At 40.5% G+C, this 52667-nt stretch carries 44 protein-coding genes, 1 other RNA gene and 1 pseudogene; 23 read left to right on the top strand and 23 right to left on the bottom strand.

Annotation, left to right across the window (positions count from 1 at the left end; all coding sequences use genetic code 11):
* Nucleotides 1-111: 111 nt before the first annotated feature.
* Nucleotides 112-276 carry a PhoD-like phosphatase N-terminal domain-containing protein gene (locus BV372_RS37495; protein WP_256973146.1) on the bottom strand — a complete coding sequence of 55 codons (165 nt, stop codon included), beginning with the start codon at nucleotides 274-276 and terminating at the stop codon, nucleotides 112-114.
* A 621-nt stretch (nucleotides 277-897) separates the two neighbouring features.
* Here BV372_RS37495 and BV372_RS10065 point away from each other — a divergent pair.
* The 3 genes from BV372_RS10065 (at nucleotide 898) to BV372_RS10055 (ending at nucleotide 4334) form a co-directional block, all read left to right on the top strand.
* Complete coding sequence (locus BV372_RS10065; RefSeq protein WP_086686367.1) at nucleotides 898-1605, top strand: DUF6714 family protein; 708 nt, start codon at nucleotides 898-900, stop codon at nucleotides 1603-1605.
* Between the two features lie 146 nt (nucleotides 1606-1751).
* Complete coding sequence (locus tag BV372_RS10060; RefSeq protein ID WP_306298963.1) at nucleotides 1752-2156, top strand: alr0857 family protein; 405 nt, start codon at nucleotides 1752-1754, stop codon at nucleotides 2154-2156.
* Between the two features lie 264 nt (nucleotides 2157-2420).
* Nucleotides 2421-4334, top strand: coding sequence for a GTPase family protein (locus BV372_RS10055; protein ID WP_086686365.1), 1914 nt, complete (start codon nucleotides 2421-2423; stop codon nucleotides 4332-4334).
* 100 nt (nucleotides 4335-4434) lie between these two features.
* Here BV372_RS10055 and BV372_RS10050 read toward each other — a convergent pair whose 3' ends face one another.
* The gene (locus BV372_RS10050) at nucleotides 4435-6033 is read right to left on the bottom strand and encodes an alkaline phosphatase (RefSeq protein WP_086686364.1); all 1599 of its coding nucleotides are present in this window, start codon (nucleotides 6031-6033) and stop codon (nucleotides 4435-4437) included.
* 538 nt (nucleotides 6034-6571) lie between these two features.
* A complete protein-coding gene (locus BV372_RS10045; protein ID WP_179198038.1) occupies nucleotides 6572-6895 on the bottom strand; it encodes a hypothetical protein in 324 nt (107 codons plus the stop codon).
* A 725-nt stretch (nucleotides 6896-7620) separates the two neighbouring features.
* On the opposite strand from BV372_RS10045, the gene BV372_RS10040 reads away from it, so the two are divergent.
* The 7 genes from BV372_RS10040 to BV372_RS10010 all read left to right on the top strand — a co-directional run bounded on the left by BV372_RS10040 (nucleotide 7621) and on the right by BV372_RS10010 (nucleotide 13949).
* Nucleotides 7621-8109: a pentapeptide repeat-containing protein gene (locus BV372_RS10040; RefSeq protein ID WP_086686361.1), complete on the top strand. Its 489-nt coding sequence runs from the start codon at nucleotides 7621-7623 to the stop codon at nucleotides 8107-8109.
* On the top strand, nucleotides 8106-9269 hold the full coding sequence (locus BV372_RS10035) for a 5-(carboxyamino)imidazole ribonucleotide synthase (RefSeq protein ID WP_086686359.1): 1164 nt from the start codon (nucleotides 8106-8108) through the stop codon (nucleotides 9267-9269). Before BV372_RS10040 ends, BV372_RS10035 begins: the two co-directional genes overlap by 4 nt.
* Nucleotides 9270-9328: 59 nt before the next feature.
* Nucleotides 9329-9511: non-coding RNA, 6S RNA (gene ssrS, locus BV372_RS10030), on the top strand.
* A gap of 273 nt (nucleotides 9512-9784) precedes the next feature.
* On the top strand, nucleotides 9785-11026 hold the full coding sequence (locus BV372_RS10025; RefSeq protein ID WP_086686357.1) for a pitrilysin family protein: 1242 nt from the start codon (nucleotides 9785-9787) through the stop codon (nucleotides 11024-11026).
* 54 nt (nucleotides 11027-11080) lie between these two features.
* Nucleotides 11081-12364, top strand: a complete 1284-nt coding sequence (locus tag BV372_RS10020) for a pitrilysin family protein (protein ID WP_086686355.1) — start codon at nucleotides 11081-11083, stop codon at nucleotides 12362-12364.
* Nucleotides 12365-12449: 85 nt separating this feature from the next.
* Nucleotides 12450-13334: a peptidoglycan-binding protein gene (locus tag BV372_RS10015; RefSeq protein ID WP_086686353.1), complete on the top strand. Its 885-nt coding sequence runs from the start codon at nucleotides 12450-12452 to the stop codon at nucleotides 13332-13334.
* 261 nt (nucleotides 13335-13595) lie between these two features.
* Nucleotides 13596-13949: a phage holin family protein gene (locus tag BV372_RS10010; protein ID WP_086686351.1), complete on the top strand. Its 354-nt coding sequence runs from the start codon at nucleotides 13596-13598 to the stop codon at nucleotides 13947-13949.
* On the opposite strand, the gene BV372_RS10005 is transcribed toward BV372_RS10010, so the two are convergent.
* Together BV372_RS10005 and BV372_RS10000 are read right to left on the bottom strand one after the other, a co-directional pair.
* Nucleotides 13921-14466: a cobalamin biosynthesis protein gene (locus BV372_RS10005; protein WP_256973145.1), complete on the bottom strand. Its 546-nt coding sequence runs from the start codon at nucleotides 14464-14466 to the stop codon at nucleotides 13921-13923. The two genes, BV372_RS10010 and BV372_RS10005, sit on opposite strands and share 29 nt — an antisense overlap.
* A gap of 621 nt (nucleotides 14467-15087) precedes the next feature.
* Nucleotides 15088-15750, bottom strand: a complete 663-nt coding sequence (locus BV372_RS10000; protein WP_086686348.1) for a class I SAM-dependent methyltransferase — start codon at nucleotides 15748-15750, stop codon at nucleotides 15088-15090.
* Nucleotides 15751-15791: 41 nt separating this feature from the next.
* Between BV372_RS10000 and BV372_RS09995 the strand changes: the two genes are divergently transcribed.
* From BV372_RS09995 to dusB, 5 genes are all read left to right on the top strand, one after another.
* Nucleotides 15792-16226 (top strand): CoA-binding protein, encoded by a 435-nt coding sequence (locus BV372_RS09995; protein ID WP_086686346.1) that lies wholly within the window; start codon nucleotides 15792-15794, stop codon nucleotides 16224-16226.
* Between the two features lie 424 nt (nucleotides 16227-16650).
* On the top strand, nucleotides 16651-18651 hold the full coding sequence (locus BV372_RS09990) for an alpha-amylase family glycosyl hydrolase (RefSeq protein ID WP_086686344.1): 2001 nt from the start codon (nucleotides 16651-16653) through the stop codon (nucleotides 18649-18651).
* Nucleotides 18652-18826: 175 nt separating this feature from the next.
* Nucleotides 18827-19648 carry an Rpn family recombination-promoting nuclease/putative transposase gene (locus tag BV372_RS09985; protein WP_086686342.1) on the top strand — a complete coding sequence of 274 codons (822 nt, stop codon included), beginning with the start codon at nucleotides 18827-18829 and terminating at the stop codon, nucleotides 19646-19648.
* A 44-nt stretch (nucleotides 19649-19692) separates the two neighbouring features.
* Nucleotides 19693-20184, top strand: coding sequence for an ester cyclase (locus BV372_RS09980; protein ID WP_086686340.1), 492 nt, complete (start codon nucleotides 19693-19695; stop codon nucleotides 20182-20184).
* A gap of 92 nt (nucleotides 20185-20276) precedes the next feature.
* A complete protein-coding gene (gene dusB / locus BV372_RS09975) occupies nucleotides 20277-21332 on the top strand; it encodes a tRNA dihydrouridine synthase DusB (RefSeq protein WP_086686339.1) in 1056 nt (351 codons plus the stop codon).
* A 149-nt stretch (nucleotides 21333-21481) separates the two neighbouring features.
* Here the strand turns inward: dusB and BV372_RS09970 are convergent, their stop codons facing one another.
* From BV372_RS09970 to BV372_RS09935, 7 genes are all read right to left on the bottom strand, one after another.
* Nucleotides 21482-21982, bottom strand: a complete 501-nt coding sequence (locus BV372_RS09970; RefSeq protein WP_086686336.1) for a DUF2059 domain-containing protein — start codon at nucleotides 21980-21982, stop codon at nucleotides 21482-21484.
* Nucleotides 21983-22491: 509 nt separating this feature from the next.
* Nucleotides 22492-23964: an aminotransferase class I/II-fold pyridoxal phosphate-dependent enzyme gene (locus tag BV372_RS09965; RefSeq protein ID WP_086686335.1), complete on the bottom strand. Its 1473-nt coding sequence runs from the start codon at nucleotides 23962-23964 to the stop codon at nucleotides 22492-22494.
* A gap of 39 nt (nucleotides 23965-24003) precedes the next feature.
* Nucleotides 24004-24375: a hypothetical protein gene (locus BV372_RS09960; protein ID WP_086686333.1), complete on the bottom strand. Its 372-nt coding sequence runs from the start codon at nucleotides 24373-24375 to the stop codon at nucleotides 24004-24006.
* A gap of 220 nt (nucleotides 24376-24595) precedes the next feature.
* The gene (locus BV372_RS09955) at nucleotides 24596-24787 is read right to left on the bottom strand and encodes a hypothetical protein (protein ID WP_086686331.1); all 192 of its coding nucleotides are present in this window, start codon (nucleotides 24785-24787) and stop codon (nucleotides 24596-24598) included.
* Between the two features lie 32 nt (nucleotides 24788-24819).
* Nucleotides 24820-25833, bottom strand: coding sequence for an NAD(P)-dependent alcohol dehydrogenase (locus BV372_RS09950; RefSeq protein WP_086686329.1), 1014 nt, complete (start codon nucleotides 25831-25833; stop codon nucleotides 24820-24822).
* Between the two features lie 733 nt (nucleotides 25834-26566).
* Nucleotides 26567-27508 carry a GNAT family N-acetyltransferase gene (locus BV372_RS09940; RefSeq protein WP_086686325.1) on the bottom strand — a complete coding sequence of 314 codons (942 nt, stop codon included), beginning with the start codon at nucleotides 27506-27508 and terminating at the stop codon, nucleotides 26567-26569.
* Nucleotides 27505-30150: an MASE1 domain-containing protein gene (locus BV372_RS09935; protein WP_086686323.1), complete on the bottom strand. Its 2646-nt coding sequence runs from the start codon at nucleotides 30148-30150 to the stop codon at nucleotides 27505-27507. The genes BV372_RS09940 and BV372_RS09935 overlap by 4 nt, the downstream gene beginning before the upstream one ends.
* A 703-nt stretch (nucleotides 30151-30853) precedes the next feature.
* Here BV372_RS09935 and BV372_RS09930 point away from each other — a divergent pair.
* From BV372_RS09930 to BV372_RS09920, 3 genes are all read left to right on the top strand, one after another.
* Nucleotides 30854-31651, top strand: a complete 798-nt coding sequence (locus BV372_RS09930) for a hypothetical protein (protein WP_086686321.1) — start codon at nucleotides 30854-30856, stop codon at nucleotides 31649-31651.
* A gap of 20 nt (nucleotides 31652-31671) precedes the next feature.
* Nucleotides 31672-32094 carry a DUF488 domain-containing protein gene (locus BV372_RS09925; RefSeq protein WP_086686319.1) on the top strand — a complete coding sequence of 141 codons (423 nt, stop codon included), beginning with the start codon at nucleotides 31672-31674 and terminating at the stop codon, nucleotides 32092-32094.
* A gap of 186 nt (nucleotides 32095-32280) precedes the next feature.
* Entirely contained in the window at nucleotides 32281-33189 is a 909-nt protein-coding gene (locus tag BV372_RS09920; protein WP_086686317.1) for a hypothetical protein, read from the top strand.
* Between the two features lie 74 nt (nucleotides 33190-33263).
* On the opposite strand, the gene ychF is transcribed toward BV372_RS09920, so the two are convergent.
* The 6 genes from ychF to BV372_RS09895 form a co-directional block, all read right to left on the bottom strand.
* Nucleotides 33264-34355, bottom strand: a complete 1092-nt coding sequence (gene ychF, locus BV372_RS09915) for a redox-regulated ATPase YchF (protein WP_086686315.1) — start codon at nucleotides 34353-34355, stop codon at nucleotides 33264-33266.
* Between the two features lie 38 nt (nucleotides 34356-34393).
* Nucleotides 34394-34615, bottom strand: a complete 222-nt coding sequence (locus tag BV372_RS09910; RefSeq protein WP_086686313.1) for a hypothetical protein — start codon at nucleotides 34613-34615, stop codon at nucleotides 34394-34396.
* 310 nt (nucleotides 34616-34925) lie between these two features.
* On the bottom strand, nucleotides 34926-35819 hold the full coding sequence (locus tag BV372_RS09905) for a hypothetical protein (RefSeq protein ID WP_086686311.1): 894 nt from the start codon (nucleotides 35817-35819) through the stop codon (nucleotides 34926-34928).
* A 75-nt stretch (nucleotides 35820-35894) separates the two neighbouring features.
* A complete protein-coding gene (locus BV372_RS36155) occupies nucleotides 35895-36041 on the bottom strand; it encodes a hypothetical protein (protein WP_179198037.1) in 147 nt (48 codons plus the stop codon).
* A 75-nt stretch (nucleotides 36042-36116) separates the two neighbouring features.
* Nucleotides 36117-37373 carry a caspase family protein gene (locus BV372_RS09900; RefSeq protein ID WP_086686310.1) on the bottom strand — a complete coding sequence of 419 codons (1257 nt, stop codon included), beginning with the start codon at nucleotides 37371-37373 and terminating at the stop codon, nucleotides 36117-36119.
* A 100-nt stretch (nucleotides 37374-37473) separates the two neighbouring features.
* Nucleotides 37474-40737, bottom strand: a complete 3264-nt coding sequence (locus BV372_RS09895) for a peptidoglycan-binding protein (protein ID WP_086686308.1) — start codon at nucleotides 40735-40737, stop codon at nucleotides 37474-37476.
* Between the two features lie 82 nt (nucleotides 40738-40819).
* On the opposite strand from BV372_RS09895, the gene BV372_RS09890 reads away from it, so the two are divergent.
* From BV372_RS09890 to BV372_RS09885, 3 genes are all read left to right on the top strand, one after another.
* Entirely contained in the window at nucleotides 40820-42826 is a 2007-nt protein-coding gene (locus BV372_RS09890) for a pentapeptide repeat-containing protein (protein ID WP_086686306.1), read from the top strand.
* A gap of 105 nt (nucleotides 42827-42931) precedes the next feature.
* Entirely contained in the window at nucleotides 42932-43084 is a 153-nt protein-coding gene (locus tag BV372_RS36150; protein WP_179198036.1) for a hypothetical protein, read from the top strand.
* A 70-nt stretch (nucleotides 43085-43154) separates the two neighbouring features.
* On the top strand, nucleotides 43155-44402 hold the full coding sequence (locus tag BV372_RS09885; RefSeq protein WP_086686304.1) for a bifunctional sterol desaturase/short chain dehydrogenase: 1248 nt from the start codon (nucleotides 43155-43157) through the stop codon (nucleotides 44400-44402).
* 480 nt (nucleotides 44403-44882) lie between these two features.
* Here the strand turns inward: BV372_RS09885 and BV372_RS09880 are convergent, their stop codons facing one another.
* Nucleotides 44883-45626 (bottom strand): response regulator transcription factor, encoded by a 744-nt coding sequence (locus tag BV372_RS09880; protein WP_086686302.1) that lies wholly within the window; start codon nucleotides 45624-45626, stop codon nucleotides 44883-44885.
* 154 nt (nucleotides 45627-45780) lie between these two features.
* Between BV372_RS09880 and BV372_RS09875 the strand changes: the two genes are divergently transcribed.
* Complete coding sequence (locus BV372_RS09875; RefSeq protein WP_086686300.1) at nucleotides 45781-46845, top strand: YheT family hydrolase; 1065 nt, start codon at nucleotides 45781-45783, stop codon at nucleotides 46843-46845.
* Nucleotides 46846-46890: 45 nt separating this feature from the next.
* Nucleotides 46891-47610, top strand: a complete 720-nt coding sequence (gene hetI, locus BV372_RS09870; protein WP_086686298.1) for a 4'-phosphopantetheinyl transferase HetI — start codon at nucleotides 46891-46893, stop codon at nucleotides 47608-47610.
* Here the strand turns inward: hetI and BV372_RS09865 are convergent.
* The 4 genes and pseudogenes from BV372_RS09865 to BV372_RS09850 form a co-directional block, all read right to left on the bottom strand.
* Nucleotides 47607-48395 carry a hypothetical protein gene (locus BV372_RS09865; protein WP_086686296.1) on the bottom strand — a complete coding sequence of 263 codons (789 nt, stop codon included), beginning with the start codon at nucleotides 48393-48395 and terminating at the stop codon, nucleotides 47607-47609. The genes hetI and BV372_RS09865 overlap by 4 nt on opposite strands.
* 165 nt (nucleotides 48396-48560) lie before the next feature.
* Nucleotides 48561-49772, bottom strand: coding sequence for an ATP-binding protein (locus BV372_RS09860; RefSeq protein ID WP_086686291.1), 1212 nt, complete (start codon nucleotides 49770-49772; stop codon nucleotides 48561-48563).
* A gap of 2 nt (nucleotides 49773-49774) precedes the next feature.
* Nucleotides 49775-52030 carry a hypothetical protein gene (locus BV372_RS09855; RefSeq protein ID WP_086686289.1) on the bottom strand — a complete coding sequence of 752 codons (2256 nt, stop codon included), beginning with the start codon at nucleotides 52028-52030 and terminating at the stop codon, nucleotides 49775-49777.
* Nucleotides 52023-52667, bottom strand: a pseudogene (locus BV372_RS09850) (hypothetical protein); the annotation flags it as partial. The pseudogene BV372_RS09850 and the gene BV372_RS09855, both read right to left, overlap by 8 nt.

The raw sequence follows: 52667 nt of genomic DNA, 5'->3' as shown, positions 1-52667 counted from the left end.
TTTTGCCCTGATATTTATCGCCATTCATATTGACAAAATACATACCATTACGAATGAAACGGCCCTGCAAACTCTGGGGGTTAAGCGCCCAAACATTAACCCGAACTGACGTTATTCTAAAGTATTTGCCCCAAAAACACGCTGCCCACGTTGGAAAGATTCGTTGGTAGAGTATTCTACAATCATGCGTGCAGGGCGATCGCTTCGACTCCAAATCAGGGCGCTATCATTGCTGATATCCCCGCAGGCTATGCCATAGGGTATGCCAGGACGCATTTTTTCCGATGTAATGATAGCAGGTAGCTTGGGCGAAAACTCTTGATTGTGATAACAGATTGCTAGCTATTATGCTGCCACCTGTGAGGGCGGAACTGAGCAAAAACTGGCGACGGTTGAACTTAACTGGAGGTTGGGATTGCATAAAGTTTATGAGTTTTATTGAAGCTAAAAAGAATTAGTGAATCGCTCTACAACGAACCACCAAAACAAAATAACAAGCAGAGTTTTTTGTGTATTTCTGCAACTTTGTGGCTATTGAATAATAAATAAGTTCTACTTTGATAGACCTTTTGTTCTATACACACAAAGATTTTTCTAACAAGTAGGTAATAGAAGAAAGTATTTATTACATAGCAGAACTTACCATAGTCTTAAAATATTAATAGTAAATATTTTGTTAGCAAAAAGTTAAGATAATATGATTAATTCAGTTAAACAAAGTTCGGGGATTCCCCAAGCTTAACAAATTCCCTTAACTATATGAGCCAGATTTTACAAGCGTTTTCGATGATTTACATATTATTGGCTCAGGGGAAATTTGTAAGAGTACTCTAAATTTATAGCCAGAGTTGATTCGGGCTATAACTCCAAAATTAATTAATCTAACTCAACAGAAACATGGACAGTGAACGAATTTATCCTTGTCTTTGTTGTGGCTACATGACTCTAACTGAAAAGCCACCAGGTACGTACCTCATCTGTCCAATTTGCTTTTGGGAAGATGATGATAATGAATCAGAGTATGGCTGGGGCGGATCTAATCATGTATCTTTACGCCAAGCTCAACTTAACTTTATTGCTTTTGGTGCTTGCGAGCAAGAATGGCTGGGCTATGTACGTCGTCCTAATACTGATGATGTACGAGTTCCTAATTGGCAAACTATCGAGACTTTAGGCAAACAAGCCAGTGTAACTCTTATTGAGAAGATTACTGCTGCTTTTGATGGTGTCAAGCGTGAAGATGGCATTTCGCTACACGCAGCCAGGGCGCTTGATGACTGGCATAGTATGGAAGAGGCGCAAAAGATTGGTCGTCAAATAGATTGCGATCGCAAATGGCAGGATGTCCCCGAACAGTGGATTGCAGAGTTTTGTGATGTTTTTCCGTTCTTCGATCCTAAAGGCTTTCGCTACTATATTCCCGCTTACATGGTTTGGGCGTTAAAACATTATCAGTCTCCAAATTTAGGCTGCACAACCTATACAGTCTTTGTTCTCACTGACTCTGATGGTTATTATCGTGAGCATTTGCGGTTAGTCAACGAAGCCCAATTGCAGGTAGTAAAAGAGTTTTTAGACTTTATGGCTACCTATAGCGATTATTAAATGCATCTATTCAGCTAAACAAAGTTCGGGGATTCCCCCAAGTTTCATAACTTCCCTTACTGTCTAAGCCAGATTTTACAAGCTTTTCCACTTTCTGACACTTTGTTGGCTTAGGGGAAATTCCCTGAAATATTCTCAACATATAGATGAAACAACTAAAAATTAAATATCGCTCAGCCAATATGTTAAAACTTACCTACACCGAAAATAGCTTTAGCTTAGAATATCTGGAAGAATCTTTGGTAGATTGGGTAAATCAAAGAGTTGTACTAGCTCTGCATTCTGCAACTAATATTTACATCGAATCTAGTAACGCTGCTTTTGTTTTACCTACTGAATTATCCCGTCTGGCAAATTTAGAAAAACTAAAGCAAGAAAATATTTTAGAAATCTACCCTTGTGATGCTTCTAATACGGAAGTTATTCTCAAAGGTACTTGGATAACTTCTCATCAAGACAGTGAAACAGGTATTTTCGTCACTTCACTGAGCAAATCTGCGGAGTTATTGCTTCAGCAACTCTCACAAACAGAACAATTATGTTACGTTTGATTATTCAGTAACTCAGTCTTGCTGTTCGCGGGACTCTGGTGTGACTTCCGAAACCGAATTGTAAACTCGTCCTAGCTAGTCGTGCCGCCTTTCCCCGAACAGCACCCCAAAAAATTTAAAATTCAAATAGCGATCGCTCTCTTCATTTGTGCTGGCGATCGCTTCATGAACACTAACATCCTGTCCCGATTGGAGAAGATAGACTTCTTATAGAAGGATTTTTGCAGGTTGCATAAAAAGTCTAATCCAGGTAGGTATGGGGTAATGGTGCGTTTAAAACTTTGGCAATGGGTTGTACTAGCAACACCGATCGCTTTTATCATCACTTTTTTACTGGTAGCCGCAGGTTCTCAGATCCATGCATGGAAGATTAATTGGATTTGGGCTGTGTTCACGCTGATATTTGTTGGCTGGCGTTGGTTGCTGGTTAAATGGACTCGACCAGAGGTAGAGCAACTAGAAGCAGCATTAGCACAAGTCAGCGAAGAATTGGCATCAGTTGGAGATAGTAACCAATTACCAACAGGAAATGACGCTACTACTCAAGCCCAAACAGTCTTAAATGAAGTTTTGCAAGCAGCACAAAACGATCGCCCGATTTGGGAAGATTGGGCAACTTTCTGGACGCGATGTCAAAATCTGGTTGTGGCGATCGCTCAAATCTACCATCCTGAGGTTAAATATCCTCTATTAAATATTTACGTTACCCAAGCCTACGGGTTAATCCGGGGAACAGTAGATGACTTGGATCAATGGATACAAAAGCTATCACCAGCCCTCAATCAGGTGACAGTTGGACAAGCTTACCAAGCATACAAAGTCTACCGGAAACTGGAACCATCCGCTCGGAAACTATTTAAAGCTTGGAACTGGGCACAATGGCTATTAAATCCGGCGGCGGCTGTGGCAAAAAAAGCTAGTCAACGCTACACCAGCCAAGCTAATCAGGAATTGCTGATAAATTTAAGCCAAATGCTGCGGGAAGCTGCTTTGCGGAATTTGTGCCGACAAGCGATCGCTCTTTATAGTGGTAGTACTTTACCAACTGCTGAATTTTCTTCCCCAACTCCGACGCTACCTAAAGTTAAAACCCAAACCCTACGAGACATCTTAGCCCAAGCAGAACCGGCGGCAGCAGTTGCTCAAAAACCGGTGAATATTCTGCTTGTAGGGCGCACAGGTTCGGGAAAAAGCAGTTTAATTAACACTTTATTTCAGTCAGAACTAGCAGCGGTTGATGTTTTGCCTAGTACCGATCAAATTCAAAGTTACCAATGGCAGGCTTCCAGTAAAGAAAGCCTGACACTTTGGGATACTCCAGGTTATGAGCAAGTCAACCGTGCTGATTTTCGAGAACTAGTTTTAGACTATGCCACAAAAACAGATTTACTATTGTTAGTCACACCTGCGCTCGATCCGGCGCTGCAAATGGATGTAGACTTTCTCAAAGATATGAAGGCGGAAGTTAAAGATCTGCCTGTAATTACTATAGTTACCCAAGTAGATCGTCTGCGTCCTATCCGCGAATGGCAACCTCCCTATAACTGGGAATGGGGCGATCGCCCGAAGGAAATCTCGATTCGGGAAGCGACACAGTATCGGGTGCAATTGTTAGGCGATTTTTCTAAGTTAGTTTTGCCTGTAGTAACAGCTGATAGCAAAACTCATCGATCTGCTTGGGGAATAGAAACTTTATCTTTAGGATTAGTAGATGCGATCGCGCCTGCTAAACAACTCCGCCTAGCTCGTTTTTTACGTAACCTGGAAGCCCGTACTGTTGCGGCTGCGAAAATTATCGACAACTACACCTTCCAAATGGCGACAACTCAAGGACTGACATCACTGCTCAAAAGTCCCGTCCTTCAGTTTATTTCCACCATATCAACCGGCTCTCCTACTCTGGCATATCTGCTAGCAGAAAAAATTCCCGTGGAACAGTTGCCGGTTGTGATTGGTAAGCTGCAAATGGCTTATGAGCTTTTTTCTTTATTAAATACAGGTGACTCTAGCAAACCCAACTTTGATTTGCTAGCCCTCTGGCCCTTGTTGTTGGAAAATACTACCCCAAGCGATCGCAACGCTTGGGCTTTTGGTCATGCTTTAGTTGAATACTGGACTCAAAACCTCACAATTGAACAACTCCAAGAGCGCTTTAATTACTATTTACAGCAGGCGTGATTCAGTGTTTAATCAGTCGTATTGAGATTCCTGCAACAACTTGTTGGATTGTAGAAACATTGCATAGAAAGTCTCTACAATCCAAAATCAAGGCAGCTAGTTAAATGCGCTGTACTCCCGGGCGGCCGTTTTCAACTATGAATGAAGCACGGTTGCTAATTGTACCAAATGGAGTTGTGACGTTTGATAGCACCAGGTAGTCCGACTTCCAGGTGGTGGGAGTTAGGGAACAGCGGACATAGCCGCGTTGATTATTGAAGAACTTAATATGGGGATTTTCTGGTAGGTAAGCTTCAACAGCAGGGCTTGAGTCTGAGCCATTACCACCAGAGCTAATTGAGGTACCAACGAATTCACTGCCAACTGTAGCGGAGTTTGGGTCATTAAAGTTAGCCTTTAAATCCATTGCCCAATTGTTATGGACATCACCTGTTAAAACTACTGGATTAGATGGTTTGCGCTGTTCTAAGAAACGCATCAGGCGATCGCGGGAAGCTACATACCCATCCCACTTATCCATACTGTAAGTGCTGCCTTCGCCTGCTGTTCTGTCGATTTGAGCAACTATCACCTGTTGAGCCAGAATATTCCATGTAGCGGCTGACTTATCTAAACCGTCGTATAACCAATCCTCTTGAGCTTTGCCGGTAATAGTAGCTTGTGGATCAAGATTTGCTGGACAACGTTCTTTAGTACCATCGTCACAGGGTTGATCGGTACGATATTGACGAGTATCTAAAACATGGAATGTTGCTAGATTACCAAAATTCAATCGCCGATAAAGTTGCATATCAGAGCCTACTGGGCGCGAGAAGGGACGCAGTGGCATATGTTCGTAGTAAACCTGATAAGCAATTGCTCGCCGTTGTAGAAAAATTGCTGGATCTCGATCTGGTTCGTTATCAACTTCTGAGATGAAGTTGGCGTAGTTATTTTCAACCTCGTGGTCATCCCAAGTCACAATCCAAGGAAAGGCTGCATGAGCAGCTTGGAGATTGGTGTCTAGTTTATAGAGGGCGTGACGGTTGCGGTAATCTTCCAAGGTCAGAATTTCTGAACTATTATGTTGTCTGGGAATGGTAGGACTGAGAGGGCTGATTCCTCCCTCATAGATGTAGTCACCAACATGGACTACCAAGTCAAGGTCATCCTGAGCCATGTATTTGTAGGCAGTATAGTATCCCTGTTGATAGTTTTGGCAGTTTGCTAGTGCGAACTTCAATCTATTTGAGTTGCTACCTAATTTTGGAGCAGTACGAGTTCGGCCAATTGGACTAGCTTCGTTGCCTACAATAAACCGATACCAGTACCAAGTATCAGGTGAGAGTCCTTCAACTACTACCCGAACTGAGTGAGCCAATTCTGGCGTTGCCAGTTCTGTACCTCTGGACAAAATCCGCTTCATGTTGGGGTCGGTTGCTACTTCCCAGCGAATTGGCACATTCACAGCTCGCATTCCACCTCCATTTAACGGTTCGGGCGCTAGACGAGTCCATAAAACTACGCTGGTGTCATCAGGATCGCCTGATGCCACACCCAATTTAAAAGGATAATCAGAAAATCTGCCTGTGGCGATCGCACGTTGATGAGAAAATTGGCTAGTGATCGCTAAACCAGTAAATGCTCCTGCCCCAATGATCAGGTTGCGTCGCTTGATGGGATTGTGTAGCAACCGCTCAAAGTTCTCGTACTTTACCATCTTCCTTTATCCCTGAATAAATAGGTCTAATGAAAGCAGAGAAACATATGACACCATAAAAACAGGGCAATGATAGGCAAATCCTATCAAAGAAACCCTTGCTAAATCAGGCTTTAACAACCTGATTTCCTGCTAATTTTAATGTGTCAGATATTACTTTGCTTGACCAAAATTACTGGGTAGACATTAATTCTGTACAAAGGAAGAGTTAATTTTAACTTAACTTTTCTATATTAGCAATTCATGCTAAATAACGGCTTTAATATGTTAGAGCTTTCCAAAAAATAAATTATTCAATTCTTGCATCTAATACACCTATCAGATTCTTCTTCCCTTGTTTCCAAGGCGATAGGGCATTTTTTTGGTTGGAAGTTCCTTACTATTCCCTATTAACTTTTAATCCAGATTTTTGATAATCAATTTTCTCTATCTGCTTATTTGCTATCTATTAAATTAGAAACTGCTCTTGCTGAATGTTGAGTCAAGAGCAGTTTTAAAGTTATTATGCTTGATGATTAGTGATACCCCGAGTAAAAATCTAGGCATCTTCAAGTTCAAATTGGGCCACGGTAATCGCATTAAAAGCAAAAGCTAATACTAATGGCATAGGGCACTTAAAGAAGACCGTAGATATTACAGCTATTATTGTGCCAATTATTGCTGACATAGACCAAAATCTTTCTTCAACAGTTAGCCCTTTTTCAGCTTTAATCAATCTGAGCACGTGCATTGGAATTGGTTCAGGCATTACACCGCCTGGAGGAAAAGCCCAGTAGTTATTGCGCCGCTCGACAAATAAATCTGTCCAGCCATTTTCTAGGCACCATGCCTCAATCCATTCGATAGCGTAATGATTCATCATCGGGTTGCTAGTGTAACTTGTTGAATTTGTGTAGTTCTGTGAATATAAATACCTAGAAGAATCAACAGCAGTTATCTAACTGCTATAAACTTAAGGCTGACTCTCCACATAAACAAAGCTTTATAAGCATTTACGACTTATATATAAATACACTCAAACAATGCTTAGCTTAATTACAAGACTAACAGCCGATTGAGGCTGGTTAAATCAAAATACAATAATCTTAACCAGGAGCTAAATAAGTAAACTATTGTAAATAGCTCTATAGGTGGTTGCTGAAATCTAAAATAGTTATAAAAAAAAATATATATTCTAAAAATCTATTTCTTAAGTCAAGAATTGTAAATAATAAATCGGTGATTGCTTGTAGGTGAGCGATTATCTCAACCCGATAATTTTAAAACGGTTACTAAAGCAATATTTTAATATTTTAGTTATCTGCTGAATGGTGTATTTTAGTGATGCCTAAAGATTGTAACGAAAGATTAAGCGAGCGCTAGTTAATCTCTCTCCATTCAATTTTGTAGTCAGATATTTTAGTCTCCTTGGCTATGCCTAGATGACTCTTGTCGAAATGCGATAAGCTAAAAGGCAGTAAGCATGAACTGCGTATACCACTGCGTATGAAACAGAGACTAGAGAGCAGGGACAAAAGGCTAATATTTTTTACTCAGCACTCAGCACTCTTTCAACTCAGTGACTAGACACCAAATGAGCTAGCGGATATGTTTTGGCGGCAAGGGTTGGCATTAATTTTGGGGATGATTGTATTTTTCATTGCTTCCCCTGCACTGGCAGATTGGACTCATCCGCTGTCATTTAGCAATGCAGAGTTAACAAGACGTGATTTTTCGGGACAAAGTTTACAAGCAGCAGAGTTTTCTAATGCCAATTTAGAACTGGTTAACTTTGCAGGTGCGGATTTGCGGGGAGCAGTTTTGAGTGCTTCGGTGATGACACAAGCAAATTTGCACGGAGCAGACTTAACCAATGCAATGGTAGATCAGGTAAATTTAACTGGATCTGATTTAAGCGATGCTGTTTTAAAAGAAACCCTTTTATTACGTGCAATTTTTACTAATGTGAACATCAGCAGTGCAGATTTCACTGATGCCGTTTTGGATAAGGCCCAAATCAAAGAACTGTGCGACAAAGCCAGCGGTGTCAATTCCAAGACTGGTGTGCAAACTCGTGATTCTTTAGGATGTCAATGAAGCGTGTTGGTATAATTGGTGGCGGGCAACTGGCCTGGATGATGGGGGATGGGGCAAAGAAGTTAGGCTTGGAATTAATAGTACAAACTCCCAGTAGCCAAGATCCAGCAGTAAGTATTGCTCAGGAAACAGTTTTTGCGCCCGTTGATGACGCTGCTGCTACAGAGGTTTTAGCCAAAAAATGTGATGTCATCACCTTTGAAAACGAGTTTGTCAACTTAGAAGCTTTATCTGTCTTAGAAAATCAAGGTGTTTGTTTTCGCCCCAGATTAGCTGCTTTGGCTCCCCTGTTAGATAAATATCACCAGCGTTGCTATTTACAAGAATTGGGATTACCAGTTCCTCATTTTTTTGCGCTAGATAATACTGTCCAACCGGAAGAACTGCAATCTAAAATCGAACATTTGGGTTTTCCTGTAGTCCTCAAAGCCCGACGCCACGGTTATGATGGCCAAGGTACTTTTATCGTTAAGGATTGGGCTAGTTTACAACAAAAGCTAGCTGGCTTTAGTACACAAAAAACTGTCAATCAACCACTATTTTTAATAGAGGAATTTGTACCATTTGAAAGAGAGTTGGCGGTAATTGCAGCTCGTTCTGTGGATGGAGAGGTAGTTACATACCCAGTTGTCGAAACTCAACAAGAACAACAGGTGTGCCGACGAGTGATTGCACCAGCAGAGATTACAGTCAATCACGCGGTAGAAATAGACGCGATCGCACACACTTTATTAAATAATCTAGACGTGGTGGGTGTTTTTGGCATTGAGCTATTTCTGACCACAGATGGTAGAGTCTTAGTCAATGAAATTGCCCCCCGTACCCACAATTCTGGACACTTTTCCCTAGACGCTTGCGAAACCTCCCAGTTTGAACAGCACCTAAGAGCAGTTTGTGGTTTACCTTTGGGTAATCTTGCTTTCAAGACTCCTAGTGCTGTGATGGTTAACCTTCTCGGTTACGAAAATTCTCAAAGCGACTATCAAAGCAAACGCCAACAAATAGCAGAAATTCCCCAATCATACATCCACTGGTACGGCAAGACAGAATCCCGCCCTGGGCGTAAGCTAGGACACGTCACCGTTTTACTCGATAGCCAAAATCGAGATGCGGCAATTGCGATCGCTCGTACCATAGAATCTATCTGGTATCCCGGTTGAATTTGCTAGAAAATTTTTATATTGAGCACACAACAAGTTTTGAAGGCTATAATGAGTTAGTTGCACTACGACGTTGGTGACTGCCATCAAGTTTTTTGATCTATGTCTTTAAAGAAAAGGGAATCAAGAGTTCTCGTGGCAGTAGACCGGGCAAGTACCCGGAAACTTTAAACGAGAGATTTAGATACCCACCTGGTTTAACCAGGTCATAAACTTAGGTAAAACGGCGTCGCGGTGAACTCAAAAATTTTTAGCTCCTAAAGTTAAGTTCAACTTTGGGAGCTTTAATTATTTAATATAGAAAGATAAATTTTTTAAATAACTTCACCGTCAAGATTTCATCATCCACACATCAAATCGCAAATTATATGAAGAATCAGCAATAGCCGTCCATCAAAACCAAATCTGTATAAATTGATTCTGAATTAGCTACTCTTCAGAGTTAATATTGCAAAATTACGTTAAATTGTGGTTAAAGCTACAAAAAATTGTCAAAACAACAACTTATTGATTCCGTGTTCCCAGCCTCGGTTTTCCATCTAGACAATGGTTTAACGTTCATTCATCAAGAGATTCCAACTACACCTGTAGTTGTGGCTGATGTTTGGGTGCGTGCTGGAGCGACCCTAGAGCCAGAACCTTGGTTTGGTATGGCTCACTTTTTAGAACACATGATCTTTAAAGGTACAGCGACATTAGCGCCTGGGGTCTTTGATTATAACATCGAAAATAAAGGTGGAGTGAGTAATGCAGCTACAAGCTATGATTATGCCCATTATTCCCTCACCACAGCTGCTCCTTACCTGCAAGAGACTTTACCGCATTTAGGGGATCTGTTGCTGAATGCAGCAATTCCAGAGGATGAATTTAGCCGCGAACGGGATGTGGTGCTAGAGGAAATTCGCTCTTATCATGACGACCCAGATTGGTTAGGATTTCAGTCTCTAATTCAGAGCGTTTATCAGGATCACCCTTACGGACGTTCAGTGCTGGGTACAGAGCAAGAACTCATGCAGCACTCCCCAGAGGCTATGCGCTGTTTTCACCGTGCCCATTACCAACCAGAAAATATGACGGTGGTAATTGTCGGGGGAATTAATCAACACTCAGCCTTCGATTTGGTAAATTGCTCATTTGGAAATTTTGCCGAACGCTTTGATTGTCCTCTGTCACAAAAAAGCCAAGAGCCAGTTATCCAAGGAATTCACCGTCAAGAACTGCATTTACCAAGATTAGAGCAAGGGCGGTTGCTGATGGCATGGCTAGCACCAGGAGTAGAACAACTCCGTACTGCCTATGGTTTAGATTTGCTCTCGGTGTTACTAGCGGAAGGAAGAACCTCACGCTTAGTGCGTGATTTGCGGGAAGAACGGCAATTAGTACAAGGTATTTGTAGCAATTTTGCCTTACAACGGGAATCGAGTTTATTTACGATTACGGCTTGGGTTGAACCAGAAAATCTAGAGAAAGTTGAGTTTTTGATTCGCGCTCACTTGGAAGATTTGCAGAATACACCAATCAGCCCGCAGGAACTTGCCCGCACGCGCAGGCTGCTATGTAATGAGTATGCTTTTTCCACAGAGACGCCAAATCAACTCACTGGGCTTTATGGCTACTACAATACGATCGCCCAAGCAGAATTAGCAGTTACATATCCTCAACAAGTTTTATCTTTTGATGCCCAAGAACTGCAACAATTAGCTAAACAGTATCTTTCACCCCAAAATTACGCTGTTACTATCCTTAAACCCTGTTAGTCATTGGTCATTAGCTAAGGACTGTTGATTATTGACTGCTTCATTTCTTGACTAATGACTCAAACCGTGAACCCATCTCTATCTCATTCTCCGATCCACCGTACTGTATTGAACAATGGCATTGTCGTATTGGTAGCAGAAAATCCTGCGGCAGATATCATTGCAGCCCGAATTTTTGTCCGTGCTGGAAGTTGTGCCGAAAACCGGGAACAGGCCGGACTGGCACATCTACTCTCAGCAGTCATGACAAAAGGATGCGATGGACTCTCCAGCTTAGAAATTGCTGAAAGAGTCGAATCAGTCGGGGCAAGTTTAAGTACTGATACCGCCAATGATTATTTTTTGCTGTCGCTGAAAACTGTCACCTCAGATTTTCAGGAAATATTAGCATTGGCAGGATTGATTTTGCGATCGCCTACATTTCCTGAAACCCAAGTCGAACTTGAACGGCGTTTAGCACTACAAGATATTCGCTCTCAAAAAGAGCAACCGTTTACCATTGCCTTCGACCAACTGCGCCAGGCAATGTACCAAAATCATCCCTACGCAATGTCGGTACTGGGTGATGAAACAACTATGAACCGCTTAACTGGTGCGGACTTAGTTAATTATCATCAGACTCATTTTCGTCCAGATAATGTAGTAATTAGTATTGCTGGACGAATTACATCAGTTGATGCTGTGAAACTGGTAGAAGAAGTGTTTGGTGATTGGCAATCTCCATCCGAAAAGTCACCAATATTGAATCTGCCTGAAATTCAAGTGCAACCCCAGCCCCAGCTTCAGCCTCTACAGACACAGCAATCCATCGTCATGCTCGGTTACTTGGGACCAGCAGTCAATTCTCCTGATTATGCCGCCTTGAAATTGCTGTCTACCTACTTGGGTAATGGGCTTTCTAGCCGCTTGTTCGTGGAATTGCGCGAAAAGCAAGGCTTAGCTTATGAAGTATCTGCATTCTATCCCACCAGGCTGTATCCGGCATCGTTTGTAGTTTACATGGGTACAGCGCCAGAAAATACCAGTATTGCGCTCCAAGGGCTATGGAAAGAAGTAGATTTACTATGTAGTACTGAGATATCCGCCGACGCACTCCAAGCTGCAAAGAACAAGATATTAGGACAATACGCCCTGGGTAAACAAACTAACGGGCAAATTGCTCAGATATATGGTTGGTATGAAACTTTGGGGTTGGGAATTGACTTTGACCGCAATTTTCAGGAGCTAATTGCCGCTGTGAATGTAGCCGATGCGATGGCAGCAGCTTGCCGATATTTACAGGAACCTTACTTGTCTTTAGTGGGTCCGGAAGAAGCAATTAATAGTGCAATTGCTTAGTTTGTTCGTAAGAAAAAGGCACCTGCTTTTTTCTATGCTCAAGCGGCTGTACTATTAGCATCAGAAGATTCCGGTGGCATGTACCATGAAAGGCAGCTTATCAGTAAGTATCTTGAGCTACTTAGATTTCCTAAAACCTTTTCTCTTCTTAAGTACCAACAAGTTTAATTGGTTAGTTTTGTTTGCTTCTGTGCCTGTGTTTATTGCTACCTCTGCCGTGGTAACAATTGCAGCGCCACAGATAATCTCCCAAGCAAGTCCGGCAGTGAACATTAACCGCCCTACCCTAAGTATTGGTAGTCAAGGAGAACGTGTGTCTGAACTTCAGGCAGCGCTGAAATTGTTGGGCTTTTACACAGGTGCAGTGGATGGGATTTATAACAACACTACCGCTAGTGCCGTTTCTCGGTTTAAGCAGGCAGCTGGTTTGAATCCAGACGGTATTGTTGATCAGATTACTTGGCAAAGATTATTCCCCAGCCAACCAATAGCGGCATCGACAGTTCCTGCACCTAAGCCAACCTCTAACTCAAAACCGACAGTAATTCTTCCTGCCCAACCGAACAACATTAGGAGAACTACGACTGCTTCTAGACCTGAGCCAAGACCTGCCCAGCCAAGACAGACTACAAATCCCAAGCCACAAAAGACTACAGTTCGGACTACAACAACTCGGACTACACCAACTAGTACTCCACAAATCCCTCGTTTTGAACGTACTCCTGGTATTCAATACACTACAGAAGGATTACCAATTTTGCGTTTAGGGAACCGTGGGTCTGAAGTAGGCAAATTGCAAGAAGTTTTGAAAAAACTGGGTTTCCTGGACAGTGATGTAGATGGAGACTTTGGTCCAACAACAGAAGCAGCAGTAAAAGCTGCACAAAGCCGCTATGGTCTGGAGGCTGATGGCGTAGCTGGTGGCGGTACATGGGAGGTACTTCTGGGGCGATTACAGCGTCAGCGTTAGATTAATATGCAGTCATAGCTGAGGGTAGGTGTGATACTTGTCATGCTTAGTTTCTTTTCTGCTTTCTAGCTTGAATAAGGGTGTAGGGAATATTCCTTTTTTATGCTTGGTTGTGGGATTTTCCTGTGATTGACAGGCTCGAAAAAGCTGGGGGGATGAAAATAATTTTTCATCGAGCCTGCCTTCTGACAAAGCTAGAAACAGAGCTACAACCGAGGGATAATTTAAACTTCCTGCAAATTTCTCTAAAATAGCTTGCTTATGAAACACTTTTTCTTAACTTGGCTCGGTACTGCCGTAGCTTTATTGATCACTTCTAAAATCGTTGATGGATTCGAGATTAAGAGTTTTGTGGCGGCGCTTGTCGCGGCTGTTGTTATCGGGCTAGTTAATGCCTTTATTCGACCAATTTTGCGTGTTCTAGCATTTCCAATTACCTTACTCACCTTTGGTTTATTTACATTTATTATCAATGCTGTAACTCTTTGGTTAGCTAGTGCGCTCACTCCTGGTTCTGGTTTTGAGATTAAAGGTTTCTTACCTGCTTTGTTGGGATCGATTGTGCTAGCGATTGTTTCTAGCGTAATTAACTATTTTCTGAGAGTGGTTGAATAACACTCGCCATTTTTTCAGAGCCTTGAGCAACGGCTATCGTAACTGCTCCTGGTTCCCCCTGTAACCGAAAAATTTGTTTAGGAACTAAGCACCTTACTTCTACAGATGTTAAAGACGGAGTGAGGTTAAATGAACTTGCGTTCAGTTTAAAAGACTGATGAGTTGAACTGATCTCATTTACGATGTTTGTTTGCCACTCGACATCAGAAGCGGCAAGAATCGCAGCGGCTTCCGCTACGCTAGAAGTTCCCATTACTTGCTCGATGATTTTGGATGGGTTAGGCACACAAACCAGACGAAGCATTTCCGCTGGGAAAGTTTTTAAAGAAAAATTGCGTAACCGACAAAGTTCTACTAAACCCACTTCTAAAGCTTTATAGTCGATGGTAGCAATACCTGCGATCGCACTTTGGTTGAGTTGATTTTCTTTGAACACCTGCTGAATTGCCTTTTCAATCAACTGTGTTGATGCACCTCGCTGACAACCAATTCCTACCCAAAAAACTTTTTCATTCACTATCAGCTTACTCTCCAATTAAATTTAAAATTTTTATTTTTTCTCTAAATTCCAGGAATAAGCGTGAATTAACCTTTTTGTATGAGTTGTATACTTTCAGGTTCAGTATTATACATAAAAACTGATCGTTAGAATACTTTTACTGAAAATGAAAAACTATATATTGTGTACATCTAGCACAGTAGGAAACGCCGAGGGAGAGACAAGGTAAAAGGTAAATGTCCTGATTAATCTTTAGTTCATTAGTATGCTTGAGGCGCAAGCATTTTACCTTCTCTATCTTGGTGTTTCAATTTCTTCCTTCTTCGTTGCAGCATATTTTTCAAAGTTGCGGCGGAGTTTTGCTCTCTTCATTATTGCTTAAAAGTTTTAATCGGAAATTGGCTATTTTAGCTTTCTTTTAAACAAGATTGAAAACTTCATATAATCTTTGATAAATCTAATTTTTGATAATTGAGAATTTCTTTTAAAAACATCCTTTATTTATCTAATCCTTATAACTTTAGTATTAATAAACACCAATATAAATACAGGAATTTGTTCCATCATTTAGATACGCAAAGAATAAAAATTCATTGAGCAGTAAATCTTAAGACTAGAAGTATGCTCTCCAAGGAAAGTTCAGTTTTTTAGCGCCAGTGTCAAACCATCCCCAATGGGTATCAGACTCAGAGTAATCCGCTGGTCTTGATGTAACTTTTGATTAAAGGTGCGAATTTTGCGGGTTCTGTTATCCTGCACTTGCGGATCGGCAACTCTTCCCGACCAGAAGACATTATCAATCGCAATTAGTCCACCCGCACGTACCAGTTGCAGTGATCGCTCATAATAAGCATCATAGTTGCTTTTGTCAGCGTCAATAAACGCAAAATCAAAGGTTTCGGCTTCACCTGCTGCTAGCAAACTATCCAAAGTCTCTAAAGCTGGGGCAATATGCAGGTCAATTTTATTTGCCACCCCTGCTTGCTGCCAATAACGCCGAGCGATCGCTGTAAACTCTTCGTTCACATCACAGGCTACCACCTTGCCATCATTGGGTAAAGCTAAAGCCACCACCAGCGTACTATATCCCGTAAATACTCCTAACTCTAAAGTTTTTTTAGCACCTAATAATTGCATCAACAATGCCATAAATTGTCCCTGTTCAGGAGCAATTTGCATCCTAGCCATCGGATGCTGGGCTGTTTCTTGGCGCAATTGAGCCAGGATTTCTGATTCTCGCAAAGAGACAGAAAGTAAATAATTATAAAGATGTGGTTCGAGTCCCAGAGTTTGATTTGTCATAAAAAGTGTAACTTTGGTTAAGCGATCGCTGCTCACTGACTATGCCAAACCTTAAAGATGATCACAATGCCTTGCGTGAAGTGTTAACCCATGCCAAAGCGATCGCTGTAGTTGGTCATTCGGATAAACGCGATCGCACCAGCTATCAGATCGCCCAATTTTTGAGGCGAGTAGGTTACATCGTCTATCCCGTTAACCCATTAGTTAAAGAAATTGATGGTCAGCCTTGCTATCCTTCCCTGAGGGAAATTCCAGATAGTGTAGATATTGTTAATATCTTTCGTCGTTCTGAGTATCTACCAGAAATTATAGAAACAGCAATTTCCATTAATGCTAAGACTGTGTGGGCACAATTAGGTATCTCAGATCAAGCATCAGCACAAAAAGCTTTAGATGCTGGGTTAAACGTCATCATGGATGCTTGTATCAAAGTTGAGTATCTGCGGCTGGATGTAGGCAATACTAGAGGTGAGTAATAGTATCTAAATATGCAAATTTGTATCAGTATAAATTTGAGTTATACATTGCGCTAACATCTTGTGAAATGTAAATATCTGCCTTCTGCGTTACCCCAACAGGAGCACCAAAAGTTGCCAATAACTATAATTTGGCACACTGAGAAACTATGGGTTGTGCTTCAGTATTTTTACTGCTACATTCTCTAATGAACTAGATTAAAAGCTAGCTCATTAGGGGCAGAGTTGTATAAGCAATCTCTGCAAGTTATCCACGAGACATTTGTCGGAAAAATTTAACGCCCGATCTGGAATAACACTCGACGGTTTTGTAAGAACTACATAACTGACCAAAAAAGGTGGAAGGATGAACATTTCGCCACTTCTAAGCTCATAGTTTACATTTCATCCTTTAGCTAACTTTTATCAATCAGAGGTTTCTGCAATGGTTATTGATTTATTGAGCCGCAAAAAGACTCACTTTGTCTTGTGGCGTCCCAATTATTTAGCGACAGCTCCCTCTCTTTACATTGGCAGCAGCAATCCCGAAGATTCCAGTCAAATAAATAAAATAGGAGAATTTCCGCTTCATCAATCTCCCGAATTCCCAGAACTGTGGGAAGTTTCACCGCAAGAGTGTGGACTCAAAGAAAGACAAGTTTACTTTTACTGGTTTAAAGTCCGCAACACAGAACCTTATGACCCCGCCAATGCTAGCCAAATTCTTTATTGCACCGATCCCACAGCTACAACTGTAGATCGGCGGAAATCTGCACCTACACCGTCAGAACCAGGGGGAGTTGCTAGCTTTGATCCCGCAAGCGTGGTGCTATATCAAAATGGAACGCTGATTCCTTGCGATCCCGAAGGACAAACTGTGAATTGGGAAGGCGATACCTCTTTAGATACGCTACCAACCAATAATCGTTTGGTGATCTATGAATTACCTACTCGTTGGACAAAAATTAGTTCCAATGGATCGATTGAAGAAGGAAATGGTACATTTCGCGACGTTTTAGCACTGTTGATCCCAGAAGCGATCGCTCCTACATTTCCGGCAATTCGGACTTTAAATAACCGTGCTCATCTTGTGGAACTAGGAGTCAATGCTTTGGAACTCCTACCGCCTGAAGATAGTGATGATAATTTGAATTGGGGTTACGGTACTGCAAATTATTTTGCAGCAGATTTCGACTTAGGACGCCCAGATAGTCAGTCAGCACCTACAGCTTCAACTGATTTAGCTAACCTGATTAAGGCTTGCCATCAACATGGTTTGCGGTTTTTTATCGACATTGTGATGGCATTCTCGCGAAATAATCCTTACCATAACGTTAATTTTTTGGATTTTTACCTCAAATGGGGTAGTGGCGATCCAGAGCAAGGTAATAGAGATGGCTTTGGTGGAGATTTATTTAAGTACAACTATTGGGTGGAGGGTTATCACCCAATTACCGGGCAAAAATCGTGGTTTGTGCCGGCTCGTGAATACTTGAAGGCCCATATAGCTCACTGGTTGGAATATTACCGGGTTGATGGTTTGCGGTTGGATAGTGTAAACAATGTTGCCAATTACGACTTTTTGCAAGAGTTTAAGGACTTTGCCCGCACCTTATGGGATAAAAGGGGAGGAACAGGCGATCGCTTCCTTGTAGTTGGAGAAGAGTTAAGTGTACCTTTATCTCTGGTGCATCAAAATCGATTAGATGGACTTTGGAACGAAAAATTCAAGCAAATTATCCGCCAGGTAATTTTAGGTAAAAATGCCTGGGATGAACCTAGCTTTGAATGGAGTGTCCGCAAACTCATTGATTGCCGGAACTTAGGCTTTACAGATGGTTCTCAAGCTGTGAATTACCTAACTTCCCATGATGTTGGTGGTTATGGTAACGAACGTTTCTTTAATTACTTGGCTAGTAATGGCATTAATAATACTGAACCACGCATTAAGCTAGCCTTTGTCTGCTTACTAACTGCTGTAGGCATTCCCATGATTCTCGCTGGAGACGAATTCGCCGATCAGCAGGATTTGGGACTCACTGACGAACATGGTAGCCATAAACAAATTGACCCAGTTAACTACAGCCGTGTGAAAGACGATTGGCGACAACGCATTTTCCAATATGTTGCTAGGTTGGTTCACTTGCGCAAATCTTCTGATGCTTTAGCTGTGAATGATACTCAGTTTATTCATAGCGACTTCAATGACGGCAAACGAGTTCTAGTTTGGCAGCGTGGCAATCAAGCCGATAATTTAGTAGTTGTGGTGGCAAATTTCTCTGACTACGGCACTCCTTGGGGTTATGAATACAAAGTTCCTAATTGGCCTGCAACCCCATCTGGTAAGCAGTGGAAAGAAATTACTCAAGAACGAATAGTGCCATCAGAATGGGTAGGTAGAGAAGGAATCTTCCCTTGGGAAGCTAAAGTTTACACACTTGTTTAATCTTCAACCAAGCTGGGACACATAAACATGGCTTTGCTGATTGTGAGGATCGGCAAAGCCATTCTTTTTAGTAGAAACAACTCAGAAAGCGATCGCCACTTTAAATTTGACTTTCCACCCCCCATCCTCAACGCGGTAAAATCGCAAGAGCGCAAATTTAAGCTATGCATCGAGTGTGAAAACTGACAGCATTTTTTATCGTCTTTTTCGAGAATTCCCAGAGATATTTTTTGAATTAATTGGCAACCCATCCCAAACTGCGGAGGCTTATCAATTCTCCTCGATCGAAATTAAGCAAACTGCATTTCGTATAGATGGTGTGTTTCTGCCTACACATGGAGAAAAAAACCCAATTTACTTTGTCGAAGTCCAATTTCAACCCGACACAGAAATCTACTCACGCTTATTTTCCGAAATTTTTTTATACCTGCGTCAAAATCAACCGAAGAATTCCTGGCAAGGAGTAGTGATTTTTCCCACGCGCAGTCTAGACATATCAGATATCAATAATTACAGCGAATTATTTACTAGTCAGCGTGTTACTCGTATTTATCTTGATGAATTAGGTGAAACAGCATCGCTACCAGTTGGTATTGCTACGATTAAATTAATAGTCGAAGATGAAGATACAGCAATTCTCACTGCCAGGGAGCTAATCGACAGAAGCCAACAAGAAATTAATACAGAATCAAAACAACGGCAGTTATTAGAATTGATAGAGACAATCTTGGTTTATAAGTTTCCGACTATGAGTCGAGAGGAAATAGAAGGTATGTTTGGTTTAAGTGAGTTGAAGCAGACAAGAGTCTATCAAGAAGCTAAACAAGAAGGCAAGCAAGAAGGCTTGAAAGAAGGCAAGCAAGAAGGACGCTTGGAAGCCAAATTAGAAGCTGTAAGTCGACTTTTAGCTTTGGGTTTGACAATAGAACAAATATCACAAGTTTTAGATTTGGAAATTGAGCAAGTTGAACAAGCTGCTCAATTGAGAGGAGATTGAGAATATTTTTGCTTTGAATTATTTGATGCTAGTCCGGGATGTCTATGTCAGCTCAACAAAATAAGTCGATTGTATTGCAAATGTACAACTCCTTCGATCAAGGCAATTTAGACAAAGTGCAGGAATTTCTTGCCCCAAATTTTGTTGCTCACATACCAGGTGCTAGCGAACTGCTGAATCGTGAAGCGTTCATGCAATCTGTACTGATGACTTTTCGTTCTGCCTTTCCTGATGGGATGCACCGATTTGAAGATGTAATTGCTGAGGATGATAAAGTCGTGACGCGCGGCACTTTTAGCGGTACTCATCGTGGAGAATTACAAGGTATTCCTCCCACAGGTAAGCAAATTACCATCCCATTTTTTCATATCGATCGCATCGTAGATAGTAAACTCGTGGAACACTGGGGTCAAAGTGACTTGCTAGGCTTGATGCAACAAGTGGGAATCATTCCAATACCAGGGCCAGGTTTGATTGTGCGAAAATTATATTTGGCGGTAAGCGAAGCTATGCCGTTCGCGCAGCGTCTCCGCTAGGAGAAGGCTTATCGCTTCAATTACAAGTAAATTCAATCAAGACGCATCTTGATTAAAGAAATATTATTAATTTTGCATTTTGAATTCTTTGTATGCTTACTCTATCTCCTAGTCTAAAAGCTAGACTCTCCCAACCCCTAAAAATTGGATCGTTTGAAGTCAACAGCCGGGTTTTGCAGTCGCCTTTATCTGGGGTGACGGATATGGTGTTTCGCCGTTTGGTACGTCGCTATGCACCAGAGTCGATGATGTACACAGAAATGGTGAATGCTACGGGGTTGCACTATGTTAAAGAGTTGCCGAAAATCATGGAGGTAGACCCCAATGAACGACCAATTAGCATCCAGTTATTTGATTGTCGTCCAGATTTTTTGGCAGAAGCAGCAGTGAAAGCGGTTGCGGAAGGTGCTGATACTGTTGATATCAATATGGGGTGTCCAGTAAATAAGATTACCAAAAATGGTGGTGGATCTTCGCTATTACGTCAACCAGAAGTTGCAGAAGCCATTGTTCGGGAAGTGGTGAAGGCTGTTGATGTACCAGTAACCGTAAAAACCCGTATTGGTTGGAACGACAAAGAAATTACTATCCTCGATTTTGCCAAGCGGATGGAAGATGCAGGGGCAAAAATGATCACTGTGCATGGGCGCACACGTGCTCAAGGGTACAATGGTAATGCTCGCTGGGAATGGATTGCTCGTGTAAAAGAAGTACTTTCTATCCCAGTGATTGGTAATGGGGATATTTTCTCAGTTGAGGCAGCGGTGAAATGTTTAGAGCAGACTGGCGCTGACGGGGTAATGTGTTCTCGAGGGACTTTGGGTTATCCGTTTTTGGTGGGAGAAGTTGATTACTTCTTAAAAACTGGGGAACTGTTACCGCCACCAACTCCCATTCAGCGGTTGGAATGCGCCAGAGAACATTTACAGGCTTTATGGGAATATAAAGGCGATCGCGGTGTACGTCAAGCCCGTAAGCATATGACTTGGTACGCTAAAGGGTTTGTAGGTGCTGCTGATTTGCGGGGACAGCTAAGTTTAGTAGAAACTGTCAATCAAGGTTTAGATTTGATTGATCGAGCAATTGAAAAATTAGCTAATGGTTATGAACTTGAAGTAGATACAGAATCGAACTTTGCTTTGATTTAATAGCCATCTAATTTTGGTAATTGGATTTTATTTATTCCACGTTTATAACTAACGGCAGTATACCCTTGCTTTTTGACTAGCTAGTTTCCAATAATGTAAAATCCCACCTATATAAGAGGTGGGATGAATTTAATTTATCTAAACTGTTGTTATTGACGACGAGGACTATATCCTTCCGCTTCTAATTTCTTAATAGCTCTTGCAGCAGCTTCTTTTCCGTACCTTATCCCAATTGCGGCTGATTCCCTCGAAAGTTGGGGGAGAACCGTAAGTGTTTTTTGACCTAATGGTGTTTGATAAAATGCAATAATTTGTTTTATCTCATCATTAGTAAAGTATTTATTATAAATAGGAATGAAATCATTGATCATTTCCTCGGGTTTTAGCTCTGCTAGGAAAGTATCCCAAAATTTTTGCGGTACTTGAGGATATTCCCCTTTTAAAGCAACAAACATTTGATTGATAACTTGTCGTGAAAGATTTCTTGCACCAGTTATTTCTAATAATTTCTTGATGTTATTGATTTTGTCTGGATCTTGAGCAGTTGTACTTGGTGTAGTTCTAGTATTAGGAGTTTGGGCAAAAGCAACTCCGTTAACAGTAGTTACTATTGAAATAGCAATTGCCGAGATCAAAAGTTTGATTTTCATATTATTTATTTGGGTAAAGTTATTAATAGAAAAATCTTGAATATTTTTGCAATAAAGAGATATTTATATGTTCTACTTAAAAAAGTTGTATGTCAATATAACTATAGCAGTTGTATATAATTTGTAAAATCTGCTGTGTCTACTCCAGTTTGGCTTACTTGGCTTTGCGGTTAGTTAAAAAATAAGATTTATAACTCAGCCATAGATATCCTTTAGTGAAAGACCAAAACATAAACAAGCATATATTGAATTAAAAAACAGAACCCAAGAAATACATTATTAATGTTGAGTTCGCTGTTTTGTATCCAACCTATACTGATGTGATTAAGCAAACACAAATCGAATATCTGTTGTCAGACTTGTTGAGTTTAAACCTTCTTTTTTGAGGACGGCAATCAATTCTGTTCCCAGGGCGAACGCATCTTATGTCTCCCTTGGCCTCCTCATTTCCCTTATCCCCCACCCTACGGTAAGCTGCCTTTGGTGCGTTTAAATCTCCCCAATCTCCTCTATGCTAAAGATTTGAGAACTTTGAGGCTTGTGAGACTCAAATCTTGACAACCAGTAATCAAGCCACCTGTTGCTTGGATGTATCGCAAGTATTCAATAGCAGGTTTGGTAATTAATTCTCCAGGCATTAATACAGGTATTCCTGGGGGATAGGGACAGACAATTTCTGCACAGATGCGATCGCTCGTTTCTTCCAGAGGTAAAGTTTCTGTAGGGGTAAAAAAAGCCTCGCGGGGAGAAATTCGCACAGAATTAGCCAATTTAAAAATATTATCCCAGAAAATTAACTCCTTTTTTTCTGGTGGCAGTGGGTTTATCTGAGCCAAGGTAGTAATACCCTGAACCAACTGCTCAATATCCGCTTGGGTATTGCCGAGACTAATAATAAATGTGAGATGTTGCAGTGACGAGAATTCAGCCGTAACGCCGAGTTTTTCATCTAAGATTTCCTCGGCAGCAAATCCTGTTAAGCCTAAGCTAGAAACGGTGACAGTGAGGCGAGTTTGATCTAAAGCTGCAAAGCCAGGTGATTTCGTTTGGGAAATATCTAAAACTGATACTCCGGAAATTTGGCTAATTCTACTTCTGGCTGCATCTGCGAGTTGCAAACTACGAGAAATTAGCTGTTTACCATGCAATGCCATTTGCTGACGTGCCGCATCGAGGGAAGCTAAAAGTACATAACTGGGGCTGGTAGACTGGACTAATTGCAAAGCTTGAGTTACACGGTCAATGTCTATCCGGTTTCCTTGAACGTGTAGCATGGAAGCTTGCGTCATTGCGCTCAGAGTTTTGTGGATGGATTGTACAGTTAAATCTGCACCTGCGGCTAAGGCTGGGGTAGGTAATTCGGCATGAAAAGCAAAGTGTGCGCCGTGGGCTTCATCCACGAGTAAAGGGATATTGTATTGATGGGTAATTTGGGCGATCGCTTCCAATTCTCCACAAACGCCGTAATATGTTGGGTAAACTGCGAACACAGCTTTCGCATCAGGATGCTGTTGTAGTGCACATTGTACGGCAGTGGGTGTAATACTATGAGCAATATCTAAAACTGGGTCATATTCAGGATTGAGAAAAATTGGCATTGCACCAGAGAGAATTAAACCGGCGATCGCAGAGGAATGCACATTTCGCGGCAGAATAATTTTATCGCCTGTGCCACAAGTAGCGAGAATAGCTGCCTCAATTCCACAGGTAGAACCATTAACCAAAAACCATGTTTGTAATGCACCAAAAGCATCAGCTGCTAGTTGTTGCGCTTGGAGAATCACACCTTGGGGTGCAAACAGATTATCTAAATCTGCTAACTCTGTTAAATCAGCGCCAAATACAGCTTTACCCAGCAAATCAGCCAAAGGTTGAGCAATTCCCTTTCCCCGCTTATGTCCGGGAGTGTAAAAAGGAGCGTGGGGACGTGTTGCACAGGCTTTTAAAGCGTCTATTAATGGCGTTTGATTTTGATTGAGCATTTTGGAGAAAAAAACCGCAGAGAATATAGATGTTTGCCATTAACCTGTGAATCGTCTGTCTAGATTCGCCTGTGTTCCAGACCGTTCTCTACCTGGTCTTACCCAAGCAATGTCTTGATGAGAATCAAACGTCATTTGTGCATCTCGCTCTGCGTCACTTTGAAATCCACCGCGAGTTGAAAATCCAACGTTATTCCGAGGACTCGTAAACATATGGTAGACAATAACCGCCGCTGTTCTAGTCAAGAGATACTGCTGTGCAAGTAAGTCTGCACCTCGCGCATCTCCAACAATAAAGCTTTGATTTTGTTCTAGTGCACGATCAATCAAAAAGCGGTAGTGCAAATCAAATTCCGCCTGAGTTAAGTCAAGATGCCCACTGATAAAATTGACAATATACTCGTCTGCCATACGGATATTATACGAGCAATCATTTGATTACATACATGATGGCGATCGCTTCAGAAAAAAGTGAGTCAGTTAACAATTCAAGGTGCGTTGTGCTCTGCAACAACAGACGCTACTAATTGTTAGAGATTTCTATAGAATTACTATTGCTGTATACATGAGCATCGTTGGAAACGATCGCATCATAGAATTCCTGATTGTGTAAATCTTTGAAACCCTGAGTTTATCTCATAGCAGCAAGCTGTTCTGCGCTTTCCCAATGAGCGATCGCAGTGACTTTAATACCATCATCGCTCTTGAGTAATTTAGCACAAATGAATCCAGATTGATGTTTGACAATGATCTGGTTGGGGAATAAAAATAGTTTTAGAGATGCAGAATTCCCTATCTGTACAAATGAATTGTATTGAGTCAAGCATCCCCATTACTCTATTTGTAGAGCAACGCTCAATCAATCTCAATCACAATTTTGCCAAAGTGAGCACCACTTTTGAGGTAATGGTATGCTGCTTTGGCTTCCGAAAATGGAAAAACTCGATCAATAACTGGCTGCAATTTATACTCTTGGATTGCGTGATTCATCGCCTCAAACATTTTGCGACTGCCTACATAAATGCCTTGAAGTGTTACGCTCTTGAAGAGTATTGGCATGGGGTCAATCACATTTCCTCTACCTGATAGCACACCGATCAAACTCACACGTCCTCCAACCCGGACTGCTTGTAGCGATTGGGGTAGAGTACCTGTACCACCTACTTCCACCACATGATCTACACCTGTGCGATTAGTCAGTTCGTAGACTTTCTTTTCCCAATCTGGCGTTAATTTATAATTAATTGTCTCGTCTGCACCTAAATTTTTAGCTCGTGCCAATTTCTCATCACTGCTGGAAGTGAGTATCACTCTAGCACCGTATAACTTAGCAAACAAAAGCGCAAAAGTAGATACTCCTCCTGTACCGAGCAATAATACACTGTTACCCTCAGTAATATTGCCTTTACTCACCAGCGCGTGCCAAGCTGTAACTGCTGCACAAGGCAAAGTTGCACCTTGGACATAAGATAGATGGTCAGGTAATATTACTAACCCATCTTGGTGTAAAACAACATACTCAGCGAGCATCCCATCGATACCACCGCCTAAATCTGATTTCATGGACTCTCTAGTTAAAGAGCCAGCAATCCAGTCTTGAAAGAAAATACTAGCTACGCGATCGCCTACTTTCACTCGTGTGACACCTTCTCCCACAGCCACCACTTCCCCCGCACCGTCAGACAGAGGAATCAGGGGATATTTTACTCCCGAACCATAGGCTCCCTCAGCAACCAGCAAGTCACGGTAATTAAGGGATGTGGCTCTGACTCGAATTAAAACTTGTCCAGAATTAAGTTGAGGTTCAGGGCGATCGATTAACGATAATGCATCAATTCCGCCATTACTTTGAAGTTGGTAAGCCTTCATAAAATTTCTCCTGGGCGAAAATAACAAAAGTTTTTTGAAATATTTATAAGTAGGTGTCAAGGCAGAGGGCAGACGGCAGAAGCCAGAAGGTGAGTCACTGCGGTGGACGGGTTCCCCGACTTGAGGTGACTGGCGTCAAGTGACGTTAGCGCAGCGTAAAGCCTACGGCATAGCTTCGCTTAGAGCGAGGTACGAGCGTCACCCGAAGGGGAAGAGGGTTTTAGTTAACTTTACTTTTTGTTACATAGTTCTGTTTTTTGCCTTCCTACTTAGTATTTACCAAAATATTTTTCCCTGCTATTGAGTACGTTAATTTTTGCAGGTCGATGCAACTCAATTGCAGGTCGATGCAATTCAATTGCAGATCGATACAATTCAATTGCATGTCGATGCAATTCGATTGCAGGTCGATACAATTCGATTGCATGTCGATACAATTGAATTGCATGTCGATACAATTCAATTGCATGTCGATACAATTCAATTGCATGTCGATGCAATTCGATTGCATGTCGATACAATTCGATTGCAGTCCGATGCAATTCGATTGCAGGGGGAAACGCACCTCTTATAACTAGACTTCTTGCAGAAGTCGGTAAAAGGGAAAGGGGAAAAGGGGAAAGGAACTCAAAACCCTTTCCCTTTAACCTTTTCCCTTTCCCCCTCTTGCAAAAATATATTTTTGCAAGAGGTCTACTGTATTTGTTGCACTCTTGTTGAAAATTAATTTTGCCTATCGCCAATCATCAAGTGCAAAAACATCTGGGCGATTATATCCTGGTTCATTAGGTCTATGCATTGCCACGCCTATGCTTTGACTACGATAACCACGAGCGAGCATTCTGCGGTAAGCTTCGTCACGACTGGTATTGACTCCAGCAACTAACTTTGACATTCCTTCGGTTGCAGTCAAGTGTTCACATATATCTAATAACTGCTCAAAACGTTCCCCAGCATTAGTTCCCGATCGCACTACTCCAAACTTGACAAAGCAAGTGTTACTACCTGCTTCCGTACCTGCGCCGTAGTGACAAACTGCAAATCCTACCAAGCCGATATCATCCCAAAACAAAACTGTATCGCCCAGCGCTTGCTGTTGAACTGTCAGAATTTCCCTGGTTAAATCCAGTCCTTCATAAATGGCATCAGTGAGTTGGTAACTGGCTTTGAGAGATTCCGCACGTTCATCTTTATTTAATTGGGAATATCTCATTCCTTGCGATATTACCTGAGATGGCTGCACTGACTTTGCCATGATGGAAGTCAGAAAACGTAAATGGAAACCAAATTTTTGATAGAGTGCATGATGCTTGGGACTGGTAGCAAAGGTGTGTAGTCCAGCTAACCGAGTATGCCATTGTGTAAAACAAGCGATCGCAGGTTCTATGAGTTGTTGACCAACTTTTTGCTGCCAAAAATCAGGATGAACAGTTAACGGGCCAAAATACCCAAAACTTCCCCAATTTATCACCAAGTTAGAACCGATTAATTTTCCATCCGCCTCAGCCGCAAATGCTGCATTTGGATCGGTGTGCCAACGGTGATGGATATATGCAGCATCCCCAGCAAACTGAGTTGGTTCTGGTAGTCCCACAAAAGTACCAAATGCCAACCGAAAAATGTGGTCAGCTTCTGCTAATTCATTCGCTTGTAATAAACGGATAGAAATGTTCATTTCGATGCCAAAAGTTGTGCTGTTGCTTTTAATAATTCTTCCAGATCAACAGGTTTAGCTAAATGCATCTCAAACCCGGCTGCAAGCGCCTTTTTTTGGTTAAGTTCACCTGCATACGCAGTCAGAGCGATCGCAGGAATTTTCCCACCCTTTTCTGGTGGCATAGCACGAATTAAACGTATGAACATATAGCCATCTATTCCAGGCATTCCAATATCGCTTAATAGTAAATCTGGGGGAGATTTTGCTATGATCTCTAAGCCTTCGCCGACTGAAGTTACTGCCGTTACAGATGCTCCTAAATCTTCGAGCATCACAGTCAGCAATTCATCTGTATCGATATCATCATCTACAACTAAAATCCGTAGCCCTGCTAAGTTAAAAGAATTATGACAGTCCATACTATCTTGATTTATTTTTGCTAGTTCGGACATCAATGGTAATTTGACAGTAAATGTTGCTCCCATATCTTCTCCCTGGCTTTGGACTTGGACAGATCCACCATGCAGTTCTGTCAGATGACGCACAATAGCTAGTCCCAATCCCAAACCACCAAATTGTCGATTGCTTTTGCCATCAGCTTGGCGAAAATATTCAAATACGTGGGGCAGAAATTCTGAGCTAATTCCCTTGCCATTATCTTGAACATGAATTACTGCGTAACTGTCTACTTGTTCTAACCGCACTTTTATCTGTCCTCCTGATGGAGTAAATTTGACTGCGTTAGAAAGTAGATTCCAAACTATTTGTTGAAGACGCGCTACATCTCCGGAAACCAGCCCTATATTGTGAGCAAATGAGGTGTTAATTTGAATATTTTTTGCTTCCAATGCTAAATGCATAGTCTCCAACGCCGCTTCAATAGTGTTAACTAAATTGACAGGTTGGATATTTAAAACCATTTTTCCTTGCTGAATACGAGAGACATCTAACAAGTCTTCAATTAGTTGAATTTGTAACTTGGCATTGCGCTCGATAGTTTCTATTCCCCGCAGCAGTTTTTCTCCCTGAAATTTGGGGGACTTTAGTAACGTTGCCCAACCTAAAATCGGATTGAGTGGAGTACGCAATTCATGAGAAAGGACTGCGAGAAATTCATCCTTAAGTCGGTTTGCAGTTTCAGCTTCAGTGCGTGCAGCTTGCTCTCGTGCTAGTATTTGTTCTCGCTCTGCTTCTGCTTGTTTGCGCTCGGTGATGTTTCTAAAAAAGATGCCTAGTCCATCTACAGATGGGTAAGCGTGGATTTCAAACCACTTATTGTAAGGTTCGTAGAATGCTTCAAAGTGGACAGGTATCCCCTCAGTCGATGCTCGACGATATTCTTTCTCAAACTCTGTATCTTTAGTAGCTGGCCACTGTTCCCAAAAATTTTTACCAAGGAGCTTTTGTGCTTCAAAGTCTGTAATTTTTGCTGCTTGTTGATTTACGTAAGTAATTTGCCAATCTTGATTAACGGCGATAAAAGCATCACTCATGCTTTCTAGAATATTAGCCAGACTTTGACGCAAAGCTTGCTCGCGGTAGAGCAATTCATCTTTGTCACGATTGGATTCTTCAAGACGAGCATTGATTTCTACAAGTGAATTATTAAGTTGAATAAGTTTTTCTGATAGTTCGGCACGAGCTTGATATTCTCCAAGCCTGACTCTTTCCACAGCTAGCGCTACTTGAATCTTTGCTCTTTCTGTAATTGCAGTTCCCACTAGCAAGCCAACAGCACACTGCACTAGTAAACTCAGCTTGTGAACGTGTAAAACTTCTGGTGGTACAGGAAAGTGAGGCAATAAGATAGCATTAGGATAGGCAACTAGATAAAAGAATAAGGTTACTAGTACGCAGAAACTAGAGATCAGCATCCCACTAGTAACCCCAAAGCGACTTGCTGCCCACAAAACCGGAATAAAGCTCAAAAATGACAATTGTTGGAATCTAAAAGTTTTGGCGTCAGTTTCGGCAACTGTAAGCGCTGCGATCGCTACACAAAGTAGTAGTATGAAGCTAATTTCTACATAGAATCGACGACAATGCTTAAAAGTGGCAGGATGAAGCCGGAAATCTGATGTAGTTGAATTGGGTAACCAGCCCCAAGATTGTAGGAAGGGAGTTAGTACCAGCAGAGCAGTAGGCGTAATTGCCATGACTCCAATAGCATTGCCCAACCACCAATGAGGGATATTTTGAGTCAAGCTATCAGCTGACATTTTCTCTACAGCTACTAAGGCTAAATTACCAACTACAGCTAAGGTAGCCGAGGCTGCTAACGGTACGCTTAATGTAAAAATTGCAGCATCTCGGAGGCTATTAAATTTGAGTGAACCCTGCCAAAAACGACGATAGAGCAACCAAGCAACTAAAGGTTCTATGCCATCGAGTAAACTAATTAGCTGCTCCCAACCATCCAACCCCCAAAACTGCGACATCAGTAATGATGCGATCGCCGTTAGGACGATACCATAGGGACCCAACCAAAAAGTTAGAGCGATCGCCACACCTGATGGGGGAAACCATAAAGATACTCCTGGCTGAATTCGGTAGATCAGGGCCATTTTATGAGCCAAAATTAAGGCTAATAACCCTACTAACGAAACAACAAGCCATCGTCGCATGGGTGCAATAGTATGAGAGCCTGGCACGCGTTGCATAATTGCAGAGTAATTTTAAATTAATAGGGAAGTTTATGCTTCAATAAATGCAGTCGCAATGATTATAAATGGTTTTAACGCCTCCTCTGCTTTATGGCTATATAGAGTTTGATGTTGAAAATCTACCAGATTAAGATAATTTTTTATCAAATATTTTCTGTCTACAAACTTGCTCTGTAATTATTCAATAACTATGTGAGGATTTTGTGAGCAAAGTTGTTCATTTCAAAAGACTTGCTTGCAAATGAGAGATGAATCCCAAATTGCTAGCCACAGTACGTACTCTATTTGAATAATTTATAATTAATATTACTTAATAAATTTCAGGTGGGCATCAACAAAAATTGTTCAGTTCTGACTTTCACGGGTGCAGAACTCACTTAAGTTGCTGAAGAGCCTATAGTATTTGCCTGTGTTGTGTTGCCCTAGAACAAAAGCTGCGTTTAGTTGCAGCCTTGCAATCAAAATATGAAGTCATCGTTATGATAAGAGATTGTGCCAACGGTGCACCTACCATAAAACAAGCAGATAATGGGACAGCGATGGGTAGTACTGGTAATGGCTACCTTTTTTTACTAAACCACAAAAGCACAGAGGAGTTTTCCTAAAAGATTAAGACACTTATTATAGGGTACTTAAATTAGTTATTTTATATTTATTGAAAATCTACAACTATAACTATTTCAAATAGAGCGAAGTATCGATGGAAAAAAGAAGAATTTTGATTGCCACTAAAACATATCCTTCAATTAGTAGAAAGTATAAGGAAACAGTGTGTACAGCCGGAGTTTTACTAGATGAGTTGGAGCAACCACTACAGTGGATTCGTATTTATCCTATCCGCTTCCGTTATTTAGAGACTGAACAACGCTATCCTAGATGGTCTATTATTAGTGCAGAGATCGAGAGAAATCCAAAAGACTACAGAGAAGAAAGCTTTCGAGTTAATGATGAATCTCTAGAGATTGTTCGACAAATTGGTACTGATGATAATTGGGCAGAGAGAAAGTCATTAATTTTACCGCTAGAGTTTAGTTCTATTAGTGAACTTAAGAAACAAGGTAAATCTTTAGGTATTATTAAACCTCAAAAACTTAACAGATACTTTTATAAAACGACTGAGCGAGAATGGAGTCCTAGACAGCAAGCTATTCAGGATCAGCTTGATTTGTTTGAACCTTCGATAGCTCTAGAAAAAATACCTTACCAATTTTGTTATGATTTTATCGCTCAAGATGGAAAACGTCATCAATACTCTATAAATGATTGGGAAATAATGCAACTTTATAGAAATTGCCGAAATAATTCTAAAAAATCAACTCTGGAATTAAGAGAACAAGAAGCATTAGAGAAAGTTCGGCAAAAATTAGTAGATGATTTTTTGGTCAAAAAGGATTTATACTTTATAGTAGGCAATTTAAAAAATCATAAAAATACTTTCATGATTATTGGGTTATTTTACCCACCGAAAGTTAAGTTTGAGCAACTGAGTCTTTTCTAAAATAGTTATACAATTTTAAAATGGATAACTGGCAACAATGTACAAATCACTACATTCTTACATTCGGTTATGGCAATCGGAAGGACTATGAAGAATTCATAGAATACCTTAAAGAATTTAATGTTTCATCCGTTATAGATGTAAGATTTCATCCTCGTGCCTGGAGCCGGAAATGGTATGGAAACGAAATTGAAAAGCTTTGCATTGCTAAAGGTATCAATTACATTTCTCATGTATATTTAGGAAATACTTCTGGCAATGCAAATTGGGAGCCTCCTGATAAAGAGGAGGCGAAAAAATCATTACAAGCAGTTGCAGAAATTGCTCGTACTGGAACTGTTTTGTTGCTATGTGCTGAGAAAGACTGGCATCGGTGCCATCGAGCAGAGGTTGCTCACCAACTAGAAAAGTTAGTACAGCTTCCTATAAAGCATTTAATTTAATTAAATTTTTGAGTAAAGTTTTCTTTAGGGTGAGAGGTAGAGTAGTTACGTAAGTGCCTGCTTATATACAGGTACAAAAAGTTGCTTTGCTAACATGGCGCGATCGCTTAGATTTGATAAGATTGAGCATCGGTTAATACTCTCTCTTACTGATACTCATTTATGCGTCTGTCAGCATTAATCAATATGCCTCGATTTTTAAAGTTAATTGTAAATATAGTAATTTTGGGAGCGTTGTTATTTTGCACCCAGCGAGTTTGGGCGCAAGATTGGCGTCCAGTTCGAGGTGGTATCCCTTTTGGTATCAGTGGAATTGCTTTTATTGAGAAACAAAGCAATTCCCTAGATTTTCTTATTGTTCATGACAATAAAAAACCTAACCAAGGCCGTCTAGCAATTATTCGTATCAAAGCTAAGAATCAACCTGAATATTTTGCATTGAACTGGCCAAGTAAGACAGAACTACCAAATGATTTAGAGGCTTTAACATCTATTCCCGGAACTAAAAATACTTCTTATATAGCCTTAAGTAGTTTAGGAAAAGCTTATTATATTAAATTAGAGTCTGATAAAAAAACTATCTCAGTTATCAAAGAATTTAGTCTACCAGCATTTCCTCAAGGAAGTAATTTTGAGGCATTTTCCCTACAAGATATAGATGGTAAATTAGTTGCTGTCTGGGCGCATCGAGGTGAAGCAGAACAGCCTGCAACGATTTATTGGGGATTGCTGGATTTGACAAAATATCAAATCATTCTTACAAGTTCTGCAAATTTAAAAGTCCCATTTCCTTATGGTAATGTTCGCCATATTTCTGATATAAAAGTAGACCCGGCGGGAGTTGTATTTATTAGCGCAGCCAGTGACCCTGGAGATGATGGACCATTTCAATCAGCTGTATATATTGCTGGTTCTCTAGGATTTCGTAATAACAAAATACTATTCAAGCAAAATCTTCAACTTGTACCGCTTTACCGTTCTGAATACCATAAAATTGAAGGGATAGAACTTGTTCCTGGTGCAAAAGGCGGTTTAATTGTTGGTACTGATGATGAAAATTTTGGTTCTTCTGTGTACATTATGGGTGGAGAATGAAAAACCGCCGATGAATCCAGATAAACGCCGATAAATCATCTGCGTTTATCGGCGGTTAAATACTTACATTTCTACTACACATTAAATCGGAATAACATTACATCGCCTTCTTTGACAATATATTCTTTGCCTTCACTTCTCACTAAGCCTTTTTCTTTCGCAGCATTCATTGAACCAGTTGTTACTAAATCATTATAAGCAACAGTTTCAGCGCGAATAAATCCTCGTTCAAAGTCAGAGTGAATTACACCTGCTGCTTGGGGTGCAGACATTCCTGCGTGAATTGTCCAAGCGCGGGTTTCTTTGGGTCCACTGGTGAAATATGTCCGCAAGCCTAACAAGGTATATGTAGCACGAATCAAAGATTTTAAACCGCCTTCTTCCACACCCAATGATGCGAGAAAATCAGCTTTATCTTCTTCTGCTAATTCTACGAGTTCGGCTTCTACTTGAGCAGAAACTATAACAACTTGAGCATTTTCACCAGATGCAATTTGCCGCACTTTCTCTACAAAATCATTACCCGTTGCTAAGTCATCCTCAGAGACATTGGCGGCGTAAATAATTGGTTTATTTGTCAGCAGTCCTAGTCCTTTGATAATCTCTGCTTCTTCTTCAGTTAAACTCACCTGTCTCACAGATTTACCTTCATTTAAAGCCGCAGCTAATTTTTCTAGAACTGTGACTTCAAATTGTGCGTCTTTACTAGTACGCGCTTGTTTGCGGGTGCGGTCAATTCGGCGCTCAATTTGTGCTAAATCTGATAAACCAAGCTCCAAATTAATGATTTCAATATCTCGTGCTGGGTCAACAGAACCAGCGACGTGAATAATATCATCATTCTCAAAACAACGCACTACATGGACTATGGCATCAACTTCCCGGATGTGGGACAGAAATTGATTACCTAATCCCTCACCTTGGCTTGCACCTTTAACCAAACCGGCAATATCGACAAACTCAACACGCGCTGGGATAATTTGTGCTGAACCGGCAATGTTTGAGAGAACATTTAAGCGCTCATCCGGTACTGCGACAACGCCGACATTCGGTTCAATGGTGCAAAAAGGGAAGTTAGCAGCTTCGGCTTTGGCGTTAGCAACTACAGCATTAAATAAAGTAGATTTTCCGACGTTGGGAAGTCCGACAATTCCGGCTCGTAGCATTTTAGATTTTAGATTTTGGCTTACACTACCAAGATAATTTAAACAGGTTCAGGAATTGTTTGGGGTATTGTTCCTGGAACTGTTTGCGGAATCGGCCCTGGTACAGGCTGGGGAATAGGCGCAGGTACAGGTTCGGGTACAGGCCCCGGTACAGGCTGGGGAATGCTTGGACCTGGTGTAGGTTCAGGACTGGGTAGAGGATTTGGTACAGGATTAGGAATTCCAGGTTCGGGTATAGAAATAGCAGTGGGTTTCATCATGGAAAGTCTAAATTAATTTATCCGACTTTCCCAAGCTAGATGACAACTTAAGCTGCTGACATCTCCCTAATGGCTGTACCTAGACACACATTTCTTGAATAATTTACCGCTATTGCCATCAAAAGCTGTGTGTCTGAGATTTCTAGTCAATGGTGATTTCCGTAATCCCACCGTCACCAAACCTAATTCCGATAGTTTAAATCTTCTAGCCAATGCGTAGACGCAGAGCGGTGTTAGCGCTCGTGAGGGATAAACTGCAAAACTTAACACAATGCCTACTATCAGAAATTAAACAGAAATTTGCGCATTGCTATTGCACATTCAGCCAAAAATCAGCAGTGACAATTTTGCCATTACGATTAAACTGTCCCCAGAGTTTATAATCACCCGGTTTTGGGAAACTAGTTATAAAATGAACCTCTCCAACTGGGGTATCTTTCAACGCATGAGCATGAATATAGTCCGCTTGTGTCAATGGTGATGTCCGTTTAACGATCACTAAATGTCCTCTTTCACCTAAATAAGGTTGCAAATCACTAATCGGTTGCTTAGTAGCAGCATCTTGTAAGTTAAAAATGACATGGACTTCTTGCCCAGCTTTAAGCGTAGGTTGAGAAAGCTTGAGATTAGCCTGAGTATTACCAAAAGTGTTAGTGGTAGAAAAGCCAATTTTTGGTGTATTAGGGGCTTCACCAGGAACTTGTAATTTTAATAGAGAAACTTGTTCGGCTTTCCCTGCTGGTTTATAATCACTGAAAAATGTGTATTTGCCTGGATGGGGAAAATTAGCTTGGACTTCAAAGCGTCCATTTCCTTTGTAAGTAGGATGGATATGATTGAAAGTTTGGAGTCCATCACTAACAAGAATTAGATGCATTAATTGTTCTTGGAATTTATCAAAATTAGCGATCGCTTGACCATTTTTGTCTTGGACATCAATTACTAAAGGTACAGGAACGTTTGTAGCTATCTTTCCTTTAACTGTGAGCTTTGCAATAGCACTAGCAGGTTCGGAAGCTGATTGATATCCATGATGCTCGTGAGTCTGTGATGTGCTGGAATGATTATGATGACCAGCATGATGATTTTCCTGAGCAATAGCAGAATCAGAGGTTGACTTTTGAGTTGATTTAATTTGTGACGCGCAACCTTGAGTTAAGAAGATGGTTGAAGTAATAGCAAATGCAGTAAATAACAGCTTCATTTTTCCTAATTAGTGATTCAAATGTAACCCCAGTGTTACTTCAGAATAAATGCGAGCTTGACTTTTGCCTACTGTTTAGATAAGTGCATCCACTTTCGGCAAATAGCCCCTAATACTAGAAGGAATACGGTTGAAGATCAAGCCCCAAATAACATCAAATCTGCTGCCACCAAAATTATCAGGATTTGGAGCCTTGGTCTTGCCAGCTTTTTCCACAAGCATAGTGAATCTCTAAACTTGACTACTTCAGTTGCGATCGCACCTCAGCTATCGTCTCTAGTTCGTGAGGAAATCGTATCAGTTTCCCGATTGTTTGGGAGCCTCGTGGTAATTTATTTGTCCGGAACCACTAAGATTTGTAATATTGCTGCCTGATATATTGAAGGTGTTCAAGTATTGATTCGATGGAGAACTTACAACCTCAGTTTCTTGAGTTGATTGAGCATCTACTTGTTGCTCGTCAGCCAGAGGTGTGGCTAGTTTTTCTTGGGGGTTGATGCGTGCTTCAATTATTGGTGCTATGTCTTCGTCACCAAGACCCAAAATTTGCTGTAACCGTTTTAAATCGCTGCGAGTATCCTCACTCAAAATGCGCTCCTGTTGAATTACCTCAACTAATACCTGCTCATAATGCTGTAATTTTTTTTTGTACTCCCGATAAGGTTGTAAAACCTCCGTTTCAATGGCGCTGCTTTCTTCCTGATGCAATCCCAAACTTTCGCGGAATGCATCTAATGCTTTACGCCCTACAAAAGAAATCTCACCTCGGCTAGCATAAAGTTCAACTTCTTTGCGGTATCTCAACTTTGTATCACCTAAGGGTGCTTTAGCCAGTATAATTTTGTACCCTTCTTTAACAGCATAGATTTCCGGTTTCATGGCTGGTGCTGCTGCTTGAACTTTGCTTTTAGCATACTCATGCAACTCATCTACAGAAATTACACCATCACCATCTTTATCCGCCATTCCAGTTTCGATACCTTCAACTAGATAGCGAGTGTAAATTGAGAGGTCTGAGCCTTGCTGCTCGAATGAATACTGAGTTGAGGTAGAAGAGGTGAGAATAACTCGCCCTTCTCCGCCCAGTTGAGCTTTGACATCAATAGCACCGTCATCTTTAGCTAATAAACCCTCAGCAAAAGCCCCACTAAAGCAACAGTCAAGAATCACTACTTGGCGTTTTGAGCGGCTGTTGCTCATAATGTCATGGACAAAACTAGCCGCAACTGCTGTTGACTTGCGGAGTGCGCTGCGTTCGTCTTTGCGAGTCAAGCGTGTAGCAAAATAAAGCTTACCAGTATCATCCTTAATACCATGTCCAGAGAAAAAGAGTAATACTAGGTCATCTTTAGCACGGCCAGAGAACAAAGTCTCAATCGCATCTTGCATTTCCAGTGGGTCAGGATTATGCAGTATTTGGATGTCCGAAAAATTGCCTATTTGAGGGTGTTGTAAAATTCGCTGTATTTCCAGCACATCCTTTTCAGCAGCAGGTAGAGGATTTAAACCAGGCTGATATTGACTTACCTCGATTAGCAGTGCTAGCTTCGCCATTTAATTGATCACAAATTTATCAAAGAGACTTTTTAAGATTAGTGGCGATCGCATCGCCATTTTACTATTGCGCAGGAAGTCAAATCTGAGTTTTCTGCGGTTACTTCTGTTGCTTGGGGAGGGTAATAGATGGTGAGGGAAAGCAGGTTGCTTCTCCAATAATCTTACCAGGCTTGCCGTTGACAAGATTAAGTACATTCTTGTCATCATCCAGTCGCCAATAACCAGCCAAGTCTTCCTCTTTGCCTGCCAACCGTCGAGACATATTTGCTTTAATATCATCCTGATTACGGGCTACTTTCCAGAGCCGGACATCAGCGATCGCAACACTATAATAAATCTCTTTTCCTTCCTTACAACCAATCTTTAGAGATTCTGTAACTTGTGGCAAAGGCCCTGTAAACAAACCAATACTCTTGCCTTTCCCTGCAAAAAGAATAGTCTTGCATCGTCCTTCTACTACACAGTCCTGTATTCTGCCGTCGATATAAATCGAAATTTCATGGCATTTATTATCCCAACTAAAAGCGACATGATGCCACACCTCATCCTGTGGAGCATTCTCTTTTGTATAAACGACTGTTTTTTCAATAGAACCTCGATCCTGCTGCAACACTACACATATTTTTCCGTTGTACCAGGATAGAGAGTAACCATTCTTTTCACTATCAACTCGCTCAACAATCAAACAATTACCAAACTTGTGTTTAAACCATGCTTCAACAGTAATTGCATCAGTGACATTTAGACTTTCATTATTTCCACAATCTACATAGTTATTCTTATCATCAAATTTTAAAGCAGAGGGTAATAGTGGAGCAGGAAAGTTTGATTGGCGCAACCATTTTGGTTCACCATATATTTCTAAAATCTGATTGTGATTTTTTGTGGATATGAGATTATTTAATTTATTGCCTTTACCTTCTTCAAATTGCCAATGACTAATTACTACATTTTCCTGATTCTTCAGACAAACTTTAGCAATAGCTCCTCTAAAAAAACTCCACAAATTTCCTTTGTATGGAAAATCTGGGATAGCAAGATTTTTGTTAGAGTAAGCACCAATAATTACAGGACTACCTTGAGTGATATCAACATTTCTTTCAGCATTTCTAATCTTTTGTTGAAGTTCTTGCAAATTTTGATTGGTTGATTTTTGGCATAATTGTAAGTTGCTGGAATTTCCGTTAATCTGAATATCTATTTTTAATTCTTCATCCTCTTTCCTACAAGTTATAGTAATTTGATTAAATCCTCCAAAATTGATTATTTCTTCAGTTTCATATTCATAAGACTGGATTAGAGTTATCATTTTCTGAGTCAGTGGCCCACAAACACCATCTTGTTTGAGTCCAAAAGTTTTTTGAAACTTCTTTACAGCATTGCAGGTCTCTTTGTTATACACACCATTAGGTTGACAATTATAATAACCAAGATTATTTAACAATTTCTGAAGACCTTTGACTATTTGTCCTTGGCTAGGATTTTCGGAAACAGGGATTTTTAGCTCCTTTTTTTCATAAGATAACTCCTCAAGAGCCTCATAATTAAGGTCATATAAACCTAAAAAAGTAATTTGTGAATTTAAATAATTTAATATTTGAGGATCTATCTCACTAATATCTTTTGTAGGATCAAATTCAATATTATCTTGGAGATTTTTTACAAATTCTTGTAATGCTCTTTTGGTTTCATCATCATATATACCATTAACAACAACACTGTATATCAAAATCTTCAGAATACTTTGTAGATTAAATATAAATTCTTTTTGCTTCGTCTCTTCTTGAGGTATTTCTAACGGGAGAGTTGGAAGCGTATACATTTTTCTGGAAAAGACTATTTTCCCTTCTTTGTTTATATATACTCGTAGAGCATCATAACCAAGAGTTGCTATACAATCATTAGAAAAATTCTGGTAAAATTTACTAAATATTGTACTTTCTATTTCATTAGAGTAAGCGCATATAAAAGCCTCAATACTAAATCCATTACTAACCTGAGGCTGAGTAATAAATTGACAATCAACAAAATTTTTTAAAAGTGCATAATCATTAAATCCATCCAATTCAATCGCAAATGCTAAAGGAGGATTATTTAACTGTTCCGAGGTAATAACAAAGTCCTCGATAAAATTTCTTAATTTTCTATAATGAAAACTCTTTTTCTTTAAATCTTCAACAATTTTGCAAATTCTGATACCTTGTTGGGCAACTATTTCAACTTTATGCTCTTGATTATCGTCACTATCATCTTTAGGCACAGCTGCATGATGTAATGCTACTGCCTCCCATTTACTGTTAACAACCAAACCTCCAGATGAACCATAATCAGAGTCTACTCTATATCTGAGAAAATTTTTGTATAAGCCATTTTCAATAACTTTGTTATTACTGATATCAATCTTTTTTTGTTTACCTTTTGGATGATGAACAATAAATATATTATCGCCAGTATTTATTTCTTTATTTAAATTAGACAAAAGCTTTTTATCTTCTTGTCCATTGAGATTATTTCTAATACTTTCTGTTAACCCAGGAAAAATATTTAGATCGTTTTCAATCAGCTGAATCCAATCAAAATAATACCCAGCTTGTCTTGTAAACATACTAGATTTTAGTTGTACAAGAGTGTAATCCAAACTTGGCTCATTCACGAATAAAATTTCTGGATCAAGCTCATAATCTATGGTCTGCTGTGTATAACCAAGAGTATCTTCAATATAGTTAAATTGTGCAACACACTGGCTAGCTATTTTCTTATTTCTAATTACATGATTATTAGTAATTAAATGAGCAACACCAACTAGAAAGCCAGTTCCTATGGGAATAGGATTTAGGACGGATAGTTGACTTTCAGAAATATTTTTTAGCTTTTCTAAATAATCCACTCCTTTTAAAGGTAAATTCTTTGGCACTTCATCAGTTAAAAAAATTGTATTAAATATATGGTCAGGAATTAAAAATATCTCTTTGATTTTCTCAGGCTGATTGAAATTATTATCATCATTTCGCTTTAAGATTTCCTTCTCAATATCTTCTATAAAATTTTGAAAATCTTTGAGAGGAAAAAATCTCGAAATGCGACATACGGCTAAACTTCTTTTCATCCCCACTTGTAAAGATGATGCTGGTAAAATATCTCGAGAATCTGCTCCTACGGAAACTGATGACTTTTGAGTAGTAAGGAATCGTAATCTTTCCTTAACAATTGTAATAATTTTCTTTTCATCCTCTAAATCAAGGTTGTTTAAAAAATCTTTTTCTTCAGGTATACCAGAAAGGAATTCCCAACCTCCTAGTCCACCTTGGTTAATCCAATTTGCTTTAAGAAGCGAGGTAGGTAGATCGGAATTAATTTGCATATATCCTCTCTTGATTAAAAATGTTTATATTTAATATTTATAGTATATATTAATACAAAATAATTGAATTAATGGCATTGGTATGCAAGGTATTAATAAACAGAGTTTTCAAATCAAAAAAATCCGAGGTCGATTGTATGTACAAGAAAATCTGGAAATCGATATGAGTGGTGCACTAGCAGGGCAAACCACGCATACCAAAATTCTCTTAATCTTTTTAGTAACTTTGATTTGCATTTTATTAAGTATTGTATCAGGCTATCTGGGCGGAATTACAAGTTTATATATCAGTGTAGATACTCAACTACGTTTAGGGTATTCACTGATGATTTTCGTTTTAGTTAGCTGGCTTTTAACTACAATTTATCAGGGTTGGAGTCGAGGTATACTATTAGCAATCTTAGCTGTATTCATATCTATAACAGGAACCAGTCTACTGGCAGAATTGGGTCTATTAGAACTACCTGAGCAGTTTTTTTTCGCAACTTCAGTATTGATGATTGTAGGGCTAGTGATATGTAACATCTGCTTCTACTTTCTACGTTTTACTGCTGCCTTGTTTGATATTTTATTACCTAAACATCGCTGGGTATGGATTACTTCTAGGCTTTCTAGCGCTTTAATTAACACCTTTGCAGCAAAGGTTGGCTCTGATGTCGCATTCTCTGCTGCTAAAAAAAATGCTATCTGGCTTAAGGATATTTTGCCGACGTTAACTGATATAGAACAATTAACTCTCACTAGAATTGCTATTTTTGGTGGAATTTTATTAACGTTAATATTAACACTCAGTAGCTGGTGGGTTAATTATTACCAAGATGTACCTTGGCGGTATCCTGATCTACTACGTTCCTGGACACTAGCTATTGGTTCTTGGCGTGCTACTTCTTTCCAGAACTTAGACCTGAGTGGAGTTAATTTTAGAGGAGCTAAGTTAGCTAACACTGACTTGCGAGCCAGAAAACTCTACCGCACTTGTTTCCAAGGTGTTACCGGACTTGAAAGAGCCAGAGTTGATAGTCGCTACTTGGATTTAGAAAATCCCAGAGTACAAAAACTTTTAACTCATGGGTATTCGGAAGCCAAGGACTTGAGCCAACTAAATTTGCGAGGGGCCTATCTCCAAAATGCAGATTTGCGCCAACTTGATTTCACTGATACTGATTTAACAGGTGCAGATTTGCAAAACGCTGATCTACGAGGAAGTATTTTAGTTCGTACTCAAGTCATAGGGGTGGATTTTACTGGCGCAAATTTAACGGGGATTTGTATTCAAGATTGGAGTGTGAATAGCCAGACTAACTTTACTAATGTTGAATGTGAATATATATATCGTAAATTGGATGACAAAGGAGAGCCTAGCGATCGCTATCCCCTAGCAGGCCAGAATTTTGAACCTAGAGAATTTGAATCACTATATCAAGAAGTTGGTAATGTTGTTGAACTAGTTTTTAAAGAGGGAGTCAACTGGCGGGCTTTTGCCTTTACTTTACAAAAGCTACAGATAGAAGATGATGGACTAGGATTAGAACTCAAGGGTATTGAAAAACGTGGGGATTTGTGGGTTGTTAAGGTGACTCATAATGAGAACGCACCCAAAGAAATTGTTGAACAGCGCCTCAATGGTGTTTACCCCGAAATGCTGAATCTGCTTGCCAGCAAAGAACAACAAATTAATAAGCTATTAGGTATTGCCGCAGATCAGGCAGAAGCCTTGAAAGGTTATAGTAAGCAACCTTTTGGTAATAGTTTTTTCATTAGTGGTAGTACCATTACCAACCTTGCTGGTTCTGGGCAAATTGATTACGATGAAGCAGCTGGTCAAGTTCGCAGCATTGTTGCTAATGGTGGTAATTTAGATGCAGTCAATACAAAAGCTCAAAATCTCTTAAATCAACTCCAAGGACAGAGTGTTGCTACTACATCGAATCAGCAAGTAGAACTAATTCAACAAGTGATTCTCGCTGAAGCCAATAAAGATCCTTTTTTCAAGCAGTTTTTGCTGCAACAAGGTCAGCAAGTTACTAGTGCCATGCCAGAAAGTGTGATGACTACAGCTATGCAAGCAGCAATCTCTCAACTCAGCTAATTCACAAAGTGCGATCGCCTATTATACTTTGTTATTTTACACATCAACTTTTTTTGAAATATTAGTCGCTAATGTGCCTCAAAGGCTTTCAAAAGCTGTGTTGCTGTGTCTCATTATCAGCTGCGTAACCAGTATATTGAACCCAACAGGGAGGGCACAATTAAGCATTGCTTGCGGATAGTTTTAGCCATTGTCCAGCCAATTAGCGATCGCCTTTGGGAAAAAACTTTTACGCAGTTTGATTTTAGCTTGCTCTAAAACTCGACCTTAAACTACTCTTATTAGATTATGAAGAATGGTTACAAAAAACGAGTACAGCAAAATCACGATGAATATATTAGCTCTTGGCTTGCCTGAGATTGAGGGCCAACTACAAATTAATTGGGATTTAGTAAATACCTGCTTACAGTTTGCTATTTGGGGATTATTCTCGCTGTTATTGGCTGAGGTATTGAGAGATGTATATCATGCCTTGTGTCACCAAGTGAGTTGGCTGAGTAAATTGCACAACAAGCACCACATGGCATATCGCCGAGATTTATCGATAGTTTCTCTAAAAACTTACCAAGAGTCTCAGCTATATCATGACATTTTAGAGTCAAGTCTACTGGTAGTGATATTGACGGTAATTGCTTTATTTCTCCAGCAAATGGGTTTTTGGCTGGGAGTAACCTATGCTTTTACCTTCTTGTATGGTGCGTCCCTGCGGTATTTCCAAGGGAAAATTGACACAGACTTCAACCACCTTCCCGGGCCATTAGAAACCATTCCATCGGTGTGGTGGGTGAATCGGTCTTATCACTGGCGACATCATTTTGATGATGTCAACGCCTACTACAGCGGTGTATTTCCCTTAGTAGATACCATATTAGGCACAGGACTTTCCCTTAAGGGTAAGACCGTAGCTTTAACTGGCGCGTCAGGTGCTTTAGGGCAAGCATTGGCGGCTGAACTGATCAAGCATAATGCTAAGGTAGTAGCATTAACTACTCACCCAGAAAAATTACAGGGGCAAGATAAGCTAGCAATAATTTCTTGGGAATTGGGTAAGGAAGCAGATTTGAGAGATAGTTTAGAGAAAGTTGATATTTTGATTCTCAATCACGGAGTCAATGTCTATACTAGTCGCACACCAGAGGCAATTAATTCCTCCTATGAAGTAAATACTTTTTCGGCGTTGCGGTTGATGGATATATTTTTGACAACTGTGACAGGGCCACAATCAAAAGCAACTAAAGAAATCTGGGTTAATACATCTGAGGCGGAAGTGTCTCCAGCATTAAGCCCCCTTTATGAACTTAGCAAACGCGCCCTAGGCGATATTGTGACGCTGAAGCGTTTAGATGGGGATTGTATAATTCGCAAGTTAATTCTTGGACCGTTTAAAAGTCCACTCAATCCTTACGGAGTCATGTCAGCACAGCAAGTAGCTCGTGCCATTCTGTTTTTAGCACAGCGAGACTTTCGCAATATTATTGTGACAATAAATCCTTTAACATACCTGCTTTTTCCTGTGAAAGAAACTAGCACGTGGCTTTACTATCGAATTTTTAGTAATAAAGCTAAAAGTGAGTGAATTTGGCATAGGGGAGCCAGCGCCGTAAGCGGGTTACCCGACTTGAGGAGCCAGTGCGTTGCGCGGGTTCCCAAGGCACTCCGTTGGGCGGCTTTGCCGACTTGTAGGAAGTCCCGTCGCGTTGAAGCAACTGGCGTGCAACTGGCCTTATTGGGCATTTATGGGCTTGAGACCCTTTTGGCAGAGGGAAAATAAATTCTTCCCTTCTGCCTTCTGCCTTCTGCCTTCTGCCCTCTGCCTTTCTTAGGTGATGAAGAGAGTAAGTCAGTTACACACAAAGTATCAAAGGATTTCAGTGCCTGGAGAGGTTGAAATACTTACTGTGAGTTATTGTCAGGTTTGAGCAAATGAAGAGCTTAACTACAAGCAGTATTTGCTAATTTGACACCAATTTAAGACACAACATCCTGATTGGCACTCGCTAAGTTTTACAGAACAGAGTGCCAATTTATGGCTGAGGTAAAGAAATTTACCCTGATTTCACTCAACAACTGATGTTGAGGCTCCTTCAGCGGATGGAGGTAAGCTGGGTAACTCAAGACAATATCCAGCACCGTACACTGTTTTGATGTAACGGGGATGACGGGGGTCTGGTTCGAGTTTGGTTCTCAGGTGGCGAATATGTACTCGAATCGTTTCAATGTCATCATCTGGATCGTAGCCCCAAACTTCCCGCAGGATTTCGCTAGGAGAAACTGTCTGTCCGTGGCGTTGGAGCAAGCAATGAAGTAACTCAAATTCCAAGTGAGTCAGTTTGACTGTCTCATGGAACCATATTGCCTCAAATCTTTCGGGAACGAGGGTCAATGGTCCATAATTAAGAATCTCACTATGCTTTGCCGCTTGAGGAATACGGTCAGTGCGCCGCAATAGTGCCCGCACTCGTGCCAGCATTTCTTCTACTTCAAAGGGTTTGGTCAGATAGTCGTCTGCTCCGGCATTGAAGCCTTCCACTTTATTTTGTGTTTGGCTTAAAGCAGTCAACATTAACACCGGAATCTCGGCTGTGCGGTCATCCCGACGCAAGCGTTGGCACACGGTAAATCCATCTACCCTCGGCAACATCAAATCGAGCATGATCAAGTCCGGTTGTAGCTGGAGAGCTAGCGCCTGACCTTTAATCCCGTCTTCCGCTTGACTAACATCGTAGCCAGCCATTTCCAAGTTGACGGCAACGAGTTCTGAAATTGCTGGGTCATCGTCTATGACAAGAATCCTCGGCATTCTTAAAAAATTATTACTACTTATTAAGGATAAATAAGAACCTTTGGTAGATACAAAGATTGCTGTATTGATTATAAAAAAGATTTTAAATCTAACATAAACCTTAAGATAACAGGATTTGGAAATCTATCCTAAAGTACACGAAATTTCTTATATGATGTGTCACGCTCCCTACAATCCGGCTCGTTTACTGCAAAATGGTGTGGCAATGACTGTATACACCGCTTTGTGGGGAAGTCGTTATTGGGAAAGTACAATTCAACATCCAGAACCGCCATACCATAAAACAGTATTGACTGGTGGACAAGGTGTACCAATTTTTTGTTGGGTAGCAATCCCAGAAAAAGCTCACGGTACGATTATTGGCACCTATGGTATTACAGGAGAGTTGGGTCAGGAATGGAATTTGAGACTCTTCGGACGTAAGGCCTATGCTCAAGGGTATGCTGTGGTGTTATTTGATTGGCGTGCCCACGGTAAGACAGCGGAGTTGTCACCGACTTTAACATCCGATGGCTTGTACGAAGGAGAAGATTTTGTCCGCCTTGCCGCAGCAGCAGCATCAATGGGGTGTCCGAAGCAATTTTGGTTTGTGGGGTTTTCTTTAGGAGGACAGTTGGCGCTGTGGGGGCTAAAAGCTGCTGTAGAGCTAACTGGGGGTGATGAGGATTTAGGCATCCAATTTAGCGACATTGGCGGTGGTGCAGTGATTTGTCCGAACTTGGATTCTGTGCGATCGCTATCTTATTTAGTTAAAGACCCCTTTGGCAAATATTTCGAGGCAGGAATAACGCGGAATTTGAAAGAACTAGCGTGGCGGATACATGATGCTCATCCCGGTAGCATTGATCCAGAAGCAATTAAACGGGCAAACAGTATTTGGAATTTCGACAAGGAACTGGTAATTGAGAGGCTGGGTTTTCCCACTGTAGAAGCCTATTACCAAGCTAGCAGTGCTTTACCATTACTGCCCCATCTGTCAAAGCCCACGTTGATCATATATGCCGCTGATGACCCATTTTTTCACCCAGCCCTCATTCCGGAATTAAAAGCTGCCAGTAATGGCAATCCTATGATAGATTTGCTACTCACCCGTTACGGTGGACATATTGGCTATTTAAATAGTAAAGCGGGTCAGCGCCAAGCACAAGATCCAGACCCTTGGTGGGCATGGAATCGGGTTTTGCAGTGGCTTGAGCAAAAGCGAACAGGGCAATAGAGAGTAAAATGGCTTCGTTTACCACACCCTTAATGTTCTAACTTGATGACTGCTCCTAAGTATTTATGGCTCCCTGCGCCGACAAATGTAACTTTGTTGCCGAATGATGTCCATATCTGGCGAATACACCTCGACCTACCAGAACCAACGCTGGAAAACTTGGCAGCAACTCTCTCTGACGATGAATCTGCTCGTGCTCAAAGATTTTATTTTCAAGAGCATCGCCAACGTTTCATTGCTGGACGTGGTAGCCTAAGGGCTATATTGGGTCGTTATTTAGCTATTGCTCCGCAAGAGGTGCAGTTTGATTATGAAGCCCGTGGCAAACCATTCTTAGCGCATGAATTTGCCGACAGTGGGTTAGCGTTTAATTTATCTCACTCCCAGGATTTAGCTTTGTGCGCAGTCAGTAAAAATCGCCAAATTGGGATAGACCTAGAATACATCCGCCCGATGTCCGATTTAGAATCCTTGGCTCAAAGGTTCTTTTTACCGAGAGAATATGATCTAGTGCGATCGCTACCTCCTGAGCAAAGACCAGGAGTATTTTTCCGCTTTTGGACTTGCAAGGAAGCCTATTTAAAAGCCACAGGTGAGGGAATAGCGCAGTTAGAGAAAATAGAAGTCTCCCTAACTCCTTCAGAACCAGCTAAATTGCAGACATTTAAAGACTGGAGTCTACTAGAACTAGAACCTGCCGACAATTATGCTGCTGCTGTCGCTGTAGGCGGTTTTGGCTGGGATTTGAAGTGCTGGCAATATTAAATGTGTTCTTGTTGAGTACGTGAATTTTTAATGATGGCGATTAAGACAAGGACAATTACCAAAGCTAACGCTGTATTTCTCAGTATAGGGTTGTTCCAGTGCTTGATTGCGATCGCCAAGATTGCCCACACTGTTACTCCCGCATAAGCAATATCTCGGCGCTGGATGACAATGGCTACAGCAATTGCAGTTGCTACCAACAATAGAATCACAGTCCACACTTCAGCAGAAATACCCCAACCATTCCAACCCTGGGAATATAAGGCAGAGGCTACATTTACAATAGTTGCTACACTAATCCAACTCAGATAAATACTGATAGGCCTGTAGATACACCACTTTTTCTGCCGAGTTACAGGCTTGTTGCCAATATCTAACCGCAAATAAACACTAATTAGCGGTAGCAAAATCAACAACATTGCGACAACAGAAAGAGCAAACAGCCGAGAGAGGAAGAGATATACCCAAATACTTTGAGCAATAGAGGCAATTACTAAGAGATATCCTGTATTGCGTAAATCTGAATCATCTTTCTGGCTGGGGAGGAATTGGTAAATTCCAAAAGCAAACAAACCGAGGTAAATCAGCCCCCAAATAGCGAATGCATAGTTAGCAGGAATAACCAAGACATTTTTGAACAAAGTATTGGAAATTTCCCCAATACTTAGTCCATTCAGCGGAAAAACGTTCGATATCACATTGACAACGAAAGCGCTGATAATTGCAGCCAGGGTTGCAAGCTGGCGGAGAAAATCGCGGTTATCGCCTTGAGTTGACTGCTGCATGGGATAGTTACATAACTTAATCTACTTTTAGCTTATAGAATAATTGCAATGTAGATGTGCGATGTGCGTAGACGCAAAGCGGCTTGTCCATAGACATCGCCTTTACTTTCCATAACTAGAAACTTGGGTTAAAAGCTACGTAAATCAGCACTAGGAAAAATTTAATTACTCAATTTCTTTGCTACTCAGTCTTTGTGCCAACCAATTACGAAAGCTGGAATGGTAAAAACTGTAATGCGTTTTTGTGTCTATTCGTTGTAACACCAAGAACTCAAGCCAATTTTCTAGCACTTCCGCGATATCGTATGCATCTTCATTTATAGTTTGTGCAATCGCTTGTGCTGATAAACATTCACCATTTTTAAGATGGGTAAGGACGCGAAGTATCTTTAACGCCACATCAGACAAACCTTCAGACGTCATTTTCTGCCAATGCTGTTGATAGTAAGCCTGTAAACCCGGCGGAAGTGGTTGGCGCTGGAATGGTTCAGAGTAAAAACCTTCAGCAATGGAGGGTAGAATCTGGCTGAGAAACATAAAATTGTTTTCGCTTTCAGGAATGAGATGTGCAATAAATTCTTCATGTGACTTATCACTCTCTACAAAGTGATGGGCTATATCAAGTCCTTCAAATGACTCATCATTCAAATTTCTCTGTGTCTCCGCGTCCCCCTGTCTCTGCGTCAGTCCTAATGATAAGTATTCAATTGGATTCGATATTAGGTATTGCCGAATGTATGCTTGCACATCTTGGCGGGTTTGTTCTGGGTATGCTGCTAAATCATGTATTTGGGAAGGCGTTTCAATTAATAAACCAAATTTTTCTTTAGGAAAGGGACGACGGGTAAGGAGAAAATAGACACCTTGAGGGAGATATCTAGGAAGATAAAACAAATTTGAACCTGGGGGTTGGCTGTGACGTTCAATAGCATCTAATGCATCAATAGCAATTATCAATTTTTGGTTAGGTTTTAATTCATCGCTAATTTTCTGGAGTAGCAGCGAGAGAAACCAACTCCCCTCAGTTGCGTTATCAGGAACCTCTATTTCATGTCCCTCATTCGCAATTCTTTTGATTAATTGCGTGCAAACATCTTTCAGAAATTCTTCAGCGCGACTTTTGCCTTCAATTTGGGCGTTGTAATAGAGAACATCAGGATTTGCGATCGCATACTTGGCAAGGATGGCACTTTTACCGCTACCAGGTGTGCCAACAATGGTGAAGTAACCACGATTGTAATAGTGGAGAAAATCGTTGATAAAGGTGAATATGAAAGTGCGACCTACAAAATTTTGGCTTTTTTCAAGAAGGAGAGGTTTAAATTTGGTTTGGTATGAGGCGGAATTTATGGGAATTTTGGAAGGTGGGATATTCATAGTTACGTCTCCACACCTTCTAAACGGAGGAAATGCAAGCGTCCGGATTCTTCGCCTGCTCCAATTGTTACGCCATCTGGAGCAACGGCACAGCATCTGATGTCACTCTCTCCAGTGAAAGTGGCAATTTCTTTCCTAGATTGTAAATCCCAAACTTTGAGAGTATGGTCAAAAGAAGCTGAAATCAAGTACTTGCCATTAGGGGTAATAGTAACATCTAGTACGCCATGACTATGACCTGTAAAGGTATATACTTCCTCTGCTAATTCCAAATTCCAGAGTTTAAGAGTATTGTCTCTGGAAGCAGAAATAAAATATTTACTATCAGCAGTAATAACTATAGCTTCTATTGAGTCAAGATGACCCGTTAGAGTAAACAATATCTTCCTTGTTTTTAAATTCCATATTTTGAGCGTATTGTCTGCTGAACCAGAAATTACCAGTTTGCCATCAGGGGTAACTGCTATAGCTTGCACACCTGCACTGTGCCCACTCAGCGTAAATAGTTCCTTTCTTGTTTTCAAATTCCATACTTTGATAGTCTTATCGTTTGAGGCAGAAATTATTAGCTTGTTATCAGAAGTTAAAACAACAGATCTTATAGTGTCTTTATGACCATAGAGAGTACACATTTCTGCTGTCCGCAAATTCCAGATTTTGAGAGTTCCATCCAACGCACCAGAAATCAGGTGTTTGCCATCAGTAGTAACTGCGAGTGCGTATACTTGGGAATTATGGAATTTAATGATACATCTTGCCTCTGGCGTTTCTGGATTCCAGATTTTGAGAGTTCCATCCCACGAACCCGATATAAGGTATTTACCATCGGTAGTAAAGGCTATGGTATCTACACAGTCATCATGAACAGTGACGTTAGATTTCTCACATTCCGCAATATCTACTTTCAAATTCCAAAGTTTAAGGTTAAAACCTGAAGCAGAAATTAAGTGTTTGCCGTCCGGACTCACTGCAAGTGCATATAGAAAATCGCTATCTTCTTTAAGAGTAAATACTTCTTCCCCTGTTGAGCGATTCCAGATTCTAATAACTCTGTCAGATGAACAAGAAATCACATACTTGCTATTGGGGGTGACAACAACAGCAAGAACCCAGTCATTATGGCCTGTAAGAGTACATTTTTTTTTCCTAGTCTTTAGATTCCAGATTGTAAGATTACCATCCAATAAACCAGAAATTAAGTGTTTGCTATCAGGTGTAATTGCGATAGTTATTACTGCGTCACTCTGATTAAGGGTAAGCTCTTGTTTTCCAGTATCCAGATTCCAGATTTTAACGCTTCTGTCAGCGGAAGCTGAAATTAAGCATTTAGCATCAGGAGTGACTGCAATAGCGTTTACCTCAGAGGTATGAGCAATAAAGTTACGTACTTGTTTCCTAGTATCTAAATTCCAGATTTTGATACTTCCGTCACTTGAGCCTGATATTACATGCTTGCCATCAGGAGTAATTGCGACTGTTTTTATAGAGTATTTATCACTAGTAAGGCAAAACTCTTCTTTGCCAGTATCTAGATTCCAAATTTTAAGAGTTCCATCATCCGCTCCTGAAATCAAATGTTTGCTATCAGGTGTCACAGCAAGAGTAGTTACAACATAAAATCCTTCTTCTACATTTTGTGTGTCTACATCCCTACTATAAATTATGAGGTTATATAATTCTTCCCCAGTTAATCGATTCCAGACTATTATGCTACCGTCGAATAAACCAGATATTAAATACTTACCATTAGGAGTGATAGCTACAGAATTTACAATATGCTTATGAGGCAAAGTGCGTAACAACCTCCCACCAGGAGCATCAAGGCTACTTGTCAAAGGACGTAACCAAAAATTATCTTTAGAATGCTGTGCCTGTAGAAGCATTACCTGAATCTCAAAAATTTTAAAGCAGTGCATTCGTGCCCACAATTGTGTTAATAGCTGTGTCTTGTCTTTCGATATAATATGTGCCGATAGTTGCAATGCCCCTTGAATTAATTTTAGTACTTTTGTAGTTTGGTTGTTATATTCTGGGTGCGTTAATAATTCTGTATCATCAATTAAATCATAATCTTCAATGAGTGCTTGTATACCAAAGTTATGATGATTAATTTTTGCTTCTATAAAGTTAAAATCAGCCAATAGACGGCAGAATTTATTAATTCGCCCACCTTCTAACAACAAACGTGGAACTTCACCTAAGAAATGTTCTATTTCTTCTAATGATAATTCAGCTAACCAGGTGCGAATATTACTCATAACCAGGAAGTCCTTCTGTCATAATATCAGCAACTTCGGCGCTGATATCAGGTAAATTTATGCCTGCTGCTTGCACAACATCCTGGCGATGTAAAAAATCGCGGAAACTTTCGTGATAAAACCTATAACGTGGTGGTTGATAATTTTCTTGCTTCTGTAAAAACTGTGCCCAATCATTCAGAACTTCTTGCACAGTCAACTCATTTTGTTTAGAATATTTGGCAATTACTCCACGTGAAGCTGCGCTTCTAAGCGCACACATCACATAGACAATCTTGATTTTATTTTTTGGTAAAGGCTTGGTTGTCATGCCCATAAGTTGCCAGTGGTTTTCATAATAACCTTGTAAACCTATAGGTAATTCATCTAGAGGTTTATTATCATAAAATCCATCAGCTAGTGCTGGCAAAACACAGCGTAAATACATAAAATTATTTTCGCTTTTTGTCGCTATCTCTTCTACAAAATCAGCATTAGTTAGATGATTTTGCTTTTGAATCCACCGACTCAATCCTTGTTGATATGGTTCATTTTCGAGCAATAGCCCAATATACTGCTTTACATCCTGACAACTTTCTTGATATAGCAATCCGGAATGATTCATGAGAAAATACTGAGAGGAACTGAAGGTAGCGTT

Source organism: Nostoc sp. T09 (assembly GCF_002154695.1).
GTDB lineage: Bacteria > Cyanobacteriota > Cyanobacteriia > Cyanobacteriales > Nostocaceae > Aulosira.
The sequence above is the reverse complement of the archived record's forward strand: the minus strand, read 5'-3'. Positions and strand labels throughout refer to the sequence as shown.

Coding starts and splice junctions, on each gene's coding strand:
- BV372_RS37495 (WP_256973146.1), bottom strand. CDS start 276: ATGCGTCCTGGCATACCCTATGGCATAGCCTGCGGGGATATCAGCAAT.
- BV372_RS10065 (WP_086686367.1), top strand. CDS start 898: ATGGACAGTGAACGAATTTATCCTTGTCTTTGTTGTGGCTACATGACT.
- BV372_RS10060 (WP_306298963.1), top strand. CDS start 1,752: ATGAAACAACTAAAAATTAAATATCGCTCAGCCAATATGTTAAAACTT.
- BV372_RS10055 (WP_086686365.1), top strand. CDS start 2,421: ATGGTGCGTTTAAAACTTTGGCAATGGGTTGTACTAGCAACACCGATC.
- BV372_RS10050 (WP_086686364.1), bottom strand. CDS start 6,033: ATGGTAAAGTACGAGAACTTTGAGCGGTTGCTACACAATCCCATCAAG.
- BV372_RS10045 (WP_179198038.1), bottom strand. CDS start 6,895: ATGATGAATCATTACGCTATCGAATGGATTGAGGCATGGTGCCTAGAA.
- BV372_RS10040 (WP_086686361.1), top strand. CDS start 7,621: ATGTTTTGGCGGCAAGGGTTGGCATTAATTTTGGGGATGATTGTATTT.
- BV372_RS10035 (WP_086686359.1), top strand. CDS start 8,106: ATGAAGCGTGTTGGTATAATTGGTGGCGGGCAACTGGCCTGGATGATG.
- BV372_RS10020 (WP_086686355.1), top strand. CDS start 11,081: ATGACTCAAACCGTGAACCCATCTCTATCTCATTCTCCGATCCACCGT.
- BV372_RS10015 (WP_086686353.1), top strand. CDS start 12,450: ATGAAAGGCAGCTTATCAGTAAGTATCTTGAGCTACTTAGATTTCCTA.
- BV372_RS10010 (WP_086686351.1), top strand. CDS start 13,596: ATGAAACACTTTTTCTTAACTTGGCTCGGTACTGCCGTAGCTTTATTG.
- BV372_RS10000 (WP_086686348.1), bottom strand. CDS start 15,750: ATGACAAATCAAACTCTGGGACTCGAACCACATCTTTATAATTATTTA.
- BV372_RS09995 (WP_086686346.1), top strand. CDS start 15,792: ATGCCAAACCTTAAAGATGATCACAATGCCTTGCGTGAAGTGTTAACC.
- BV372_RS09990 (WP_086686344.1), top strand. CDS start 16,651: ATGGTTATTGATTTATTGAGCCGCAAAAAGACTCACTTTGTCTTGTGG.
- BV372_RS09980 (WP_086686340.1), top strand. CDS start 19,693: ATGTCAGCTCAACAAAATAAGTCGATTGTATTGCAAATGTACAACTCC.
- dusB (WP_086686339.1), top strand. CDS start 20,277: ATGCTTACTCTATCTCCTAGTCTAAAAGCTAGACTCTCCCAACCCCTA.
- BV372_RS09970 (WP_086686336.1), bottom strand. CDS start 21,982: ATGAAAATCAAACTTTTGATCTCGGCAATTGCTATTTCAATAGTAACT.
- BV372_RS09965 (WP_086686335.1), bottom strand. CDS start 23,964: ATGCTCAATCAAAATCAAACGCCATTAATAGACGCTTTAAAAGCCTGT.
- BV372_RS09960 (WP_086686333.1), bottom strand. CDS start 24,375: ATGGCAGACGAGTATATTGTCAATTTTATCAGTGGGCATCTTGACTTA.
- BV372_RS09950 (WP_086686329.1), bottom strand. CDS start 25,833: ATGAAGGCTTACCAACTTCAAAGTAATGGCGGAATTGATGCATTATCG.
- BV372_RS09940 (WP_086686325.1), bottom strand. CDS start 27,508: ATGAACATTTCTATCCGTTTATTACAAGCGAATGAATTAGCAGAAGCT.
- BV372_RS09935 (WP_086686323.1), bottom strand. CDS start 30,150: ATGCAACGCGTGCCAGGCTCTCATACTATTGCACCCATGCGACGATGG.
- BV372_RS09930 (WP_086686321.1), top strand. CDS start 30,854: ATGGAAAAAAGAAGAATTTTGATTGCCACTAAAACATATCCTTCAATT.
- BV372_RS09925 (WP_086686319.1), top strand. CDS start 31,672: ATGGATAACTGGCAACAATGTACAAATCACTACATTCTTACATTCGGT.
- BV372_RS09920 (WP_086686317.1), top strand. CDS start 32,281: ATGCCTCGATTTTTAAAGTTAATTGTAAATATAGTAATTTTGGGAGCG.
- ychF (WP_086686315.1), bottom strand. CDS start 34,355: ATGCTACGAGCCGGAATTGTCGGACTTCCCAACGTCGGAAAATCTACT.
- BV372_RS09910 (WP_086686313.1), bottom strand. CDS start 34,615: ATGATGAAACCCACTGCTATTTCTATACCCGAACCTGGAATTCCTAAT.
- BV372_RS09905 (WP_086686311.1), bottom strand. CDS start 35,819: ATGAAGCTGTTATTTACTGCATTTGCTATTACTTCAACCATCTTCTTA.
- BV372_RS36155 (WP_179198037.1), bottom strand. CDS start 36,041: ATGCTTGTGGAAAAAGCTGGCAAGACCAAGGCTCCAAATCCTGATAAT.
- BV372_RS09900 (WP_086686310.1), bottom strand. CDS start 37,373: ATGGCGAAGCTAGCACTGCTAATCGAGGTAAGTCAATATCAGCCTGGT.
- BV372_RS09895 (WP_086686308.1), bottom strand. CDS start 40,737: ATGCAAATTAATTCCGATCTACCTACCTCGCTTCTTAAAGCAAATTGG.
- BV372_RS09890 (WP_086686306.1), top strand. CDS start 40,820: ATGCAAGGTATTAATAAACAGAGTTTTCAAATCAAAAAAATCCGAGGT.
- BV372_RS09885 (WP_086686304.1), top strand. CDS start 43,155: ATGAATATATTAGCTCTTGGCTTGCCTGAGATTGAGGGCCAACTACAA.
- BV372_RS09880 (WP_086686302.1), bottom strand. CDS start 45,626: ATGCCGAGGATTCTTGTCATAGACGATGACCCAGCAATTTCAGAACTC.
- BV372_RS09875 (WP_086686300.1), top strand. CDS start 45,781: ATGATGTGTCACGCTCCCTACAATCCGGCTCGTTTACTGCAAAATGGT.
- hetI (WP_086686298.1), top strand. CDS start 46,891: ATGACTGCTCCTAAGTATTTATGGCTCCCTGCGCCGACAAATGTAACT.
- BV372_RS09865 (WP_086686296.1), bottom strand. CDS start 48,395: ATGCAGCAGTCAACTCAAGGCGATAACCGCGATTTTCTCCGCCAGCTT.
- BV372_RS09860 (WP_086686291.1), bottom strand. CDS start 49,772: ATGAATATCCCACCTTCCAAAATTCCCATAAATTCCGCCTCATACCAA.
- BV372_RS09855 (WP_086686289.1), bottom strand. CDS start 52,030: ATGAGTAATATTCGCACCTGGTTAGCTGAATTATCATTAGAAGAAATA.